General features: G+C 64.4%; 51 protein-coding genes and 1 pseudogene (1 of these 52 running past the window's edge). 22 read left to right on the top strand and 30 right to left on the bottom strand.

The features are described 5' to 3' along the window. On the top strand, positions 1-54 hold the end of the coding sequence (locus ACEWFR_RS19870; RefSeq protein ID WP_374062677.1) for a metallophosphoesterase. 450 nt of this gene lie to the left of the window's left edge; only the last 54 of its 504 coding nucleotides appear in the window; its start codon lies off the left edge, out of view; the stop codon is at positions 52-54. A gap of 96 nt (positions 55-150) precedes the next feature. Here the strand turns inward: ACEWFR_RS19870 and nadE are convergent, their stop codons facing one another. Then, complete coding sequence (nadE, locus tag ACEWFR_RS19865; RefSeq protein WP_374062676.1) at positions 151-1,002, bottom strand: NAD(+) synthase; 852 nt, start codon at positions 1,000-1,002, stop codon at positions 151-153. A gap of 963 nt (positions 1,003-1,965) precedes the next feature. Between nadE and ACEWFR_RS19860 the strand changes: the two genes are divergently transcribed. Then, on the top strand, positions 1,966-2,523 hold the full coding sequence (locus ACEWFR_RS19860) for a pre-rRNA-processing protein PNO1 (RefSeq protein WP_098725195.1): 558 nt from the start codon (positions 1,966-1,968) through the stop codon (positions 2,521-2,523). Position 2,524: 1 nt separating this feature from the next. Here ACEWFR_RS19860 and ACEWFR_RS19855 read toward each other — a convergent pair. Then, positions 2,525-3,400, bottom strand: a pseudogene (locus tag ACEWFR_RS19855) (RNA-guided endonuclease InsQ/TnpB family protein); the annotation flags it as partial. Positions 3,401-3,842: 442 nt separating this feature from the next. Here ACEWFR_RS19855 and thsA point away from each other — a divergent pair. From thsA to thrC, 5 genes are all read left to right on the top strand, one after another. Further along, the gene (gene thsA / locus ACEWFR_RS19850; RefSeq protein WP_374062692.1) at positions 3,843-5,504 is read left to right on the top strand and encodes a thermosome subunit alpha; all 1,662 of its coding nucleotides are present in this window, start codon (positions 3,843-3,845) and stop codon (positions 5,502-5,504) included. Between the two features lie 363 nt (positions 5,505-5,867). Continuing rightward, entirely contained in the window at positions 5,868-6,635 is a 768-nt protein-coding gene (locus tag ACEWFR_RS19845) for a class I SAM-dependent methyltransferase (protein WP_374062675.1), read from the top strand. A 131-nt stretch (positions 6,636-6,766) separates the two neighbouring features. Next, a complete protein-coding gene (locus tag ACEWFR_RS19840; protein ID WP_374062674.1) occupies positions 6,767-6,946 on the top strand; it encodes a hypothetical protein in 180 nt (59 codons plus the stop codon). Positions 6,947-7,114: 168 nt separating this feature from the next. Beyond that, on the top strand, positions 7,115-8,113 hold the full coding sequence (locus ACEWFR_RS19835; protein WP_374062673.1) for an ornithine cyclodeaminase family protein: 999 nt from the start codon (positions 7,115-7,117) through the stop codon (positions 8,111-8,113). 164 nt (positions 8,114-8,277) lie between these two features. Continuing rightward, positions 8,278-9,501 (top strand): threonine synthase, encoded by a 1,224-nt coding sequence (thrC, locus tag ACEWFR_RS19830; RefSeq protein WP_374062672.1) that lies wholly within the window; start codon positions 8,278-8,280, stop codon positions 9,499-9,501. A 406-nt stretch (positions 9,502-9,907) separates the two neighbouring features. Here thrC and ACEWFR_RS19825 read toward each other — a convergent pair whose 3' ends face one another. The 4 genes from ACEWFR_RS19825 to leuS form a co-directional block, all read right to left on the bottom strand. Next, entirely contained in the window at positions 9,908-10,669 is a 762-nt protein-coding gene (locus tag ACEWFR_RS19825; RefSeq protein ID WP_374062671.1) for a YqjF family protein, read from the bottom strand. 139 nt (positions 10,670-10,808) lie between these two features. Beyond that, the gene (locus tag ACEWFR_RS19820) at positions 10,809-11,573 is read right to left on the bottom strand and encodes a bacteriorhodopsin (RefSeq protein WP_374062670.1); all 765 of its coding nucleotides are present in this window, start codon (positions 11,571-11,573) and stop codon (positions 10,809-10,811) included. After that, the gene (locus ACEWFR_RS19815) at positions 11,570-13,819 is read right to left on the bottom strand and encodes a methyl-accepting chemotaxis protein (RefSeq protein ID WP_374062669.1); all 2,250 of its coding nucleotides are present in this window, start codon (positions 13,817-13,819) and stop codon (positions 11,570-11,572) included. Before ACEWFR_RS19815 ends, ACEWFR_RS19820 begins: the two co-directional genes overlap by 4 nt. Before the next feature lie 307 nt (positions 13,820-14,126). After that, positions 14,127-16,784, bottom strand: a complete 2,658-nt coding sequence (gene leuS / locus ACEWFR_RS19810; protein WP_374062668.1) for a leucine--tRNA ligase — start codon at positions 16,782-16,784, stop codon at positions 14,127-14,129. Positions 16,785-16,965: 181 nt separating this feature from the next. Here leuS and ACEWFR_RS19805 point away from each other — a divergent pair, with 181 nt between their 5' ends. Then, positions 16,966-17,736 (top strand): SDR family NAD(P)-dependent oxidoreductase, encoded by a 771-nt coding sequence (locus ACEWFR_RS19805; RefSeq protein WP_374062667.1) that lies wholly within the window; start codon positions 16,966-16,968, stop codon positions 17,734-17,736. A 26-nt stretch (positions 17,737-17,762) separates the two neighbouring features. Here the strand turns inward: ACEWFR_RS19805 and ACEWFR_RS19800 are convergent, their stop codons facing one another. The 3 genes from ACEWFR_RS19800 to ACEWFR_RS19790 all read right to left on the bottom strand — a co-directional run bounded on the left by ACEWFR_RS19800 (position 17,763) and on the right by ACEWFR_RS19790 (position 19,709). Beyond that, entirely contained in the window at positions 17,763-18,563 is an 801-nt protein-coding gene (locus tag ACEWFR_RS19800; RefSeq protein ID WP_374062666.1) for a hypothetical protein, read from the bottom strand. Between the two features lie 168 nt (positions 18,564-18,731). Next, the gene (locus ACEWFR_RS19795) at positions 18,732-19,151 is read right to left on the bottom strand and encodes an Hsp20/alpha crystallin family protein (RefSeq protein ID WP_374062665.1); all 420 of its coding nucleotides are present in this window, start codon (positions 19,149-19,151) and stop codon (positions 18,732-18,734) included. Between the two features lie 99 nt (positions 19,152-19,250). Next, positions 19,251-19,709, bottom strand: coding sequence for a peroxiredoxin (locus tag ACEWFR_RS19790; protein WP_374062664.1), 459 nt, complete (start codon positions 19,707-19,709; stop codon positions 19,251-19,253). Positions 19,710-19,928: 219 nt separating this feature from the next. Here ACEWFR_RS19790 and ACEWFR_RS19785 point away from each other — a divergent pair, with 219 nt between their 5' ends. Then, complete coding sequence (locus ACEWFR_RS19785; protein ID WP_374062663.1) at positions 19,929-20,087, top strand: hypothetical protein; 159 nt, start codon at positions 19,929-19,931, stop codon at positions 20,085-20,087. A 40-nt stretch (positions 20,088-20,127) separates the two neighbouring features. Here ACEWFR_RS19785 and pheA read toward each other — a convergent pair whose 3' ends face one another. The 3 genes from pheA to ACEWFR_RS19770 all read right to left on the bottom strand — a co-directional run bounded on the left by pheA (position 20,128) and on the right by ACEWFR_RS19770 (position 23,163). Further along, positions 20,128-20,940, bottom strand: a complete 813-nt coding sequence (gene pheA, locus ACEWFR_RS19780; RefSeq protein WP_374062662.1) for a prephenate dehydratase — start codon at positions 20,938-20,940, stop codon at positions 20,128-20,130. A 73-nt stretch (positions 20,941-21,013) separates the two neighbouring features. After that, complete coding sequence (locus ACEWFR_RS19775; protein WP_374062661.1) at positions 21,014-22,324, bottom strand: MFS transporter; 1,311 nt, start codon at positions 22,322-22,324, stop codon at positions 21,014-21,016. Between the two features lie 530 nt (positions 22,325-22,854). Further along, a complete protein-coding gene (locus tag ACEWFR_RS19770) occupies positions 22,855-23,163 on the bottom strand; it encodes a non-histone chromosomal MC1 family protein (RefSeq protein ID WP_098727332.1) in 309 nt (102 codons plus the stop codon). A gap of 239 nt (positions 23,164-23,402) precedes the next feature. On the opposite strand from ACEWFR_RS19770, the gene ACEWFR_RS19765 reads away from it, so the two are divergent. Continuing rightward, positions 23,403-23,600, top strand: coding sequence for a hypothetical protein (locus ACEWFR_RS19765; protein ID WP_098725211.1), 198 nt, complete (start codon positions 23,403-23,405; stop codon positions 23,598-23,600). Between the two features lie 249 nt (positions 23,601-23,849). Here the strand turns inward: ACEWFR_RS19765 and pheT are convergent, their stop codons facing one another. Further along, positions 23,850-25,562 (bottom strand): phenylalanine--tRNA ligase subunit beta, encoded by a 1,713-nt coding sequence (gene pheT / locus ACEWFR_RS19760; RefSeq protein WP_374062660.1) that lies wholly within the window; start codon positions 25,560-25,562, stop codon positions 23,850-23,852. Further along, on the bottom strand, positions 25,562-27,088 hold the full coding sequence (locus ACEWFR_RS19755) for a phenylalanine--tRNA ligase subunit alpha (protein WP_374062659.1): 1,527 nt from the start codon (positions 27,086-27,088) through the stop codon (positions 25,562-25,564). The genes pheT and ACEWFR_RS19755 overlap by 1 nt, the downstream gene beginning before the upstream one ends. 451 nt (positions 27,089-27,539) lie before the next feature. Here ACEWFR_RS19755 and ACEWFR_RS19750 point away from each other — a divergent pair, with 451 nt between their 5' ends. Further along, complete coding sequence (locus ACEWFR_RS19750) at positions 27,540-28,487, top strand: UbiA family prenyltransferase (protein WP_374062658.1); 948 nt, start codon at positions 27,540-27,542, stop codon at positions 28,485-28,487. Positions 28,488-28,589: 102 nt separating this feature from the next. Next, positions 28,590-30,278 (top strand): histidine kinase N-terminal 7TM domain-containing protein, encoded by a 1,689-nt coding sequence (locus ACEWFR_RS19745; protein WP_374062657.1) that lies wholly within the window; start codon positions 28,590-28,592, stop codon positions 30,276-30,278. Between the two features lie 11 nt (positions 30,279-30,289). Here the strand turns inward: ACEWFR_RS19745 and ACEWFR_RS19740 are convergent, their stop codons facing one another. The 3 genes from ACEWFR_RS19740 to ACEWFR_RS19730 all read right to left on the bottom strand — a co-directional run bounded on the left by ACEWFR_RS19740 (position 30,290) and on the right by ACEWFR_RS19730 (position 34,119). After that, positions 30,290-31,636, bottom strand: a complete 1,347-nt coding sequence (locus ACEWFR_RS19740; RefSeq protein ID WP_374062656.1) for a hypothetical protein — start codon at positions 31,634-31,636, stop codon at positions 30,290-30,292. Positions 31,637-31,777: 141 nt separating this feature from the next. Further along, entirely contained in the window at positions 31,778-33,424 is a 1,647-nt protein-coding gene (locus tag ACEWFR_RS19735; protein WP_374062655.1) for a tryptophan--tRNA ligase, read from the bottom strand. A gap of 59 nt (positions 33,425-33,483) precedes the next feature. After that, complete coding sequence (locus tag ACEWFR_RS19730; protein WP_374062654.1) at positions 33,484-34,119, bottom strand: IS6 family transposase; 636 nt, start codon at positions 34,117-34,119, stop codon at positions 33,484-33,486. A 116-nt stretch (positions 34,120-34,235) separates the two neighbouring features. On the opposite strand from ACEWFR_RS19730, the gene ACEWFR_RS19725 reads away from it, so the two are divergent. Both ACEWFR_RS19725 and ACEWFR_RS19720 read left to right on the top strand, forming a co-directional pair. Further along, positions 34,236-34,631 carry a methylated-DNA--[protein]-cysteine S-methyltransferase gene (locus tag ACEWFR_RS19725; RefSeq protein ID WP_374062691.1) on the top strand — a complete coding sequence of 132 codons (396 nt, stop codon included), beginning with the start codon at positions 34,236-34,238 and terminating at the stop codon, positions 34,629-34,631. 169 nt (positions 34,632-34,800) lie between these two features. Beyond that, entirely contained in the window at positions 34,801-35,730 is a 930-nt protein-coding gene (locus ACEWFR_RS19720) for an ornithine cyclodeaminase family protein (RefSeq protein ID WP_374062690.1), read from the top strand. Between the two features lie 240 nt (positions 35,731-35,970). On the opposite strand, the gene endA is transcribed toward ACEWFR_RS19720, so the two are convergent. From endA to ACEWFR_RS19680, 8 genes are all read right to left on the bottom strand, one after another. Next, positions 35,971-37,041 (bottom strand): tRNA-intron lyase, encoded by a 1,071-nt coding sequence (gene endA, locus ACEWFR_RS19715; RefSeq protein ID WP_374062653.1) that lies wholly within the window; start codon positions 37,039-37,041, stop codon positions 35,971-35,973. A 315-nt stretch (positions 37,042-37,356) separates the two neighbouring features. After that, positions 37,357-38,133, bottom strand: a complete 777-nt coding sequence (locus ACEWFR_RS19710) for a DUF91 domain-containing protein (RefSeq protein ID WP_374062652.1) — start codon at positions 38,131-38,133, stop codon at positions 37,357-37,359. A 95-nt stretch (positions 38,134-38,228) separates the two neighbouring features. After that, a complete protein-coding gene (locus ACEWFR_RS19705; RefSeq protein WP_098725219.1) occupies positions 38,229-38,459 on the bottom strand; it encodes an Lrp/AsnC family transcriptional regulator in 231 nt (76 codons plus the stop codon). 54 nt (positions 38,460-38,513) lie between these two features. Next, on the bottom strand, positions 38,514-39,218 hold the full coding sequence (locus ACEWFR_RS19700) for a hypothetical protein (RefSeq protein WP_374062651.1): 705 nt from the start codon (positions 39,216-39,218) through the stop codon (positions 38,514-38,516). Between the two features lie 189 nt (positions 39,219-39,407). Then, positions 39,408-40,562, bottom strand: coding sequence for a hypothetical protein (locus ACEWFR_RS19695; RefSeq protein ID WP_374062650.1), 1,155 nt, complete (start codon positions 40,560-40,562; stop codon positions 39,408-39,410). Between the two features lie 238 nt (positions 40,563-40,800). Continuing rightward, positions 40,801-41,151: a hypothetical protein gene (locus ACEWFR_RS19690; protein WP_374062649.1), complete on the bottom strand. Its 351-nt coding sequence runs from the start codon at positions 41,149-41,151 to the stop codon at positions 40,801-40,803. A gap of 184 nt (positions 41,152-41,335) precedes the next feature. After that, positions 41,336-41,689 carry a hypothetical protein gene (locus ACEWFR_RS19685; RefSeq protein ID WP_374062648.1) on the bottom strand — a complete coding sequence of 118 codons (354 nt, stop codon included), beginning with the start codon at positions 41,687-41,689 and terminating at the stop codon, positions 41,336-41,338. Positions 41,690-41,720: 31 nt separating this feature from the next. Then, positions 41,721-42,251 carry a hypothetical protein gene (locus ACEWFR_RS19680; RefSeq protein ID WP_374062647.1) on the bottom strand — a complete coding sequence of 177 codons (531 nt, stop codon included), beginning with the start codon at positions 42,249-42,251 and terminating at the stop codon, positions 41,721-41,723. Positions 42,252-42,537: 286 nt separating this feature from the next. Between ACEWFR_RS19680 and ACEWFR_RS19675 the strand changes: the two genes are divergently transcribed. The 3 genes from ACEWFR_RS19675 (at position 42,538) to ACEWFR_RS19665 (ending at position 44,670) form a co-directional block, all read left to right on the top strand. After that, the gene (locus ACEWFR_RS19675) at positions 42,538-43,134 is read left to right on the top strand and encodes a DJ-1/PfpI family protein (protein WP_374062646.1); all 597 of its coding nucleotides are present in this window, start codon (positions 42,538-42,540) and stop codon (positions 43,132-43,134) included. A 263-nt stretch (positions 43,135-43,397) separates the two neighbouring features. Further along, complete coding sequence (locus ACEWFR_RS19670; RefSeq protein ID WP_374062645.1) at positions 43,398-43,856, top strand: TRAM domain-containing protein; 459 nt, start codon at positions 43,398-43,400, stop codon at positions 43,854-43,856. Between the two features lie 157 nt (positions 43,857-44,013). Further along, positions 44,014-44,670 carry an HAD family hydrolase gene (locus ACEWFR_RS19665; RefSeq protein WP_374062644.1) on the top strand — a complete coding sequence of 219 codons (657 nt, stop codon included), beginning with the start codon at positions 44,014-44,016 and terminating at the stop codon, positions 44,668-44,670. Positions 44,671-44,797: 127 nt separating this feature from the next. Here the strand turns inward: ACEWFR_RS19665 and ACEWFR_RS19660 are convergent, their stop codons facing one another. The 3 genes from ACEWFR_RS19660 to ACEWFR_RS19650 form a co-directional block, all read right to left on the bottom strand. Continuing rightward, positions 44,798-47,158 carry a DEAD/DEAH box helicase gene (locus tag ACEWFR_RS19660; protein ID WP_374062643.1) on the bottom strand — a complete coding sequence of 787 codons (2,361 nt, stop codon included), beginning with the start codon at positions 47,156-47,158 and terminating at the stop codon, positions 44,798-44,800. A gap of 110 nt (positions 47,159-47,268) precedes the next feature. Beyond that, positions 47,269-47,865, bottom strand: a complete 597-nt coding sequence (locus tag ACEWFR_RS19655; RefSeq protein ID WP_374062642.1) for a hypothetical protein — start codon at positions 47,863-47,865, stop codon at positions 47,269-47,271. Positions 47,866-48,000: 135 nt separating this feature from the next. Then, complete coding sequence (locus tag ACEWFR_RS19650) at positions 48,001-48,516, bottom strand: PH domain-containing protein (RefSeq protein WP_374062641.1); 516 nt, start codon at positions 48,514-48,516, stop codon at positions 48,001-48,003. 166 nt (positions 48,517-48,682) lie between these two features. On the opposite strand from ACEWFR_RS19650, the gene lipA reads away from it, so the two are divergent. From lipA to lpdA, 5 genes are all read left to right on the top strand, one after another. Continuing rightward, complete coding sequence (gene lipA / locus ACEWFR_RS19645) at positions 48,683-49,675, top strand: lipoyl synthase (protein WP_374062640.1); 993 nt, start codon at positions 48,683-48,685, stop codon at positions 49,673-49,675. 272 nt (positions 49,676-49,947) lie between these two features. Continuing rightward, complete coding sequence (pdhA, locus tag ACEWFR_RS19640; RefSeq protein WP_374062639.1) at positions 49,948-51,054, top strand: pyruvate dehydrogenase (acetyl-transferring) E1 component subunit alpha; 1,107 nt, start codon at positions 49,948-49,950, stop codon at positions 51,052-51,054. Positions 51,055-51,058: 4 nt separating this feature from the next. After that, positions 51,059-52,054, top strand: a complete 996-nt coding sequence (locus tag ACEWFR_RS19635) for an alpha-ketoacid dehydrogenase subunit beta (protein WP_374062638.1) — start codon at positions 51,059-51,061, stop codon at positions 52,052-52,054. 1 nt (position 52,055) lies between these two features. Beyond that, positions 52,056-53,720 (top strand): 2-oxo acid dehydrogenase subunit E2, encoded by a 1,665-nt coding sequence (locus tag ACEWFR_RS19630; RefSeq protein WP_374062637.1) that lies wholly within the window; start codon positions 52,056-52,058, stop codon positions 53,718-53,720. A gap of 71 nt (positions 53,721-53,791) precedes the next feature. After that, positions 53,792-55,255 carry a dihydrolipoyl dehydrogenase gene (gene lpdA / locus ACEWFR_RS19625; protein ID WP_374062636.1) on the top strand — a complete coding sequence of 488 codons (1,464 nt, stop codon included), beginning with the start codon at positions 53,792-53,794 and terminating at the stop codon, positions 55,253-55,255. Between the two features lie 484 nt (positions 55,256-55,739). On the opposite strand, the gene ACEWFR_RS19620 is transcribed toward lpdA, so the two are convergent. Together ACEWFR_RS19620 and ACEWFR_RS19615 are read right to left on the bottom strand one after the other, a co-directional pair. Then, on the bottom strand, positions 55,740-56,036 hold the full coding sequence (locus tag ACEWFR_RS19620) for a hypothetical protein (RefSeq protein WP_098725235.1): 297 nt from the start codon (positions 56,034-56,036) through the stop codon (positions 55,740-55,742). Next, the gene (locus tag ACEWFR_RS19615) at positions 56,033-56,410 is read right to left on the bottom strand and encodes a helix-turn-helix domain-containing protein (RefSeq protein ID WP_098725236.1); all 378 of its coding nucleotides are present in this window, start codon (positions 56,408-56,410) and stop codon (positions 56,033-56,035) included. The genes ACEWFR_RS19620 and ACEWFR_RS19615 overlap by 4 nt, the downstream gene beginning before the upstream one ends. Positions 56,411-56,735 lie beyond the last annotated feature (325 nt).

The raw sequence follows: 56,735 nt of genomic DNA, 5'->3' as shown, positions 1-56,735 counted from the left end.
GCGATCCTCGACACGCGCTCGGAGGCGGTTCGATTCCGGTCGGTGCTCGAGTAGTCCCGGTTCGGTCGGGAGACGTCTCGCTTTGCAGACCCTCTCCGAACCGCACCGGACGCTGGCCGCAGTCTGACGGCGTCGAACGACTCGGTTCGATCACTCGACGATCCCCGGCGTCGGCGGGAGACGACGTTTGTGTTCCGTTCGAGCACACCACTGGGCGATTCGGTCGACCAGCGCCGGATCGACGCCGACCCGCTCGGCCGTGGCAGTCATCCCGACCCCCTCGTCGACGTGCAATCGAAGGACTCGATCGATCGTTTCCGTCGGCGCGTCCAGTTCGCCGCTGTGCGAGCCCTCTCCCTGAAATGACGGTGTTGACGACTCGACGGTGATGTTCTCCGGGATGCCGATAGCGTCGGCGAGTGCCCGGACTTCGGTTCGGTAGAGATCGCCGAGAAGGAGGCAATCGGCCCCTATCTCCCCGTGTTTCGTGAGCGATCCGAGGAGATACTCGGTGCGATTGACCGTTCCCACGACGAGTCCGTTCGCCGTGTTCGCGACGTAGTAGGCACAGGCCATTCGGAGCCGTGACAGTGCGTTGTTGGTCGCGACCAGATCGTCAGTCGGTCCACTGGACCCGCCGATGGCTTCCTGAAACGCGGCCAGCACCGGCTGAAGGTGTATGCGATCGGCCTCGATTCCGAGCGACGTCGCGATCGCCTCGGCATTCCGCATGGTCGCCTCGTGACTCATGAACGCCGGCAGCAATAACCCGGTCACGCGCTCTGGACCGAGCGCCTCGACCGCGAGCGTCGCTGCGACCGTCGTCTCGACGCCGCCGTCGAGCTGTACGATGAGTCGCTCAGCGCCGGCATTGGTTACCAACTCCTCGAGAAACGCCGGCAGCTGCTCCTGGAGGTGAGTGAGCGCACCAGCAGTCGTCGCGAGCCCGGCAGCATTCCGAGGAAGCTCCTCGATAGCGATATCGGATGACCGGGCAGTCATGATCGTGACACAGCAGTGTGGTCTTTAAACGGGACCGACCACGGTTGGTCGATGCTGTCTCTCTGGCCGACAACTGAACAAGAATAGCACAGTAAACGACTGATACCCGTCTCAGTACACCAAAATCCCATCATCTGCTATCTGGTCATCTGTTTTGCCTAATAGTTCTTTCTGGTCGAATATTCTATCTCTAACCCATTCTTGGTGAGACATATTATAGGGAATATCGTATTAGGTGTGGGAACTCAAATACCGTTCTCGGGATCGCTATCGATCAAAACGATCGAGACCGTGTTTTTCTTTCGATAGGCTCGTGTCGGGATTCGGTCCCTCCGAGTCGATTGGATAGGGAGATAGCTGCGGGCAACTCGTCCGTTTGTGACCGTTCACCTGGCAGCGCACCTCTGACGGTGTCGCGGTAATCGATTCGGTGCTTTCGGTCAGTCAGAACCGGTGTGGGACGCCGGAACGGCCGTGGTCGACAGAGGACTCCCAAACCTCTCGATAAATTCTCGAACACTGTCCTCTCAGTCGGGAACTTATGCTACATATTGTGTCTTTACCAACGAAAGTATTAACATATGTGGTGAGAATGCTCTTGTTGGCGAGGATTCGAAACGGCCAATTCACTGAACCACCCGTGAACCGTGGGCCACGCCAAACATGGCCTCGCCATCGTCAGGATATACCATCCTGTAGAGAGCAGTCTCAGCGGCGTTCGCTACAGTTCCGCTACCGGTTGAACCGGTGACGTGACTGTCGCTGATCTCGCTACCGGGAGCGGACGATTCCTCTCACTATAGTATCCATTGGAATAATCAGTGCGCTGATTGTATCGTTCTCATGCGATCACGAGTCGCAGAATCGTCGCTCCACGCGCGGTTGTCCGACATACTCTGCCGAACGAACGGCGGCCGGTCCGCGGACCAAGGTCTTAACCTCACCCAGCCAGTAGCAGACCGTATGCAGCACGTGAAGATTCCGCAGGACCGCATCGGCGTTCTCATCGGTGAAGGAGGCGAGACGATGCGCGAGATCGAGGCGGAAGCGGAAGTGCGACTCGACATCGACTCGGAGAACGGCTCCGTCGCCGTCGAAACCGTCGGCGACCCCGTACTCGGCCTCAAAGGCCCCGAGATCGTTCGCGCCATCGGGCGCGGATTCGCACCCGAGGACGCCCTGCGACTGCTCGAGGACGATATGATGTTGTTCGACGTCGTCGACATCGACGCCGCCTCGCGCAACAAGACCGACATGAAACGCAAGAAGGGCCGGCTCATCGGCGAGAGCGGTCGGACCCGTGAACTGATGGAGGAGCTAACCGGGGCCGACGTCGTCATCTACGGCTCGACGCTCGGGATTATCGGCGGCCCACAGGAGGTCGAGGTGGTCCGCAGCGCCGCCGAGATGCTCCTCGATGGGGCACCCCACGGCGCGGTTTACTCCTTCCTCGAGGAGAAGCACAACGAGATGAAACACAAGGGGATGGAGTACCACCGGTTCCCCGGCGGCCAATCGTGAACTACCCCGCCCTGCTCGGCCTGACGGTCTCGCTGAGGACGGGGCTTCCTGTTTCTAAGACGCGCTTTGCAGGAACCGAATCGATTCCCGTAGGGAGCGCAGTCTCCGCAGGCATTGAATCGGGGTGAACCACCCCTACTTCGGTGAGTCCGCGAGAAAGGATGTTGTAGGCGGCGTTGAGGTCGCGGTCCGCCTCGAATCCGCATGAGGGACACGAGTGTTCGCGTACCCACAGCGGTTTGTCGGTCGCAACGCCACAGTTGGAACATTCTTTGGTCGTTCCAGCCGGATCGACGGCCACGAAGTGCGTGCCTTCGCGGTCGCACTTGTATTCGAGCATCCGAAGGAACGTTCCCCACGCCGCTCCGGCGCGGTTGCGGCTGTTCGAGGGGAGTTCCATCAACCCCTTCGCGTCGAGGTCTTCGACCGCTACGAGGTCGTATTCCCGGGCGTAGTAGTTCGAGAGCTTGTGCAGGAAATCCCGACGCTTCCGCTTCAGGTCGGCGTGGCGTCGGGCGACGATGCGCTGTTGCGTGCGGTAGTTGGCCGAGCCGTGTTCCTTCCGCGAGAGCTTGCGTTGTTCGCGTTCTAACCGCTCGCGTTCGTCGGTTAGGTCGGGGCCTTCGACGGCGGTCCGGTCGCTGTCGTGAGCGTACTTCAGGATACCCACGTCGATTCCGATGCATTTCTCGGGATTCTCGGGCTTCGGTGACGCGTCGTTCTCGGTTTCGATTCCGAGGACGGCGAACCACTCGCCGGTCGGTTCCTGCTTGACGACGACCTCCTTGATCGTGGCGTCGTCGAGGACCTCGCGGTGGGAGACCATCGGAACGTCGCCGATCTTGGAAAGAGAGAGTACAGGCCGACCGCTCGTGGAGTTCGTCGGGCGGTTTGAGCCTGTACCGGTAGTTGTAGCGCATGGTCTACTCGTTGATGAAAGATGATGACGGCGCTGTATCCCCTCCCTACTCGCTCCCTCCGGTCGCTCGTTGAGGAAGGGGCCGTAGCGCCTGCGATTAGGTAAACGAACCCTCTGGCAATCGCGACTCGGCTTTCGTCCGCTGCGTTACCGCATCCACACACGCGCCCCGTCAGCTGATCGGCCGAGTTCAGTTTCCCGCGGCTGTCCGAACGTCGCTAAAATCACTGGCGAGCGCAGCCGTTCGACGATTCTCACGTAGTGCGATCATATATACCCGAACGTCCATCGGATCGAAAACGCCAGACAGGGGCTACCTCGAGCACTCCTGTCCATTTGATAGAGAAAGGCTTATATAGAATCACAAACAATCACTCGAGTGACTATGGCTCAACAGCAGATGGGCAATCAGCCCCTTATCGTACTCTCGGAGGACAGTCAGCGAACCTCCGGAGAGGACGCGCAGTCGATGAACGTACAGGCCGGGAAGGCCGTCGCCGAGTCCGTTCGGACGACGCTCGGCCCGAAGGGGATGGACAAGATGCTCGTCGACTCCTCGGGCAACGTCATCGTCACCAACGACGGTGTCACACTGCTCTCGGAGATGGAGATCGACCACCCCGCGGCCGACATGATCGTCGAAGTCGCCGAGACCCAAGAAGAGGAAGTCGGTGACGGCACTACCAGCGCCGTCGTCATCGCCGGCGAACTCCTCAGCCAGGCCGAGGACCTCCTCGACCAGGACATCCACGCCACCACCCTCGCCCAGGGGTACCGAGAGGCCGCCGAGGAAGCCACCGCGGCTCTCGAAGAGATCGCCATCGACGTCGACGAGGGAGACACCGAGATCCTCGAGCAGATCGCCGCGACGGCGATGACCGGCAAGGGCGCGGAGAACGCGAAGGACCTGCTCTCCGAACTCATCGTCGAGGCCGTTCGCGCGGTCGCCGACGACGAGGGCGTCGACACGGACAACATCAAAGTCGAGAAGGTCGTCGGCGGCTCCGTCGAGAACTCCGAACTCGTCGAAGGCGTCATCGTCGACAAGGAGCGCGTCTCCGACAGCATGCCGTACTTCGCCGAGGACGCCGACGTCGCAATCGTCAACGGCGACCTCGAGATCAAGGAGACCGAGATCGACGCCGAGGTCAACGTCACCGATCCCGACCAGCTTGAGCAGTTCCTCGAGCAGGAGGAGGCCCAGCTGCGCGAGATGGCCGAGAAAGTCGCCGACGTCGGTGCCGATGTCGTCTTCGTCGACGGCGGCATCGACGACATGGCCCAGCACTACCTCGCACAGGAGGGCATCATCGCAGTCCGTCGCGTCAAGTCCAGCGACCAGGCCCAGCTCGCCCGCGCGACCGGCGCAACGCCGGTCTCGAGCGTCGACGACCTGACCGAGGACGACCTCGGTGCCGCCGGTAGCGTTGCTCAGAAGGAGATCGCCGGCGACCAGCGCATCTTCGTCGAAGATGTCGAGGACGCAAAGGCTGTCACGCTGATCCTCCGCGGTGGCACCGAGCACGTCATCGACGAGATCGACCGCGCCGTCGAGGACTCCCTCGGCGTCGTCCGAACGACGCTCGAAGACGGCAAGGTGCTCGCCGGCGGCGGCGCACCCGAGATCGACGTCTCGCTCTCGCTGCGCGACTACGCTGACTCCGTCGGCGGCCGCGAACAGCTCGCAGTCGAGGCCTTCGCCGACGCGCTCGAGGTCATCCCGCGAACGCTGGCCGAGAACGCCGGGCTCGACCCCATCGACTCCCTCGTGGAGCTGCGCAGCGCCCACGACGGCGGCGACACGGGTGCCGGGCTCGATGCCTACACCGGCGACACCATCGACATGGACGCCGAGGGCGTCTACGAGCCGCTTCGCGTGAAGACGCAGGCGATCGAGTCCGCCACCGAGGCGGCCGTCATGCTGCTTCGCATCGACGACGTCATCGCCGCGGGCGACCTCGCGGTCTCCCACGACGACGATGACGAAGAGATGCCGCCGGGCGGCGGTGGCATGGGCGGCGGCATGGGCGGTATGGGCGGCGGCATGGGCGGCATGATGTAAAACTAAATTTTGCTCTGCGGGCCGCCTTCGGCGGCCCTCGACAAAATTTAGTATAAAAGCCTCCGCCTTCCGTTCCGGCTGCGCGGAGCGCAGCCGTCACATCAGTTGTCGGCCCGAGCGCTACGCGCTCGGTCGGGGGCTTGTTCGGCGGGCTCTCGTCCGCTCGAGTTGCCCACTGCAGTCGGCCCATTTCGTCGTTTTCTCTTTCGTCGTCGCTCCCGAATCCCGTACTCTCGCGGTTCGTTTCGGTCGATACCGTCCCGACGAGTTTTCGATTTCGACTCAGATCGACGATCCGACCGCTCGAGGCTCGAGAGCCGCCCCCGCGCAACCTTCATATTTGTTTCGTCACAAGAGACGATTGTGACAAACGATACCGACAGAAAGCAGGACGTAGCGGCCGCCTTCGGAGACGCCACGGATGGTTATCGGGACGGGGCAGTTCTCAAGGAGGGGACCGACCTTGACCAACTCGTCGACTGGTGTCAGGACGCGACGTATACGCTCGACGTGGCAACCGGTGCGGGACACGTAGCCGGTGCGCTCGCCGAGACGGGTGTTTCGAGGGTCGTCGCAGCGGACCTCTCGCCGGAGATGGTCCGGACGGCGACGACTGAGTATCCTCGCATCGAGGGCGTGGCAGTCGACGCCGAGCGGTTGCCGTTCGCCGCTGACCGGTTCGACGCTGTCACCTGCCGCTTCGCCGCGCACCACTTTCCGGACCCCGCTGCCTTCCTCGCGGAGGTCGAACGCGTCCTCGAACCGGGCGGCGTCTTCGCGCTCGAGGACCTCTGTGTCCCGAACGATCCCGAACTGGCGGCGTACGTGAATCGGATCGAGCGGCTTCGTGATTCGGGTCACGTCGAGACCTACTCCCGAACGCGCTGGCTCGAACTGTTCGAGGAAACCGATCTGACGGTCGAAACCGACCGCGAGGCAAGTCGTCGCCTCGAGGTCGACGCCTGGCTCGATCGGATGGACGTGCCGGCCGACCGTCGGCGGGAGATCCGTCTGCTGCTATCCGACGCGCCGGCAGCACTCGAGGAAGCGTTCGACTTTCAGGACGCCGGCGACGGCGAACGACTCGAGTCATATCGGACCAGCATCCTGCTGCTTCGAGCGCGACGGTGATCCGTCGACGAGGGGGACTAATCGCCCTCGTCCGCGCTGCCGAACCCGGGCCCGTGATCGAACCGATGGCGATCCGGATCGGCTGGCACCGTCAGGCTTATACGCCAGTGGATGACACGTATCTAACACGAATGGACCGGCGGCAGTCCGGACTCGCTTCGATCGCCATCGGGGGACTCCTCGTGGTCCTCTCGGACGGCCCGCTCGCCGTGACTGGAAGCGGGACGGGTGCACCACTGGTACTGCTACTCGGGGGCATACTACTGCTTCTGGGGAGCGGCAGTCTCCTGGTGTCGTTCGCTGCCGACTGACCGCCGTCACACCAGGACCGTCCCGCCAGGCTCGTTCGGGTCGTCCGTCGGTATTGCCTCGAGTTCGGCGGCGGTCCGAGAGACGATCGTGTCCGCGGGAGCCGGCCCGTTTCACGTCTTGTCGGCTGATACTGACGAACTAAGTAGCGGCCCGCAATATTCACCACTATGAACACGATCCTTCTGGACAGCGACGACGTCGACGAGCACGCCGCCCTCGGCGACGTCATCGACGCGGTCGAGCAGGCGTTCGCGGCCTTCGAACGCGGGACGACGCAGATGCCCGCCAAGTCCTATATCGACCTCCCGCAGTACAACGGCGACTTTCGGTCGATGCCTGCCTACCTCGATACGGGCGAGTGGGACGCCGCCGGACTGAAATGGGTCAACGTCCACCCGGACAACCCCGAAGATCACGACCTGCCGACCGTACTGGGGACGATGATCTACTCCGATCCCGAGACCGCGTTTCCGCTGGCGATCATGGACGGGACGACGCTCACCATGAAACGCACGGGCGCTGCGGCGGCGGTCGCGACCGACTATCTGGCCGTCGAGGACGCCTCGAGCCTCGGCCTCGTCGGGGCCGGTGTCCAGTCGTACACCCAACTCGAGGCGATCAGCGAGGTCCGACCGATCGAGGAGGTCGTCATCTCGGATCCCGACGACGAGCGAGTCCAGCGGTTCGTCGAGACCTACGAGGATCGCTTCGACGTCTGCGGGGGCTCGATTTCGGAGGCTGGGCACTGTGACGTACTCTCGACCGTGACGCCGGTCGAGGAGCCGATCGTGGGGCTCGAGGACGTCGGCGAGCGCACGCATGTCAACGCCATCGGGGCCGACGCCGAGGGGAAACACGAGCTAGCTGATGCGTTGCTCGAGGCGGCGACGATCGTTATCGACGACCACGAGCAGTGTACCCACTCGGGCGAGATCAACGTCCCCTACCGCGCGGGGACGCTGAGCGACGCGGACATTCACGGTGAGATCGGCGAACTCGTGGTCGGATCGAAAGCGGGGCGGACCGGCGAGACTGGGATCACGGTGTTCGACTCGACCGGACTCGCGATTCAGGACGTGGCGGCCGCGCGAGTGGTCTACGAACGGGCGTCGGTGGACGGTGCGGGCTACGGGTTCGACATGGTCGGTTTCGAGGGATCGCCGTAAGTCGCTTCACGGTCCGCTGTCCGCCGATCGAATTGCCGGTCGCCGTTCAGACACTCCAGTCAGGACGGAACTTGCTCGACGAAGCGTCCATCCGCCGGACCGACACCGTTCTCGGACGGGAGGGAGTAACTTCTACTTGCTCTCTCTCCTGTCTTGACACAGCGATGGAACACGTACGGACGCTCGAATGTACGCTCTGTGGCGAAACGTACGACCCCGAACAACTCGTCTACACCTGTTCGAACCATCCGAGTGTTCAGGGCATACTCGAGGTGCAGTACGACTACGACGTCGTCCGCGAACGCTTTGACGAACCCCTCGACGGGAATATCCGTGATCAGTGGAAGTATCGGGCGTTCCTCCCGGTCGAGGAGGACGCGGAGCCGGTGACGTTGCAGGAGGGTGGAACGGACCTCTACGATGCGCCGCGCCTCAGCGACGAACTGGGTGTCGAGATGCGGGTAAAAGACGACGGACGAAACCCGACGGGCGTTCTGAAGGACCGCGCGACTAGCGTTTCGGTGACGAAGGCGACCCACGCTGGCCGTGACGTCGTTACGTGCGCGTCGACCGGCAACGCCGCGGCGTCGCTCGCCGGGTACGCTGCCCGGGGCGGACTCGACTGTCGGATCTTCGTTCCGGGCGATGCGCCGGAAGGGAAACTCGCACAACCGCTGGTCTACGGTGCGGACGTACTCGCCGTCCGGGGGAGTTACGACGAGGCCTACGATCTCAGTATGGAGGTAACCGAGGAGTTCGGCTGGTACAACCGCAACGCTGCGATCAACCCGTTTCAGGTCGAGGGCAAGCGAACCGTCGGTCACGAACTCGCCGAGCAAACGCGGGGCGACGTGCCGGATTGGTTGGTGTTCTCGATGGGAGACGGCTGTACGATCTACGGCGGCTGGAAGGGGTTTCGCGAATTTCGCGATCTCGGGTTCGTCGACGAAGCGCCGAAAATGCTCGGCGTTCAGGCCGAAGGTGCGAGGGCCATCCACGACGCGTACCACGAACACGACTCGACCGACGACGTCGCGAACACGCTCGCAGACAGCATCGCAGTCGGTCGTCCGCGCAATACGCTGAAGGCGGTGAAAGCACTGAACGAGAGCGGCGGTACGTCCGTAGTGGTCAGTGACGACGAGATCCTCCGCGGGGAGAAGACGCTCGGCAGCGCCGAGGGAATCTACGCCGAACCCGCCGGGGCGGCCCCCATCGCGGGGATTCGAAAGGCGCTATCGGAGGGGATCATCGACGAAGACGAATCGGTGCTCGCCGTCGTTACCGGCTACGGACTGAAAGACGCGAAGAGCGCCGTGGAGGCGTCCGGAAGTGCCACGGAAATCGCGGCGGAGCTGGACGAGGTAAAGCAGCGATACAGCCCGTAAGACTGCTATCGTAGCCACTGACAGTCACTTCATACCCGATCGCACGACGGGAGCGCGGTTCGGAGCGAGCGCGGTTCGGGGCAAGCGCGGTTCGGAGCGAGCGCGGTTCGGAGCGAGCGCGGTTCGGAGCGAACGCGGTTCGGAGCGAACGTAGTGAGCGAGAACCGCGGGGATGCGAACGGTGAGCGGAGCGAGCCGTGAGCGAACGCAGTGAGCGAGAACCGCGGGGATGCGAACGGTGAGCGAAGCGAGCCGTGAGCAAACGCAGTGAGCGAGAACCGCGGACTGTCCGATCGGCGTGTAACTCGTTTCAGTTGTTCCGCTCGCTCACTTACTGCACTCGCGTGAGCTGGCAGCCGACCGAACTGCGGGCGCGTCTCGATTCATTGATGGCCGCTCGCACTACTCACGTTCCACGCAGTCGTCGCAGAATCGAGCCGGTCATCGAAAGCTCGTCGGCGTAGTGGACGACCGGGTCGTCGGTCGTGCTTGGCAGGCCGTTGGCCTTGAGCATCGTGTTCTCGTGGATCGTCACCTCGGCGGGCTGGAGCGGCCACGGATCGTGTGCGACCTCGCCGGCCAGTACGCCGTTGGCGGTCGGCGTGTAGAACCGCCGACGGGCGGTGAGCCAGTGCTCGAGCATGTCCGGTTCGGCGGTCCGGATCTCGCCGTCGGGACGGTAGGTCGCGGCGAATCGAGCGGGTGTGTCACCGTCCGTCCGCCGGCGCTCGCTCGCGAAGGCAACGTGGTTCTCTTCGGTGGCTCCAACTCGAATGTTCGCGTCGGAGATGGGCAATCTCGTCGTTCGGCCGATCGTCGTCGCGATCGGCGACCTGTCGAGATCGATACTGAAGAAAAAGACGCCGGGGTCGCCCCGATAACGGACGTATGTCCGGACGGTGAGTACCGGAAACGCCAGCCGAGTGATCGACGGCGTCCCGCGGAGACCCACGTTCGTCAGCACGAACGGGAGCACGCTCAGCCAAGCGCGGCCGTCCCGCGTCTCGAGAGTCAGTTGACCGGGGACGTGCGGTCGAAGTTCGTCCGGATCGACCGGCCAGTGAGCGAGCAGTCCGTGGCGCCAGGTCATCGAGGCGACGTGCGGTGCGGTCGGCGACGATCCTCTTGCGAACGTCCATCGAAACGGATCCGTGCGTTGTGTAGTCATCCTCGGAACCAACAGGTACTGTCACTACCCGACGACGGGGCGACGTAAATACTAGATAGGATGCTGTCAAATCCGATGGCGGTTTGCCCGTTGCCCCGCGGACAGGGCCGCCGTCTGATACCGAACCGTGGCGCTTGCGTCAGTCAGCCGGATCGACCGCTGTGTCGTCGGATCTCTCGAGTGTGACGCCGTCCGAGCCGTCGTCACCCGCGTCCGACGATCTGAGACTCTCGATCACCTGATCGGTGGCGTCGGTCGCTCGTAACACCAGCACGCCGAACCCGATCCGGGCGAGGATGTCGAGGTAGGACACGACGAAGATACCGCCGAACGCGTCGAGCAGTCCGAGGCCCTGTCGCGAGACGAATCCCATGATCAGATAGAACACCCAGAGCAACAGGAGCAAGTTCCGGAGCTTCCCGTAGAGCAGGACGCGCTCGCCGCTTTGGGCTGCGGAGCGCTTCGTGAGCGGCCACACCATCAGGTAAACGATCGCCACGAGGGAGACGATCGTGACGATCCCGGCCGCCGCGTTCAACGGGGGCTCGAGGAGATAGCGGGCCATCGTCGAACCGACCCACGCCACGCTCAGAACGGCGGCTGCAGCCAGTTGTCGTCGCGTCGCGCCGGCGATCAGCCCGGCGACGATGACCATGATCGGCGTCACGATCGTGTAGTCGACGTACCGGGTCATCGGAATCGGATCGCCTCCCGCCGTCGTAATTCTGAACAGCTCGATCGACATTCCGAAGTTGGCGAGCGCGAGCGTCCCGCAGATGATCGGGACGGGCAGGTAGTACCGTCGCTTCCCGGCCGGCATTCGTACGATCCAGACGAGGAAGCCGACGGTTGCGGCAACCATCGCGTAGAAGGCGATCCGATAGAGTTGGAGTTCGGGGATCATCGGCTGTCACCTCCCTGTCCCGCCGGGGTCGCGGTCGGATCGGCCCCTGCGGAAACGGTGAACTCGTCGACGGCGTCGGCGAGGTTCGCCGCCCGTTCGTCGAGCCGCGTCGCCTCGGCGGAGACGTCGGCGATCGTCGCAGTGGTCTCTTCGGCGGCCGCGGCGACCTGCTGGGCCTGCGATGTCGTCTCGTCGGCGACGCTCGCGACGTCTTGGACGATCGTCGCCAGCTCTTCGGCGGACCCAGCCTGTTCGTCGGTCGCCTGATCGATCTCCTGGACGCCGATCGTCACCTGTTCGATCTCTGTGGCGATCCGGTCGAGTCTGTCCGAGAGCGAGTCGACCTGTTCGGTCGCCGACCCGATCGTCGATTCGGCCGCCTCGATCTGCCTGGCACTCTTCGTCGCGCGCTGCTGTATCGATTCGATCATAGTTTCGACGTCGTCGACCGCCGTCTGGGTCTCAGCTGCGAGTTCCTTGACCTCGTCCGCGACGGCCTGGAAGCCGCCGCTATCGCTCGAGGCGCTTTCGGATCGCGCGGACTCGATGGCCGCGTTCAATGCGAGCATGTTGGTCTGGCCGGCGATCTCGTCGATCAGTTCGACGATCTCTTGGATCTGCTCGGCCTCCTCGTCCAGCGACCGGATCGTCTCGGCGACGGCTTCCGTCTGGTCGCTGGCCGCGTGCATCTCCGCCGTCGTCTCGGTGGCCGCCCGCTGGCCGTCGGTCGCCAGTTCGTCGACCTGACTGGACTGCTCGGCGATGGTACTCGTCGCGGCGGCGACCTCCTCGACGGTCGCGGACATTTCCTTGACCTCGGTCGACGCCATCGACAGGTCCTCGGCCTGCGATGCGGAGCCGTCGGAGATCTCCTGGACCGACGTGCTGACCTCCTCACTCGCCCGCCGGATCTCGTCGGAGCTGGTCTGGACCTCCGTACTCGTCCGCGCGACCTCCGCGGAGATCGTCTTGACCTGAGCGACCGTCTCCTCCAGATCGGCGATCATCTCGTTGAACGCCTCGGCGATCGAGACCATCGCCTCGTGGTCCGTCTCGGGCTCGAGGCGCCGCTGGAGGTCACCGTCGGCACACGTCGCCATGACCTCGCTGTAGCGCTCGGCTTCGGCCTCGAGCTCGCGGTTTCGCTCTTCGGTCGTGCGCTGTGCTTCGCGGGCGCGTTCGCGCTGGTCCTCGAGGTCCGATAGCGTCTCTTGAAGCGAGTCTCGCATCGACGCAAAGGAGCCGTAGAGCGATCCGACCTCGTCGATCCGGTCAGTCTCGAACCTGACGTCGAGGTCGCCGTCACCCATCCGTTCGGCTTTGCCGGCGAGCTGCCGGAGGTTCAGCGAGATGTTCCCGCCGAGGACGATCCCGACGAGGCCGAGGTGGAGGACGACGACCAGCAGCAAGGCGAGTAACGACGACGTCGCGGTCTGCTGTGGGCCGTAGACGGCCGTCGCGGTATCGTAGCTCGTGACCGTCAGCGATTCGCCGTCGGCGTCGACTGTCGCCGATGTGGCCGCGAACTCCGTGTCGGAGTCTTCGGGTGTTCCGGTCGCGACGCCGTCTCCGTCCGGCGAAGCGGCGGCGAGGACGGCGTCATCGCCGACCGTCGCCGCCTCGCCGACCGACGCGATCGGCTCGCCGTTTGCATCGGTGACGATCGTCCGCCGGTCGTCTGCGGTCTCGAGGGTTGACCCGAACGCGCTCACGGGGGCGGAAACGGCGACGTAGCGGTCCGATCCGCCGTCGACGGCGGCGACGAACGACAGCACCGACTCATCGCTCGCGACTGCGTCGTGGGCGGCGCTGGGTCCGTCGCTTGCACCCTCGACGTCGGCCGTTTCGAAGAAGTTCTCACCGACCGCGCCGTCCGCACTACTCGCGAGCACCTCGCCGTTGCCGCCGAGATAGTGGACTTCGCTGATTCGGTCCCCACGCGTCGACTGGGCCGTCGCGAGCCGTTCGCTGATCTCAGCGTTGGTCCCCTCCTGAACGGTGGCATCCGCGGCCAGCCCGCTCGCCGTTTCGGCGTTCGTCTCGAGCCAGGCCGCTGCGACGTCGCTTCGGTCCGCTGTTCGATCGCTGAAGTGGTCTTCCGCCGCCGGGCCGACCGTACCGGAGACGTGGCCCAAAAAGAGCGCGGAAACCAGAACCGTCATCAGGACGACGAGCAAGAATATGAGACCGATCTTTACACTGTACGTTTCTCTGAGCCGATCAGGGAGATAGTCCTCGAATGCCATAGTGTCTCGTTGATTCGTCGGGCGGCGCGACGCTACCCGATGTCTTCTTTACCAATGTTTACCCATCCCAATTGAATGTATCGGTTAAACTTATTATCGAGAATGATAGTCATACACTATTCCGTGAGAATCAGTTCTATAGACGTTATTTCCGGCATTTGGTTTAGCCGAACGACTACTCAAATACATATGAATTATACCCAATTGGGTGGTGCAGGGCGGAAAGCCGACCGCAATATCGGCGAACGACCCGAAACGCTCCGCGGACGGCGCGATCGATTTACGTGCCGGTGATCACTGGGGTGGTTCAGTCGTCTATTTCGATGGCCGGTCGACCGGGCTCGGCGTTCGTGAGCACGTCGTCGTCGGCCTCGTCGGCGCGAACGACGCGAACCGGGGCGTCGAACTCCCGTTCGATCAGCCACGCGGCGGACTCGAGCGCCGCGTGTTCGTCGTCCGGCCCGAGCGTCATCGAGAGCGCCTCGCGTTCGGCCTGGAGGTCCTGCCCGTAGTCGGCCGCGGCGTCGCCCTGCTCGCGGATGTGGGGCTCGCCCATGAGTTCGCCGATCAGGTTGTCGGCGTCGCTCTCGATCGCGATCTCGAGGGCATCGTACTTCCAGTCGGGGGCGACAACGACGTCGATCGCCTGCGGGTCCTCGATCCCGGCGACCTCGACGATGTCGCGGATATCCTCACGAGTGTTCGCGACCAGCCGACGGCGCTTTGACACGTAGTCGCGGTCGACATCGGCGGTCGGCCATTCGGCCTCGGCGACGAATCCCTCGCTGCCCAGTTCGTCGTACAGCTCTTCCGCGATGTGCGGTGCGACCGGCGAGAGCAGTCGGACGACGGCCGACAGCCCCCGCTCGTAGATCTCGGCGTTGGGTTCGGTGTGATTGGCGTATTGTCGCAGCGTCCGCGTCAGATCCTGCGTTTCGCGCAGCGCCTTGTTGAACGTCAGGTCGTCGTACTCGTCGCTGGCGATGGCGATCGTCGCGTCGATCTCCGCGTCGACGTAGCTCGCAACGGCGTCGTCGTCGCCGTCTGGTTCGTTCGTCACGTACTGTTCGACCATCCCCTTCAGCCGATCGAGGAAGGCGTAGGTCGACTGGACGCCCTCCTCGCTCCAGTCGAAATCGCGCTCGGGCTGGGCGGCCTGCATCATGAACAGCCGCGCGGTGTCGGCTCCGTACTCCTCGACGATCCGCTGGGGCGAGACGACGTTCCCCTTCGATTTGGACATCTTCTCGCCCTCGAGCTGGACCATCCCCTGTGCGAGCAGGTTCGTGAACGGCTCGCGGTGCGCTAACCCCTCGTGGTCGGCGAGCACCTTCGTGAAAAAGCGCGAGTAGAGCAGATGCATCACGGCGTGTTCGATGCCGCCGACGTACTGATCGACGGGCATCCAGTCGTTGGCCTGCTCCAGGTCGAAGGGCGCGTCCTCGAGACCCGGCGAGACGTACCGCAGGAAGTACCACGAGGAGTCGACGAAGGTGTCCATCGTGTCGGTCTCGCGGACGGCTTCGCCGCCACAGTCGGGACACGTGGTCTGCTTCCACTCCTCGGCGGCGTCCAGCGGGTTTCCGGTGGTGTTGATGAACTCCGGCAACTCGACGGGCAGGTCCTCCTCGGGGACCGTGACGGGGCCACAGTTGTCGCAGTGAATCACTGGAATCGGGGTGCCCCAGTAGCGCTGCCGGGAGATACCCCAGTCGCGCAGCTGGTACTGCGTGGCCTCCTCGGCGCTCTCGATCTCCTCGGTGAGTCGTTCGCGGGCCGTCTCGCTCTCGAGGCTCGAGTACTCGCCGGAGTCGATCAGGACGCCGTCGTCGGTATACGCTTCCTCGCTCACGTCGGGTGCGTCGGGAACCGTCTTACCGTCCCAGTCGTCCGGTTCGGGTGCGATGACGGGCCTGATCTCGATGCCCTTTTTCTCGGCGAAGGCATGGTCGCGCTCGTCGTGGGCCGGGACGGCCATCAGCGCGCCGGTCCCGACGTCTGAGAGGACGAAATCGGCGACGTAGACCGGGATCTCCTCGCCGGTGACGGGATTCGTCGCGGTCAGTCCCGTCTCGACGCCATTGGGTTCGTCACCGTCCGGGTCGGCCTCCTCCTCGATGAAGTGACGGACGTCGCCGTTCTCTTCGGCCAGTTCCTCGCTGATCGGGTGGTCTGGCGCGAGCGCGAAGAACGTCGCCCCGTGGATGGTGTCGACGCGGGTCGTGAACGCTTCAACCGGGCCGTATTCCCCGATTTCGAAGTCCAGTTCCGTCCCGTACTGCCGACCGATCCAGTTGCGCTGCATCTGGCGGACCGAGTTGGGCCACCCCTCGAGGTCGTCGATGGCTTCCAGTAACTCGTCGGCGTACTCGGTGATCTTCAGGAACCACTGCTCGAGTTCGCGCTGTTCGACGGGCGTGTCACAGCGCCAGCAGAGTTCCGCCTCGCCCTCGACCTGCTCGTCGGCGAGGACGGTCTCGCAGTGGGGACACCAGTTGACCTCGGCGTCGCGGCGCTCGACGAGCCCCTCCTCGTGGAACCGCTCGAAGAGCCACTGGTTCCACTGGTAGTATTCGGGCGTGCAGGTGGCAATCTCCCGCTCCCAGTCGTAGCCAAAGCCCATCGACTCCATCTGTTCGGTCATGGTCTCGATGCAGTCGAACGTCCAGTCGCGGGGATTCGTGTCGCGCTCTTTGGCCGCGTTCTCCGCGGGGAGACCGAACGCGTCCCAGCCCATCGGATGGAGGACATCGTCGCCGCGCATCCGGCGATACCGAGCATACGCGTCCGTAATCGTGTAGTTGCGAACGTGTCCCATGTGGAGTTTGCCCGACGGATACGGGTACATTCCGAGGACGTACGTCGGATCCTCGACGTCGTCGGGCGTCCGATAGACGTCCGCCTCGTCCCACGCCTCCTGCCAGCGCCGTTCGACCGTCGCGTGGTCGTATCCCGCGTCGCTCATTTGCTTATATACGTCTAGGAGGGGACGCCGTCCTATAGCTTTCCATACCGTACCCCGTCGGGCCGTCGAACGGCCTCGTCGAACGGTCCCGGCGAATGCCCCTCGAGCCGTACCGAACGCTCGGTCCCGACCGGTTCCGGGAGGCAAGCGATTTTATTCTCGTCCCACCACACCCCGAGGTATGGGAGCAGATTCCACCGTCTTCGTCACGGGTGCGAGTCAGGGACTCGGTCGCGAAATCGCCACCGCGTTCGCCGACGAGGGTGCGAACGTCGCGCTCGCGGCCAGGAGCGACGGCATCTACGAAACTGCAGCCCAGATCGACGCCCCGGACCGAACGCTGGCGATCGAGACCGACGTGACCGATCCCGAATCGGTCGCCGATGCGATCGACGAGACCGTCGACACCTTCGGCGGGCTGGATTGTCTCGTGAACAACGCGGGGATCGCCGGCCCCACCGCGCCGCTCGAGGAGACGACCGACGGCGAGTGGATCGAGACTCTCGACGTCAACGTCGTCGGCGTGGCTCGCGTCACGCGGGAAGCGGCCCCGCACCTGCGCGAGTCCGAGCAGGGAAGCGTCATCAATATCTCCTCGATCGGCGGCAAGCGGCCCTACGCCAACCGAGGCCCGTACGCTGCCTCGAAGATGGGTCTGATCGGGGTGACTCGCGCGCTGGCGGCCGAGTTCGGCGACGACGGCGTCACCGTCAACGCGATCTGTCCCGGCCCGGTCGAGGGCGAGCGAATCCGCGGCGTCTTCGAGCGACAGGCCGAGGCGGCGGGCGTCTCCGCGGAGGCGGTCGAGGGAGAGGTCCTCGAGAGTCTCATGATCGACGAACTGGTCCCGCCCGCGGAGGTCGCCGACATGGCCGTCCACCTCGCGAGCGCGGACTCACGGCACATCACGGGCCAGGACATCAACGTCTCGTCGGGCGGGGCCTGGTACTAGCGTCGGCAGCGGAATCGCGAGTGAGTTTAGAGGACGGCGAGAACCGCGACGAGCAGGCCGATACCGACGAATACCCCGCCGCCCGCCCGACGGAGTCGGACCGACGAGCGAACCTGCTCGCGCTGGTCTTCGAGGCTCCCGGTCGCGATGATGAGCGGCGTCTCCTCGGTCCCTCGCAGGACGTATCCGTCGGCCGTTTTGGTCAGCTCGCCCCGAATTACTAGCTCGTCGGCGTCTCGGACCACGGTCGCCTGATACTTGTCGGGCATGGTGGTCTTCCCGCCGACGTTGACCGTAAACTCCAGATCACTAATGACGCCGTCCTCGCTCGCCAATCCCGTCCGCTCGAGGAAGCGATTGACCGGGCCGAGGTCCCCGAGATAGGACTCCGTCTCCGGCTCGCCCAGAAACAGTTCCGGCGAGTCGAAGGGGTCGTCGTCCGCGTCGGTTGCCAGCGTCGTCGCGTCCACGCGGACGCGGTCCCAGCTGTGATCGATGGCGAACTCGCCGATCGTGAGTTCGGCCTCGGCGGTCCGCCACCGGGTGCCGTTCGGTGCGTTCTCCTTCCGGCGGACGCGCCACGCCCAGAGGGCGGCCGAGTCGCCCCCGTTCGGCTGGGGACCGGTCCGCGTCGGCGACGCCGGCTCGAGGACGTGGACCGGACCACTTACGGTGGCTTCGCCGCCCGGCTCGATCGGCTCGTCGCCCGCCGATGCGAGTTCGCTGATCGTTTCGCTTCGATCATCGAGTTCGCCGGCTCGAGACAGCACGATACCGCCGAACAGGAGAAAGATCCCCGCGAAGACGAGTGCGACCACTTGAACCATGGTGGAGCTGTTATTATCGAGACATAATAACTGCCCGGAAACGACCGATCACGGTGACGGTCCGACAGGTGACCGCGCGGACGCCGTCGCGCGGTCGCGTCACTGCGTCGGTCGGTGACCCCGGTCTACGACCGAACGCCGGGCGGCTTTGAAGGGCTCCAGCGCCGGCTACTCGATGTCGATCTGTTTCGAGTCCCCGCTTCCCGAGACCTTCGGCAGTCGGACCGTCAGCACGCCGTTCTCGAAGCCGGCGGCCACCGACTCCTCGTCGACCGGCTCCGGCAGGCGGATCCGGCGACTCGCCGACGTTTCGGTCCGCTCGCGCCGGAGGTATTTGCCCTTGGGATACTCCTCCTCGTCGGTCCGATTGGCCTCGAGGCGCAGCGTCCCGTCCGAGAGCGTCAGTTCGATGTCGTCGGTCTCGTAGCCGGGGAGGTCGGCCGTCACGACGTACTGCTCGTCAGTGTCGGCGACGTCGACCGGCACCGAGCCGGGGACCTGTAGTCCGCCTGCGCTCATGCCCTCTTCGACCTGTCGGCTCACGCGGTCGAGCATCTCCTCGATATCGTCGAACGGATTGCGTCGCATACTCAAGTGTAGGGGCCCGACCGGGATAAATTCTGCCCGCAGTGCGACGACAGAAGGCAGGGCGCTCGACGGCGGCTCGCGTTTCGGAGATCGAACGCGTCACTCGGGGAGGGTGACGAGCCCGTCGTCGAGCGCGTCAAGCAAGACGTCGCGTGCGTGACCGTCGGGGTCGACGCCCTCGTAGACCGCCTGTACTTCGCCGTCGGCCAGCACAAACGTCGTCCGGGTGGTCACGCCGCTGTCGCGCCGTTCGACGTCGAACGCGTCGGCGATCTCGGCGTCGGGATCGGCCAGCAGGTCGAACTCGAGGCCCTCCGACTCGGAAAAGGACCGGTGGGAGTCGACGCCGTCGACCGAGACGCCGTAGACATCGACGCCGGCGTCGCGATAGGTCTCGCGCTCGCGCTGGAACTGGTTCGCCTCGACCGTACACCCCGGCGTGTCGTCTTTCGGGTAGAAGTAGACGACCGTCGGTTCCTCGAACGCTGGCGAGACCTCCTCGCCGTCCTGATTGCGTGCGGTCACGGTCGGCGCGTCGTCGCCTGCAGCGAGTGGCATACTCGTGGTAGCGTGGGACGCGAAAAAACAGTTTGTGGTCCGGCCGGACGATTCTCGCTCGAGCGACCGATATTTTCCCGTCGGCGGTACGAGCGAACGTCTCCGTTTCGAGTGAACAGGTACACGAGATCAGCCGGAACGGGCTTGTAATTCGGTGCCGATCTCGGTCATTTCTGCCCACATCACTCGTATTATACCCCCTTCCGAGTACGATCACGTATGGAAGATATCGTGCTTCACACTGGTGCAGAGCACCCCGACCTCCTGTGGATCCTCGGTCCGGCACTCCTCTCGTTCGTCGCGGGACTCGGAATCGGCTCCTACGTTGACCGCATTCGAGCGTGGTTCCGTCCGGAGAGCGATCCGATGATCGAGTAATCGAGTTCTCTCCTTTTCCGTCGCTCGAGTCGCGAGGCCGTTACTCGACGACGTGTTCCGTATCGTACGAGCCCAGCCGCCGGACCCAGCCGTTCTCGGCCAGTTCTTCGAGATCCTCGATCGCCTCCTGCGTCCGCGCCTCGTAGAGCCCGGCCTCGAAGTCGACGTGGAAGACGTAGTCACCTAAGCGCTCCCCGCTCGGCCGGGACTCGACGCGGGTCAGGTTGATGTCTCGATCGGCGAACGGCTCGAGCAACTCGAGCAGCAAGCCGGGATAGTTCGCGTTCGGGTAGACCACCAGCGAGGTCTTGCCGCCGCCCGTCGAGCGCTCCGCAGCGGGTGCGATCGCCAAAAAGCGCGTCGCGTTCGAGTCCTGGTCCTGAATGTCCTCGGCCAGCACCTCGAGTTCGTCGCCGCCGAGGGCCGGGTGGCCGATACCTGCGACCGAGGGATCGTCGCGGGCGAAATCGACGCCCTGAGCGGTGCTCGCGACGGCCTCGAGCGTGGCGTCGGGGTACTCGCGCTCGAGGTAGGTGCGACACTGCGCCAGCGCTTGCGAGTGGCTGGCGACGGTGTCGAACTCGGGACCCTGCGCGAGCAGGGCGTGGCGGATCGGCGTGACGATCTCGCGGACGACGGCGATGTCGTAGTCCGCGATGGCGTCGAGGCTCTCCGTCACGGAGCCCTCGATGCTGTTCTCGATGGGAATGACGCCGCGGTCGTATTCGCCCGCGGCGACGGCGTCGACGATCGCCGTGACCGACTGGCGGAAGTCGATCTCGTCGCCGTCGGCGATCGCGTTCGTCGCCCGGTGTGAGTAGGTTCCTTCGGGTCCCAGCGTCACTGCAGTCATACCCGCCGATAGCAGGCTACGGGCCAAAAGACCGTCGGGTTCTCGGGGCCAGCCAACGACGGTTTCTCAGCACTCAGTCGTCGATCGGTGCCCCGGAGGTACCGCTCCCGCCGCTCGAGGCCAGAAAGCCGTCTTCGGTCGCCCGTTCGGCGAGGCGCGGCTGGAAGACCCACGCGCACAGCAACAGAATGGGGATCATCGTGGCCGCGACGACGGAGTAGCCGGTGTGGAGGCTCGGCATCATCGGTGCGGCGTAGACGAGCGGGTAGACGATTCCGCCGACCGTGCCGACGCCCCCGACGACGCCGGCGACGGCACCGGAACTGTTCGGGAACATCGCCGGCACCTGTGCGAAGATCGCGCCCTCGGCGAACGCACAGCCCATGCCGACGATGAAGCCGGCCGCGACGGCCAGCAGCACCTGGCCGGTCAGGCCAGCCAGCGTCATCCCGACCATCGCGAGCACGATGAAACACAGCGAGACGAACGTCCACTGCTCGCGGTAGCGACCCGTGAAGATCGGCAGGATGTTCTTCTCCGTGCGGGCGAGCAGGTCGCTGACGTAGCCGCCGATCGGCCGAAGCAGGCCGGCTGCGACGGAGAACGTCGCGGCGAACGTACTGGCGAGCACGAGGTTGTTCGTGTTGAACCCTTCCCGGTAGTACGTCGCCAGCCAGCCGTTCATCGAGAGCTCGAGGCCGAAGCTCATCACGTACGCCAGCGCGAGCACGACCGTTCCGTAGCGGGTGGCGGTGTAGAGCCAATCTTTGAGGTTCGCCGTCGACTTGGTCGCCTCTCGTTTCGCGTCGCTCTTGGCGGCCTCGCCGATCGTGTAGTAGACGATCGCTAGCAGGATCGAGACGATCCCGGTGTAGAAGAAGGCCGCTCGCCAACTCGTCTCGAAGATCGGACCGCTCCAGTTCTCGGTGAACACGCGCGGGAGGATGAGCGCACCGCCGGCGGCACCGGCGTTGCCGACGCCGGCGTAGATTCCCTCTGCAGTTCCCAGTTGCTCCTCGTCGAACCACTCGGAGACGTGCTGGATCCCGATGACGAAGGTGATTCCCGCAGTCGCGACGATCAGCCGCTCGACGAAGAAGACGGCGTAGGACTGAGCGAACGCCGACGCGATGGAGAAGATGCCAACGTACGTTAACACGATGGCGAACACCGTCGGCGCGCCCCAGCGATCGGAGAGCCAGCCGGTCAGAATGCGACCGAACGGCGCAAGCCAGATCGCCGCGCTCGCGAGGACCCCGATCTCCGCGAGCGAGAGGCCGAACTCCTCGGCCATCGGCCCCGTGAACGGCGCGAAAGAGAACCAGATCAGGAACGAGAAGTTGAACCCGATCGTTGCTAACACTAGCGTCCGCCACTTGGTCATCGTGATCACGACTGCTCACCCCGACTGAAGCTGCAAGTAGTGCACTTGAACTTCCTCGCTTCCATTGCGGAAGGGGGAACAAACGTGTTATTGGTGTCCGAACTTTCATCGATCTCGCCCCATATTTTTCGGACTTCTTCGATGTTTTTCAACATAGCTCACTCGAGTTGTTTGGGAACTCCCGTATAAATCCACTTATTAGAATATACCCAACCGTACGGCAGTGCTCTAACAAAGACGCCCTGTATTATGGCGTTTAATTTCCAGACAAATGGCTTATTCTGGGAGTATTGTGAAAATACACAATCCTCTATTCGGTGCGCGTCGTCGTTCGTTCGGTTCTCTCGCCAAACTGGATTCGTCGGCTCACAAGCGGGCTGGACGACCCTCCTCGGGTCGTTCGGAAATCGAAGATTCTCGAATGACTTGCCCCCGAGACGATCCACATGATACGCGGCAGCACACTCTCTCCGACCTACCGACGCCGCTCCTGTCGCTGTCACACCGGAGAAAACTACCGATCGGACGGCTTACTCGTCGAGGTGCTCGATTCCCTTCTTCGAGACGTTCGCTTCCGTAATCTCGTCGGGCATCCAGTCGGGCTTGTCGTCGGGAGCCGTCTCCTCCCACGCCCAGCCGTCGTAGATGTGTACCTTGTCCGTCCCCTTCTCGCGAAGTTTGAGTTCGACGCGGTCCGCCGCCTCCTCGCTCGAGCCGGGCTCGAGCCGTCTGGCCGCCTTGAGTGCAGCCTGTCGAGGTGTGTTTCCCGAGAAGACACTCGACTCGTCGTCGGGTGATTCGCGCAGTGCAAAGTTTCGTTTACCGTCTTCGCGTACCATGATTATCGCCTCCATGTCAGTCAAGCACACGATCCGACATAAAGATATCCCCAAAAACCGACCGACTGCGCCAGTATCTTTAAGTGAGTAGCGTACACCATTTCACCGCAATATCGACACCCCGGATCCGGTCGCCGTGCTGTCGTTGGTCGCTCGTTGCGTGCGTGACACAGTCACTCGCCGAGCCGTCGAAAACACTTAAGTATATCCTACGGCGAAGTTCGGAATAGAATCCCGCGATGGTACGGAAAAAGAAGCTGAGTCCAAGCGGTGCGAAAGACGACGACGGTAACTACCACAACGTCCACCTCAACCTCCACGAAGACGAACTCGAGGTCGCGGGCATGGATATCGGCGACGAGGTCTTCGTCCGGGTCCGGGACGGCAAGATAATCATCCAGAAAGCCAACGAGGACGACGTCGAACACGAGTTCTAAAAACCGACCTTTTGCTCTGCGGGCGCGGCAGAGCCGCGCCCTCGGCAAAACGTCGATGAAAAGCACTCCTCCTTCCTCTCCGTTCGCTGACTCGCGGTTTCACCGCTCGTCTATCCGCGGCGCGTAGCGCCGCGTAACCGCTCACTTCGAGTCAGTCGTCGGCCCGCTCGCTCGTTTCACTCGCTCGCGGTACAACACTTGGACTGCAACCCGCAGCAACGCCGCTGAAACGAAAAACTGCTTTCTCCCTCAGCGCAGCGCCTCGAGGTCGAACTCGAACGCCGAGACCGGCACCTCGAGATCGTGCTCGACGAGCACCTTCGGATGGACCTCGCCGATCACGCCGACCTCCTCGCCGTCGATGACGACCGCTGCGGTTCGACCCGAAATGAAGGTCGGGTGGTCGGTCGGCGGCGTCTCGAGGTCGACATCGAAGTTGCGAGTGAGGGTCTGCAGTCGGGCCTTGGCGTCCTCGTAACCGGCCTCGTGACTCGCGAGGACGGCACCGACGCGGCGTCCCTCCGCGACCCCGGTGTTCTCGCGCTCGTCGACTTCGGCGGCGAAGCCGATCTCGGCGAGATTTTGTGGGTACGAACGGTGGGTGTTCCGCTCGAGGACCATCAACAGCGACGGCATGACCCACGTCCGGAGCATGGTGAAGTCCTCGCTGTAGGGCTCTTTGATCGTCGCGGGCTCGCCGGCACCGTAGACGTCCTCGCCCGGCGCAATCTCGAGCCGGTCGAAGTTCTCCCCCTCGCTGATCATATGGAAGTTCAGCAGGTCCTCGAAACCCAACCCGACCAGCTGGGTTCGGGCGGCGTTCTCGAGCCGGGAGCGCTCGTGACGCCCGCCGACGGTTCCCACATCGGGATAGCGGGGCTCGAGTTCGTTGAAGCCGTAGGCCCGCCCGAGGTCGTCGATGACATCAAGCGGGTGGAGCACGTCGACGCGGTAGGGGGGAATCGTCACCTCGTAGACCAGATTACCGTCTTCGTTTTCTTCTTTTTCCGCCTTGAGACCCGATCGCTCGGCGAGATCGATCACTTCGTCGGGGTCGAGCCCGATCCCGAGGATCGTCTCGATGCGATCGTGGGCGACCGTCTTCGTCTTCATCGAGAGGTCCGGGCGGACCACTTCGTGATCGGGATACTCGACCGTCACCTCCTCGAGGGTGGCCCCGCGAGCCGACAGCGCGTAGCAGACGATGTTCAGCATCTTGTCGATCGTCCACTGGTCGGTGCCCGTCATCTCGACGAACAGGTCTCTCGAGTCCGTCGAGACCTCGGTCCGCCGGCCGTTGATCACCGGCGGGAACGAGAACAGCCCGATGCTGTCGTAGATCGCCGGATACCGATCGTACTCGCTCACGAGGTCGGCGTAGGTCTGGCCCGTCTGGTGCTGCTCGAGCACGTCGGCCGGCGTCATCTCCTGATCGGAATCGAGCGGCACGAACCGGTCCTCGTCGGGTTCGACGCCGACGTACCGGATGGTCGGGTTCCCCTCCGTCGCGGCGGTCCCCTTGAGCATCGTCAGATCGTGAATCCCGATCGCCCCCTTCGCGCGCTTGCGCCCCATCGTCGCGTGGAGTTTCTCCTGCAGTTGAATGAGGGACTCGAGGGCTTCCTCGTCCAGATCGACATCTCGAACGACTGCGCCCGTGACGTACGGACGCTCGTCGGGGACCGATTCCTCGACTTCGATCGTCCACTCCGACGAGTTCGGCGAGGGAACGTGCACCCCTCGCGCGTCGCCGTACTGATACCGCATCGAGCGGGCGACGCCCTCGACGGAGAGCCGATCGAGGCGGTCCGGCGCGAACTCGAGTTCGAACTCGCCGTCCTCCGTGCGCCCTTCGAACTCGAGGCCGAGGCCGAACAGGTCGTTGATCAGATCGTCGTCGCTCTTTTCGTCGTGGCCGGTCAGATCGCGCAGTTCGTCGGGGTCGATATCGACGGTGGGCATCAGTAGGTCACCTCGGTTTCGCGCAGCAGTTCGAGGTCACACAGGGTTCCGTGGATGTCCCGGATGTCCTCGAAGCCGTACATCAGCATGAGCAGTCGCTCTAGGGCGAGTCCCCAGGCCATCACGTCGCACTCCACGCCGAGGGGCTCGAGCATCTCCTCGCGGAAGATGCCGGAGTTGCCGATCTCGACGAGTTCGCCGGTCGTCGGGTGGGTCCCGAACAGTTCGAAGCTCGGCTCCGTATAGGGGTTGTAGTGGGGCTTGAACTGGATGTCCGTGATCCCGAACTGGGAGTAGAACTCCTCGAAGGTGCCCATCAGATCGCGAACCGAGAGGTCCTCGGCCATCACCCAGCCTTCGATCTGGAAGAACTCGAGTAAGTGCGTCGGGTCGAGCGTGTCGTTTCGGTACACCTTCTCGACGCTGAAGTACCGCTGTGGCGGCTCGAGATCGCCCACCTCCTCGCCCGAGAGGTAGCGGGTCGACAGCGAGGTGGTGTGTCCCCGAAGCGCAAGCGCCCGGGCGAAGTCCTCGTCCCACGGCGAGTGATAGCCCTCGCCGTCCGGGCCGACGCCCTCCCGGTGAGCGCGCTCGACGCGCTCGACGAGGTCCGCGGGGAGGTCGTCGATGTGGGTCGGCTGCTCGAGGGCGAACCGGTCCCAGTGCGTGCGCGCGGGATGATCCTGGGGCATGAACAGGCAGTCGTTGATCCAGAAGTCCGCGTCGACGTGGGGTCCGTCCATCTCCTGGAACCCCATCCCGACGAGGGTGTCTTTGACGCGCTCGGCGGTCTGGCGCAGGATGTGGACCTTGCCGCCCTCGACCTGTTCGGCGTCAGCTTCGACGTTGTATTCCGCGAATTCGACGTCTTCCCACTCGCCGCTCGTCAGGAGCTCCGGGGTGACCTGGCCGACTGTCTCGGCGGTCTCGATGCCCGCCATCAGCTCCGTGACGGCGCGCTCGGTCAGCGTGACTTCGCGGACCGTCGATTCGCGGCGCTCGAGCAATCCGCGGCGCTCGAGTCCCTCGAGCGTCTCCGAATCGACGTCGACGCTGTCGATGGGCGCGTCGTCGGCGTCGGCGAGTGCCTCGAGCGCGTTCGCCTCCGCGTCTGCGGCCGGATCGGCGTCGGGGTCGGCGGTGATCTCGCCGCTGTCGATCGCGCCGTAGCCCTTGCGCGCGTAGTTCGAGAGCGCGATGTCGACCGCGCCGCCCTCGAGCCCCGACGCGCCGATGACCTGCCCCATCGAGACGGGGTCGGCGTCGGCTCCGGCCTCGAGGGCGGCCTCGTAGAGCCGGACCTCGGGAAGCCCGTCGGTGACGTACTCGCGCCCCTCGTCGGTCAGCGCAACCGTTTCGTCGACACGCTCGCTGACGGCGACCAGTCCCTCGTCCGCGAGTTCGAAGACGGCCCCGGTGACGGTTTCGGGGGGGAGGTCGGTCGCCGCGGCGAGGGCGTCGACGGACGTTGCCTCGTCCGCATTCGCGGTCTGAAGGACCGCGACCTGTTGTGCTGGAAGTTGCATTCGCTTGTTCGTATGCCTGCGTGTCGGTCAGTTAGCGGTTCCGATATGCCCGGGCATCGGGGCCGGGGGAAGAGCGCGGTCGGTTTCGCCGCGAGCGCTCGGTGTGAGCGCTCGCGGATCCACCGACCCGGCGTTACCGGGCGAAGAAGAAACCGAATCCCGACCGCTCGTGCGTTGACTGTCCGCCGACACCGGCCCGCTGGGATTCGGGTGCCATAGGTCCCGCCTCTCGACGATACGCGAAAAAACTTGCGCCTGGTGTGGCTCTCGTCGTGACCGACAGCGGTCGCTCCTCCCAATCGTGCTCGTTGCGGGCCGCAGTCGACCGTCGATTCGCGTTTTCGGCTGGTAATCAAATTCGACTGCATCCCATACTTACATCGTTCAGAACTGCCGATATATTTACTACGGGGCGGCCGGTAGGCGGTCGCTCTCGAACACTATTGAAACTATGAGACGAACCAATCAGACGCTCTCAGACGTGGGTAGCACGGCGGCCGCGCTACTCAGCACGCTGCTCGCTCAACTCCCCTCGAGTCCGGGACGGGCATGGAACGCACTGGTGTACAGTTCGGCGTATCTGTCGCTAATCGCGATGGCCGAGGTGGTCATCGTCTCGACCCTCCTCTCGCTGCCGCCGAGTCCGGCGGCGGTCGTCGTTGGGCTGGTCGTCTTCGCCGTCTACACCAACGACCGCCTCGCGGACGTCGACACCGACGTGATGTCGAATCCTGGACAGGCGGCGTTCGTCAGACGACATCGGGACGTCCTCTACGTGCTGGCGTCGATCGCGTACGGGCTCGCGGTCGCACTCTCCGTCCTCGGCGGCCCAATCGCACTCGCGGTTGCCTTGCTCCCGGGCGTGTTCTGGGTGTGCTACGCCACGAACTGGATTCCCGGGAGCGGGAGCGTCGGACGCGTCCAGCGGCTGAAAGACGTCTTCCTCGTCAATACGATCGTCGTCGCGCTCGCGTGGGCCGCGACCCTGACGTTCCTTCCGCTCGCGTTCGCCGGGGAACCGATCACGACTCCGACGCTCGTCGTCTTCTCGTACTTCTTCCTTCGTGTGGGTACGAACACGGAGATCCCGAACGTCCGCGATGTCGACGGCGACCGGGCGATCGGCGTCCGGACGATTCCGGTCGTGTTCGGCGTCACTTGGACGCGCTGGATCCTCTCCGCGATCGATCTCTGTACGGCCGGACTCGTGGTGCTCGCAGTCTCCCTCGAGTTCCTCTCTCCTGCACACGCGCTCGCGCTCCTCGCCGGAATCGGCTACTCGCTTTCCGTCACGTCGTTGATCGGCCGGGTCGAGAACGAGCGACTGCTGGCGAAGGTCGCCGAATGCGAGTACCTCGTGGTCTTCGTCGCTCTCACCCTCGCCGTCTCGCTCTCCTAACAACTGCACACTTCCGTTCTCTTTCACGAAGGGATGACTCTCCCAGCACGTTTAATAGCGAACAGCGATATCTCCTCCGTATCTGTGTTCTCTATTACTATTTTGTCGACAATATTACTCGCAACCATTGCGATCGGAACGGCGGCGGCGCTCCTCGCCTGGCGGGAACGACCTGAGCCTGGTGCAGTGCCGCTCGTCATCCTGCTCGCCGGACAGTGCTTGTGGTCGGCGCTCTTGCTCTTCGATATCGAGGCATCGACCCTCGGCGCAAAAGTCTTCTGGGCGGATCTCAGATGGATCGGCGTCGTCGCCATTCCGGTCGGCTGGATGCTCTTCTCGCTGGAGTACACCGGTCGGGACCGGTACATCCAGCCGCGCTATGTCGCGCTCCTCTCGATCGTGCCGGTGCTCACCGTCGTCTTTGCACTGACTGACACCGGCTTGCTCTACGCAGACTCGAGGGTGGTTCGCGAGGACGGTATGCTGTTGCTCAGCCGGACTCCCGGCCCCTGGTTCTGGATTATCACCGCCTACACGTACCTGCTGGGGCTGCTCGGTTCCGTTCCGCTCCTGGAACTGATCCGAGACGACTCGCTGCCGTTCAGGGGCCAAAGCGCCGCGCTTCTCATCGGCATTCTGGCACCGTGGGCGAGTAACGTTCTCTTTCTCGTGGGTGCCATCCCGGTCCCGGGACTCGACCCGACGCCGGTCGCGTTTTCGATCTCCGGCGTCGCCTGTCTCGGCGCGCTCACGCGCTTTCAACTCCTGGGGAAGAGCCCGTCGCCGAACCCGCGTGCGCGTCGACTGCTCTTCGAGCGGATGCCGGACGGTGCCATCGTTACCGACAGCCACGACTACATCGTCGAAATCAACGACGCCGGCGCGGACGTTCTGGGAACCGAACCCAGTCGCGTGCTCGGCAGGCCGCTTCAGGAGATCGCTCCCGACGACTCGCTGCTCCCGGCTGACGGATCGGTCGCGACGCGCCGCTCGTTCAAGAGCCCACACGACGGCCGGCTGTACGACGTGACGGCGACCGCCATTACCGACATCCACGACCGGACGATCGGCCACGTTATCACGTTTCACGATATCAGTGAACACGTTCGACAGCAACAGCGCCACGAAGTCCTGAACCGCGTCTTCCGACACAACATCCGGACGGAAACGAACGTCATCAGCAGCTACGCCGAGTTACTCGCGGACGGGGACGATCAGGGTGCTGCCGACGAGATCACGGCGAGCGCGCGACGCATCGAGGAACTGGGGGTCAAAGCCCGCGAAATCGTCGACGTCTTCGAACGAGGGCGGGACTCGATCGAAGCCGTCCCGCTCGAGTCGCTCCTCGCGGACGGCATCGCGATCGTCCGGGAGGAGTATCCAGACGCTTGCATCGATCGTGAGTCGGATCTGGGGGAGATATACGTCGCTAGCGTCCTCGAGCCCGTGTTCGTCAACCTCATCGAAAACGGTATCGAGCACAACACCGGTCCGAACCCGTCCGTTCGAGTCGCGGTCGAATCGGACGGCGATCGGGTACAGATACGTATCGCGGATAACGGATCCGGAATCGACGACTACGAACGGTCTATCCTGGAGCGCGGAACGGAAACGCCGCTGGAACACGGTAGCGGTCTCGGGCTCTGGTTAGCCAAGTGGGGGGCCGAAATCGCCGGCGGTGAGGTGACGTTCGAGACGGACGATCCGACCGGTTCGATCGTTACCGTCGAAGTTCCAGTACTGTCTCCACCCACTGCCCCTCGAGCCGAATCAGACGAAAATCCGTCGTAACGGCCGACCCACTACTGATTCGAGATTCGTGTCGTCTCGAGCGAGCCGGGATCGACCCACTCGAATCCCGACCGCTCGGTCGTCGCCGTCGCCTCGGGGACGTCGACGGGCGCACACCCGTCGGCGAACTCGATGCGAGTCTCATTGGATTCGACCGCGGGTAGCTCCGGAAGGAATTCGTCGTCCTCGAGCAGCCCCCGGACGGAGACGGCTCCGCCCGCGTCGAGCGCCGCGCCGAGCGCACGGTAGCGGTCGTCGTCGGACTGGGGCTCGAGCGCCGTCCCGAACGAGTCGTTGTCGATGCGCGCCGTCTTGCTGGTCCCCGAGAGCGTCCCGAATTCGTCCGCATTCGTCGCGTTTTCGTCGCTACTCGGTGTACTCTCCCCGTCGTCGAACACGGTCGTTTCCGACTCACAGTTCTCGGATCGCTCGTCGTCGTCTTCCTGTCTCGAGACCGCGGGGGTGCCCCGAAGTTCGAAGCCGTCGATCTCGCTCGAGGATGTCGACCCGCTCGGTCGATCCGGGGCTGGACTCGACGGTGGCACGGCCGGCTCGTCGCTCGAGATTCGTTTCGACGATGCCGCCGAATTCAGCACCGATCGCGCGGACGGTTCGGCTTCGTCGATGAGCGAGTCGACGCTCGTCGTCGGATCGCGCGGTCGGTCGGAGCCCCGCTCGAGTGCCCACGGCGGCCACGGTCCGTTGCCGTCGGCACCGAAACCGTCGCCGTCGGGCCCGGTCGCATCGTCGGTCGCCGCAGCCGGGACGTACGCCTCGAGTCCGTGGTCCGGACAGAGCGGTCGATCGACGGCCTCGATTCGCGGGCCGTAGCGGTCGCGCAGGCGCTCGAGCGCACTCGTTTCGATCAGTGCGGCCCGCCAGCGGTCGACGCCCGCCGAGAGGAGGACGAACCGCGCGCCGGTTCCCGCGAGGACGGCGTCGTTGATCGTCCAGAGGACGGCGGGGAGGTTGTCGCTACTCAGCGGTGTCTCGGGATAGGTGACCGACGTCTCGCGGCGGCGGCCGCGGGGATCGGTGGCGGTGAGTTGCAGTCCGTTCTGCGTGTGTGTGATCGTGACCGACCAGCGGATCGACTCGAAAACCGCGGCGAGTTCGCCCTCGAGGTCGGCCTCCGAGTACCGAGCCGGGCAGGCCAGCCCGCGGTCGCTCCGCGTGATCGTCCGACGGAGCACCGTCCGCCGGTCGACGCCCGTCGAGAGCGTCTCGGCCAGCGCCGTCTCGAGGCTCTCGCCATCGGACGGACCCGGTCCGAGATCCGCCGGCGTGACGCCGAACGCACCGAGCACGTCGGCGGGGACCAACAGGTCATCGTTCGACTCGCGGAGGGACCGGGCCATCGATAGTTTCGGGTTCCACGAACGGCCCTATATATCTTTGTCAGACGCTGAAAACGTATTATCTCTCTCACCCGAAAAAACCTATCAGTTCAATCTCACCAGATCGCCAGCACTCGTCAGTACCGTCCGGCTGATCGCCGCTCAGCGACGCCGCGGCGACTCGAGTTCGATGTCGGCCGCCTCGAGTAGTTCTTCGACTTCCTCGCGTTTCTCTTGGTGTTCCTCGAGGAACTCCCGCATGAGCTGGGCGGCCTGCTCCTTGCAGTCGCCACAGAGTCGTTCGCCGCCGACGCACTCGTCGTAGACGCGCTTGGCGAACTCGTCGTCGTCGCCGGCCAGCAGGTACGCGTAGAGTTCGTAGACGGGACACTCGTCCGCTTTGCCGCCGAGTTCGCGCTGTTTCTCGGCCGTCTCACGGCCGCCGGTGGTTGCCGATTTCACCTTGTCGTAGCCGTCCTCGGGGTCGTCCAGCAGCGAGATGTGACTCGCGGGAATCGAGGAGGACATCTTGCCGCCGGTCAGCCCAGTCATGAATCGGTGATAGATCGAGGACGGCGGCTGGAACCCGTAACCGCCGTTGTCGACCTCGACCTGTCGGGCGAGTTCCTCGGCCTCGGTGCGGTCGAGTTCGAAGGCATCGATGTGACTCTCGTAGACTCGCTTCTCACCCCCGATGGCATCGATCAGCGCGTCGAAGGCGTCGTCGGTCGCCCGTCGGTCGAAAAATCGGGTCCGCGGCCGGATCGGTTCCATCCCCGCCTCGGTCAACTTCGTCAGGACCGAACTCAGCGTGTCCGCGCTGACCGCGAGTTCCGACAGCGGCGTCTCCTCGAGCGCTTCGGCGACGTGGACGCACCGAAGCGTATCGTCGTCGAAGTCGGCGGGCTCGAGTCGCTCGTAGAACTCGGTGACCAGTTCGCGCTCCTCGTCTTCGAGTTCGAAGCTGGCGTACGCTTCGGAGACTTTGAAGAAGCGCATCCGCTCTGCGAGATCCCGAGCCAGTCGAACGTGAGGATCCTGATCCGGACCGACGGGGATCACGGTCGGCTTGGGCTCCTCGAGTTGCGGGTAGAGGATGTCGGCCATCTGGGTGACGACCGACTGCATGTGCGAGACATCGGTCTCGCCGTCGAAGCCATAGATCGCCTGGAACTCCGAGAAATTGGCCTCCGCGCCGAGATCGAAGGCGAGATCCTGCACCTCGCGGTTAGTCGACTGACGGTAGAGTTCCCCCTCCTCGGGGTCGAAGCCGAGTGCGAGCAGCGAGAGCAGGTAGTTGCGCGCGTGCTCGTCGATCTCGTCCCAGCTCATTCCGCGAGCCGAGTTGGCCTCGAGGTCGGCGATCAGGCCGTAGGCGTCGGCCCCTTGCTCTTGATGCCAGATGATCTCGTCGAAGACCAGTTTGTGGCCGATATGGGGGTCTCCGGTGGGCATGAATCCCGAGAGGACGGCCGCGGGCTCGTCGTTCCGTAAGGCCTCGGCGACCGGTCGGTAGTCCCGGTGGCCGAAGATGACCCCGCGTCGCATCAGGTAGTGCGGATTCGGCACCTGCTCGAGCAATTCATCGAACTCCTCGATGCCGAACTCCTCGAACAGCTTCCGGTAGTCGGAGACGCTCGAGGATCCCCAGGGGTCCAGCGCGACGTCATCCGCACCTGCGGCTCCGCCGTCGGAGCGGAGCTCCGACGAGGATCGCGATCCAGGGGATCGCTCACCGCCGTCTGTCAGCGGTTCCCCGCTCGTCGGTTCCCCTGACTCGGACTCCTCGAGTGGGTCGTCTCCGGTCATTACGTGCGTTTTGGCTCGGCAGCGCGCAAAAACCTTCGGCTTCGCCGTCGGGGCCGTGTTCAGATTAGTTGATTCCATACGTACGCGTAGCTCTGGAGCCACGTTTCGGCGGTATTCGGTTCGGCGTTTCTGAAACAATTTCCGAACTGGTAGGTTCGTCGTTTTACTTCTTGAAAGAGACGTTCAACGGCGTTCCGATTTCCGTGTGTTTCGTGTCGAAATCGGAGGCTGTGTCGGTTGAGTGCAGCTTTTAGCCAGGGTCCAGAATCGACGAGAAACATGGCGTCGTCGACATCGTGTTTCTCGGTGAGTTCAGAGAGAAAGATCGAGGTGACACCCTCGTTTCGCGTCGGAAACAGCCTAACGTGTAGAAATTTGTTCGTTTCGGGATCGACAGCAGCGTACAGCCAGTAGCGCTGATTGTCGAGGTGGATCACGGTTTCGTCGAGTGCGATGTGATCCGGCTGGGCACCGTCTGCCGGCTGTAAGTCGGCTTTTTGAACCCAGTTATGAACGGTCGAGCGCGCCCGTTCGACACCGAAGCACTCTAAGACAGAGACAGTATCTGAAAGTGACAATCCGCACAACTGGAGCTGGATACTAAGTTCCATGAGCTCGCGCGGTGTCTGCTCGCGCTCCACAAAATCTAACTCGATCCCGATACTAGATCCGTCGAGGCGGTCGAATTCTGGCATAGCACAACGAATTCCACCGCCTCACTCCTTCAAACTCTAATCTGAACAGCGCCCGCCGTCGGCGAAATCATCGGTCGGCGAGAGTGAAGTGGATGCGCGTCGAACGTCGATTGACGATGCACGTTCAGGTATTCGGGCGTCAGCGGGAGATCGACGAGTCGCGGATCGACGCGGACCCGGAAACGATCCGCGAACAGGTGCGGGCGTACGAGGCCGGCGAGCGGGGGACGTTCGACCTCGAGATCGAGTTCCCCGACGACTTCACGGGACGCGTCATGCGAGCGATGACGGCGATTCCGGCCGGCGAAACGCGAACGTACGGTAAAATCGCGTCCGACCTCGAGAGCGCACCGATCGCGGTCGGGCAGGCCTGCGGCCGCAATCCGATTCCCGTGATCGTTCCCTGTCATCGGATCGTCGGCGTGGACTCGCTCGTCGGCTACGGCGGCGGGCTCGAGTTGAAACGGCAGTTACTCGAGCACGAGGGGGCAGCGCTTCCGAGCGAGCCGTAGACATTCGCCGCTCGCCGTTGCCGTGTCAACGGGCGAGAGCCGCCGCGCGGCTGAATTGGTATATAGTAGCCACTGAAACGAGTTACACGCTGATCGCATCGCTGTCATGTGATCAGGTGTACAGTAACTTTCAGTGGCTACTATAGTCCATCCGCCCGACGGGTCGATCATGCCCGATTTCCCCATCCTCACTGACGGTGATGTCTACTCCGAGTTCGACTATGAGCAAGTCGTCGACGCCATGCGCGACGCGTTCGCGGAACGCGCTGCAGGAACGCTCGAGGCCCCGCCGCGCTGGCATGTCGACGCCGGCGAGGGCGAGTTGGTGTTCACCGCCGGCTCCGCGACCGGGCCGGCGAACGTGACCGGATTCAGGGTCTACGAGACCCACCCCGAGTCCGGCGACGAGCACACGGAACTGGTGGCCGTCTTCGATGCAACCACTGGCGCGTTCGCTGGCCTGTTCGTCGGGTTCGCGATCGGCGGGCTCCGGACCGGCGGCATCGGTGGCGTCGCGATCGATCGCCTCGCTCGCGAGGACAGCGAGACGCTCGGGGTTCTCGGCTCGGGGTTTCAGGCTCGAGCGCAGGTCGGCGCGGCGTGTGCCGCCCGCGACCTCGAGGAGGTTCTGGTCTACAGTCCGACCGCAGAGAGCCGCGAGTCGTTCGTCGAGACTACCGACGGCGAGGTCGAGCCGCCCGTCCGCGCGCTCGACGATCCCGAACCGGTCGTCCGCGACGCCGACGCGCTCGTCTGTGCGACGAACAGCGAGGTGCCCGTTTTCGACCCCGACTGGCTCGAGCCCGGCACCCACGTCACGACGATCGGGCCGCGATTCCGGGACGCCCACGAACTCCCGCTCGAGGTGGTCGACCGCGCCGACGCCATCGCGACCGATTCGCTCCCGCAGGTCGACGCCTATGACCGGCCGTACGTCGCGTCGGGCGACGACCGCGAGCGAATGGTCGAACTCGCCGACGTGCTCGAGAACCCCGATCTCGGCCGCCAGCGCGCGGACGACATCACGCTGTTTTGTTCGGTCGGGCTCGCAGGAACGGAGGTCGTGCTCGGGGCGGAACTTCTTGAGCAGTTTACGTAGACGGAGTATCACGTGCGGTGGCGCGCGCTGTCGACTGCCCGAGAGATAGCGAGGGCAGTCGACGACACTGTGCGAGGGATGAGTGAACGACTGAAAGGAGTGAACGAATCGGTTGGGGAGGGTGTGGATTTTCCGTGTTGCCAGCATGAGCAGAACGCTCGTCGTTCACAACCCTCAGCATTCAAAACGAAGTAGACGGCTATAAACAGCGATCGATGACCGTCTCTGATCCAGTTCCAATTAGGGAGTCAACCGCTCGAGCGACCACCACTCTATCTCCGTCTCTCCGGCGGCGTCGTCGCCGACCAGCGCGAACACCACCGTCTTCCGGACGCCGTGTGCGAGCCGAACGTCGAGCGCCAGATCACGGGGTTCGAAAACATACTCGGCCGGATGCACGCGAACCAGCAGTTCGGAGTGCCCCAGTTCCTCGACGGACTCCACGTCCGCGTAGGTCCGGAAGTCAGCACCGAACTTGTACCCCGTCTTGGGGACGACGCCGCGTTCGCGCAACTCTGTGTAGACGGTCAGCCGCCGATCGAACCGCTCGCCCTCGACCTCGCGGCCCCGTTCGCGGACCGTCTCGGCCTCGAGCGCGAGCGCCCCTCGCTCGGCGAGGTAGGTCGCCTCGAGCAGCGAGCACTGCAGCGTCGGCTCGTCGTACTCCCGGCCCTCGAGGGGCTGGCCGTAGAACGTCTGCTCGTAGAGGGACAGCGGCGGCTCCCAGACGACGACCCGATCGGCGAGCAGGTCGGCCTCGCAGTCCGCGGGCAGCGTGGCGTCGGCGCTCGACGTGCCGGTCGGATCCCGCCGCCCCACCTCGAAGTAGGTAATTTCGCTCTCCTCGTCGACGACCGCAAGCACGCCTTCTCGAAGTTCGGCGGCCGGAATGTCGGTCCGCTCGCCGATGATCCGCAGCGCGTAGGCAATCTCGCCATCTCGAGGTCCCTTTCCTCGCGGGAAGACCGCGAAATCCGCCTCGCCTGTCGGCGGGTTCGGAACCCACGGCTCCGCGGCCGGCGAGAGGTAGAAGCCCCGCGAGCGCAGGTCCGCGTAGACCAGAAACCGGACCCCGAAATCCTCGCCTGGCTCGCGGGCCACGAACTCCCGAAACCCGAGGCGCTCGCCGCTGGCGGCGTCGACGACCGCCTCGAGATCTCCCCGATACAGGAGGTGGGCCGCTTCGACCGGCGCGAGGGCGATCTCGTTGCCCTCGAGCGGATAGCCGTAGCCCCGCGAGTCGTGATAGCGCTGGCGCGCGTCGCCGCCCACGCGGACGACGCCGTCGTCGAACCGCCCCTCGAGTGCCATGGCCGGGGTTTTGCGGGCCGTGACTAAGTGGCTGCGGATCGATTCCCATTCGAGGGTGGTGGTGGGACGGACACTGCTGGGCGTGCGGGCTTGAGAACTGGGGGCGGGTTCAGGGGCATCTCTGCTGCAAACACCCCGAAAGCCCCTTCCGGCCTCGACTCCCGGGACTCGCTGCGCGCCTCGCTCGCTTCGCTCGCTGCGGTGCTTGCGTCGTCCGGGTTCGTCGAGGCCGGAAGCCCCTTTCAGTCCCACCCACCGCAGCGGTGGCTGGTCGGGCGGCTATAGCACGGTGGTCGTCTCGATTTCGATCGACTGTCAGTCGTCCGCCGCGCTTTCGGCCTCGAGCGCCCCCTCGAGCCCTCGATCGCAGGTCGCATCGAGACAGCGGGTCCCGCTGGCGGTCTCGAAGGTCGGGAGCCCGCAGTTGCATTCGCCGTCGGCGATGCCGGCGGGGACGGCGAAACTGGCGTCGCAGTCGGGATACTGCTCGCAGCCGGCGATGAGGCCGCCCCGGCGGAGGATCCGGAGGTCGCCGTCGCAGTCGGGTTCGGGACACGCCCATTCGCGGTCGAAGGCCTGTTTGACCGCCGCGTCGAGGGACTCACAGCCTCGGTCGAGGCAGACGTTGAACGCCAGGCCGCGCTCGACGCGCATCTTGGGGAGGCCACAATCACAATCGCAGCGCTCGTCGCGGATCGTCGCGTCCGCTGGCACGCCGTAGCGGTCGCCACAGCTGACGCAGTGGACCCCGCTCGAGCGCACGAGCGCACCGCCGCAGTCGGGGCACGTCCCGATTGGTGTGCCGGCCGCCGAGGACGGGTAGTGGGCGAACCCGTCCTGATCGTGGGTGGCGATCCGCAGCGTCTGGGTCCCCTTCTTCGCGACGAGGGTGAAGCCGCCGGTGCGATCGCTCGAGACGCTGTCGGCACGGGTCAGCCACGCGACGGGCTGGTAGCCGTCGGTGTCGTGGACGAGGATGGTGTTGTCGGGTTTGACGATCGTCGTAACCCGGCCGCGGTACTCCTGTCGGTCGTCGTCCTCGGCGATAATGGTACAGTCGCCCGCGAGGACGCGGATCGCGTCGTCGATCATGGCCTGTCTGGCCGCGGGTTCGTACTTAAAGTCGCGGACGAACGGACGACGCCGTCCTAGCCCGTCGGGGTCGGGTAACTGACACACCCGCTGGCTCAGTCGAGACAGATGTACGTTCGCGTCGTCCCGACCCCCTCGAGCGGCCGAACGGTGTCGGTGATCGTCTCGAGGATATCGTGTGAGTCGTCGCCCGCTATCTCGACCATGACGTCGAAGTCGCCAGCGATGACGTGTGCGTCGATCACTCCCTCTGCATCGCACAGGGCCTGACACACTCCCTCGGCGGTTCCAGTTGCGGTATCGATCATCGTATACGCGTCGACCATCTCACCGCTCTACGGAATCGAGCGGCAAAAAACGGGTGTGCGCCGGCTGCCGGGTCACGCTTCGCTCGACTCCGCTGCAGTCTCGTCGTCACCGCTGACGCCCACTTCATCGGTTAGATTGTCACCGCCGACATCGATCGGACTGCTGGGGTCGCGGTCGGGACCGAGCGACCGTTCACCGTCGTCCCCGGCGATCGAGCGAGCGATTTCCGCGGTCTCGGGTCCGCCGAGGTCGCCGGCGCGATCTCGCAGCGTTCGAATCGAGTCGACGTCGATATCGTGCTCAGTGAGCACCGCTTCGGGGAGTCCGGTCGCGGTCGTCTCGGCCGTCGCCGCCTGTCGCTCGAGGGTTCGCATTCTGACGACGGTCGTCGCGACTTCTGCACGATAGCGCCCCTCGCTGATGTTGCCGGCCTCGCGGGACTCGTTCAGGTCCTCGAGTCTCCCCTCGAGTTCGGTGAGGCGCGCGTCGGTCTCGTCGAACTGCGCGGCCACGACGGCTGCTTTCGACTCGTTGGTCTCCGCGTTCGCGATTCGGACGCCGAAGGCCCGTTCCGAAACGTTGCCCTCGATTTCGGCGTTCTGGACGCCGACGGCGGCTGCGAACTGTTCACCGGGTTTGATCGACTCGTTTCCTGCTTCGGAGTCGCTTGCCGCCTGTCCGTTCGCGCTTGAGGAGACGCTCGCTGCAGCGAGGGGGACCGCGACCATCGCGACGACGAGTACCGCTGCCAGCGTGATAGATATGGTTCGATTCATTGGTGCTAGTTGTCTGTCCGTAGTGATAGACACTCGAGTCGATGACTTGGGTTCATCGACGGTTTCCGCCATTCAACGCCGTTTTCGATCCGTTGCCGTCCGGCGATTTCGCCGGTTTCGCCGGTTTCGCCGGTTTCGACCGTCCCGGCTCGCTCGGTGGCCCTGACTCGACGGAGATTCGATTTCGTCTCAGTCATTTTCGTCATCGCCGGCATTCGTCGCAACTGGGTCGTCCGCGTCGGGGAGCGAGAGCACGTTCTCGCGACCGAGGCGGAACGACTCGAGTTCCCCCGCATCGCGGAGCGCGCTGACCACTTTACTGGTCTTCGCGTCGGTCCAGTCGAGTTCTTCGACAACTGCCTGCTGTTTCATCCGGCCGCCGTTATCTTCGACGAGTCGGAGGACCTGTTCTTCGTTGGTGAGGAGCGCGGGATCCGGAGCTGCGGTCGCACTCGAGCCCGCCGCATCGTCAATCGTCGCCGACGCCGTCGCGGATTCCGAACCGGTGCCTGGGGCGGATTCTGGGTGGGTCCCAGGCGCTGAACCTCCGCCTTCGTCGGCCGTCTGTCCCTCCCCGGACGTGCGGTTGCGGTACCACCAGATACCGGCAGCGCCGAGGCCAGCCACGACGACCGCGATTCCCGCGATCATCGCCGCGTTGGCACCGGTCCCACCGCCAGCGCTGGTAACGACGACTCGCGGTTCGCCGGAGACGAAGTCCGTCTCGCCGCCCCGCCAGATCACCGCGTTCTCGCGTTCGTCGTCCGGATCGGGCGCGACCGACGTTCGCTCGTAGCCGTCCGGCCACTCGAGTAGCAATCGGGTCCCGTCGTCGAGATAGATTCCCTCGACGGCGTCACCGGCGCGGAGCTCGTCGCCGTCGACCGCGGCGAACCCGTCCCAGCGGAACGTGTACCTGACGACGCCGTACTCGCGCGCGAGCGACTGACGCTCGGTCGTCACGGTGAACCCATCGGCGGACATCTCTCGGCCCGTCGCGTTGCTCGCCGCGCCGACCGTCTCGTCCATCCGGTCGGCGAGGCTCTGCGTGTAATTGTCGGGATCGTCCCGAATGTCCGATTGCAGCGATTCGAACGCCGTCGTGCTCTCGTTGTCGTCGAGGCGGACCCAGAACTCGAGCGTCCACTCGGCGGTCCCGTCGGGCTCGAGTGCGACGTCCATTCGGACCTCGTCCGCGTCGATCTGGTCTTGCTGGAGCGTAAACGGACTCGGTTGGGGCTGGCCGGCGTTCGTGGTTCCGGTGGCAGCGACGGCGACGACTGGTCCCGATCCGCAGAGGAGCGCCGCGGCGACCACGATCGCGACGCCGGCGCGAACGTTCATACGTGTCGGTACTTGCCACTTCGCTTAAAACATGCGAAAGTCCTAATACGGCGTGTAACTGCCCATAAACGTCCTATCCGTCGATTCAGTTCGAAACTGAAAACTTCACGTCACTTCTCGTTGTCGTTCAGTCCGGGCGCACCGCTACTGGCAGTGAGATCCTGAACGACTTCGCCGAGCGAATCGATTCGATCCGATGTGAGCCGAGTGCCGATCGGTTGCGGCCGACTGCAGATCACTACGTGCCGGGAACGCCGAACGCTCCGACGCCGAGGCCGAGGACGGCGTTGAGAACCAGGAGGATGACGAGCGCGGCGAGCCAGGCGATGAGCCCGATGGCCGCAGCCGTTCCCCAGCCGCCGGGGTACCGCCAGTTGATCACCCAGACCCAGGCGATCAGTGCCAGTATTGGGCCCAGAAGCGGTATCAACGACGTTAGCGCCCATGCGATCGCTCCGAGGAGGGCCGTGACGGTTGCGTGTGAATAGTCATCGACGTCGACGATGAGCCGAGCGCTGACGAAGATCGCCAACCCGCCGATGAGCAGTGCGACGACGAAGGCGACGAGTGATCCGATTACGGAGACCATGTGACACACTTCACCGTCGAGACGATTATATCAATCCCTTTCAGTACCGCCGCTGGCGCGTCGACGGTGGCTGAACCGTCAGCGTGGAGGGTTCGGTGGAAGAAAGCGTCAGCGGGGGAGGGTCGGTGGAGGAAAGCGTCAGCGGGGGAGGCTCGGTGGGAGGAAGCGTCAGCGGGAACGCGTTTCAGGCACCCGGCACACCGAGTGCCGAAACCGAACCGATACCCACCAACTCGAGGGCCGTGAGGACGACGACGGCCGCCACCCAGGCGGCGATACCGATCGCGCTGGATCCGATCCAGCCGAGTCGGTAGCGCCACTTGACGACCGCGACCCAGGCGACGATCGCCAGCAGCCCGCCGAGTAGCGGTATCGGCTCGAGGAGTGCCCAGACCAGCGCGCCGAGCAGTGCGGTCAAAACCGCGTGGCCGTAGTCTCGAGCGTCAGCCACGACGCGGGCGGCGACGTGAAGGGCTAGACCGCCGACCAGCAGGCTCACGGCGAACGTCAGCAGCCGGTCCTCGAGACCGCTCGTCATCGGCGAAACCGGGGCGGACATGGGGAGTCAGTTATGCGTCAGACTGTTCGTCACTATCGGACGACTCGTTCTGTTCGCCGTCGTCGGTCTGCTCGTCGTCATCGGTCTGCTCGTCATCGGTCTGCTCGTCATCGGTCTGCGCGTCGTCGTTCTGCGCGTCGCCTTCGTCGGTGTCGTCAGCCTCGTCGCTCTCGTCGACATCTTCGCTTTCGTCGGCGTCGTCAGCTTCGTCGTCATCCGGCGTCACCGCGCTAACGGCGTCGCCGAGCGTGCCCTCGAGGTTACCGTTCAGGAACGACGAAATTCGGTCGTGGATCTCGGACACGTGATCGGGGACCTGATCAGGGAGGTCGACGGCGGGCCCCTGTCCGTTCCGTTCGTCGGCGGCACCACCGGCAGCGGCTCCGTTCTCGCTTCGATCCTCGCGTTCGTCTCCGTTCGCTTCGTCGGTGCTAACGCCCCCGTCTACGGAGACAGGTGCACTTCCGGGCGCTGCAGCGGCGAAGCCGGTTGCCGCGATCAGTACTGCGCAGGCAGCTGCGATGAGCGTTGTTCGTTTCATGGCTTGCATCCGACTCTCGGTGGCCGGATGGACTTGAAGGGGGGACGTCGTGAACTCGCTTTTCGAGTGTTTGCAGCCGTTTGGCGGACGTTTTCGCGGATTTGAGCCCGTTCAACGCGGATCGAATCGGATCGCACCGGTGACGATCTGCGGGTCACACCGTCCCGACGAATCCGAGGGACCAACGCGGCGGCGCGTCGGCGACACGACGACTCGAGGGTCCGGCTCTCGAGTCAATATCTAGCACGGGCACAACGGATTTCTCCGGTGCGAGCAACGCTCACGTATGGTCGACCTGACTGCCGAAATTGTCCTGTTCGACGGCTTCGACGAACTCGACGCGATCGGTCCCTACGAAGTGCTGGAAAACGGCGCCGTAGCCGGCGCATCACTCGAGACGCGATTGGTCACGCTCGCAGAACCCGATCTCGTGACGGCGAGTCACGGCCTCCGCGTCGAGCCGGACGGAACGATCGGCCGACCGGATCTCCTGCTCGTCCCCGGCGGCGGGTGGACGACCGCGGACAGTGGCGTCCGGGCCGCCGTCGAGGACGAGAGCCTGCCCGCAGCGATCGCCGAGCGCGCCACCGCCGGCGCGACCGTCGCCTCCGTCTGTACCGGCGCGATGGTGCTGGCCGAAGCGGGGCTGCTCGAGGGCCGGCCCGCGACCACTCATCGGGTCGCGACCGAGGACCTCGAGGCCGCCGCTGGAGAGGTGGTCGACGCGCGCGTCGTGGACGACGGCGACGTGCTCACCGCCGGGGGCGTGACCGCGGGGATCGATCTGGCGCTGTGGCTCCTCGAGCGCGAGTTCGGCGCGGCGATCGCCGCGGCGGTCGAAACGGAGATGGAACACGAACGCCGCGGCGAGGTCGCCGACTAACGCGCTCCCGTTTCGGCCCACCATCGAACGGGTTCCGTCCGCTGGGTCGGCCAGTTGCTGGCCGGCCGGTACAGCGGCCCACCGTCTCGAGTGCGTTGACCGAGGGAAACGATACCGAAAGTGGAGAGTTGCTGACCGCTAGCTCCGAGCAACATTCCGGCGACGACGTGGGACATCGTACGGGCTCGAGCGACCGGACACTGAGCCGACGTATTCAGTAGACTCAAGGGAACATGACCGTTGCTGTAAGACAAGGACATCCAATGAAGATATCCGACCAACTTCTCTGTCTGTTTTCCGGACAAGTAGAGGAGCGAGACGAGTCATATGTTATCGAGGTCCCGAAACGAGAACTTCGACTCGGCGATGTCGACGAGGGACAGTCGTACCGAGTCGCCGTATTGTCTTCCTCGACGGACTCGAACGAGGGGTCCCAACAGGAACCCGAAGCGGAGACGGAACGTGACGCAGTGGCGCCGACGGACCAGCGATCGTCCCAAACACACGGCTCGCTGGAACCGCCCGTCGAAGCGGGCGAAACCCGGACGGTGGAGATCGAGGACGTCGGCGATCAGGGAGACGGCATCACGCGCGTCGAGCGCGGATTCGTCGTCATCGTTTCCGGGACGGACAAAGGGGAACGGGTGCGGATAGAAATCACGCAGGTACAGGAAAACGTCGCGTTCGCCGACGTGGTGGAACGACTGGATTACTACGAGTAGCGCTCGAGTGCGTCGGCCGCCGATCCGTCAATCGGGTGCCGAGGAACGCGTTCAGAGGTGCGGGATCCGATCCGTTCGACCGGGTCCGTTCCGCCCCCGTCACGCCCACCGGTGCCTGCCAAACGGCTATACGCGGGGGTCGAATAGCCCGGCATACATGACTGCTGTACTCTTCGATATGGACGGGGTGCTCGTCAACAGCGAAGACTACTGGGTCGACTTTCAGCGCGAGGAACTCTTCCCCGCGGCCGTCCCCGACGAGGACGTGGACCTCGTCGAGACCAGCGGGATGAACTTCCGGGAGATCTACGACTACCTCGAGGCGGAGTACGGAACCGCCATCTCCCGCGAAGAGTTCGTCCGGCGGTTCAACGAGGCCGCCGAGGAAATCTACACCGAGCGCGCCGAAGCGCTCGACGGACTGCACGACCTTCTCACCGAACTGGACGACTGCGGCGTCCCCACGGCGCTCGTTTCGTCGTCGCCACACGACTGGATCGGCATGGTCCTCGAGGAGTTCGATCTCGAGGGCTCGTTCGACCGCGTGATCAGCGCCGACGATATCGACGCCGCGAGCAAGCCGGCTCCCGACGTCTTCGAGCACGCGGCGAACGAAATCGGCGTTCCGGCCGAGGCGTGCATCGTCGTCGAAGACTCGGCGAACGGGATCGAGGCGGCCGCTCGAGCCAGAACCGTCGTGATCGCGTATCGGATCGCCGCCCACGGCGACATCGATCGGTCGCCGGCCGACGAAATCGTCGATTCGCCCGCCGAACTGCGAGCGCGTGTCCTCGGACTGGCGGATTGTGAGTAACAGTATCGAACTGGCGGATTGTGAGTAACAGTATCGAACTGGCGGATTGTGAGTAACAGTATCGAACTGGCCGAGCGGGAGTAGCGGTGTCGAACACTCCTCCCTATCGGCCGCCGACCGCATCCAGCTATCGAACGTCGACCGTCCGACTCGCTTCGATCGGAATCAGCGGCGTCTCGGGGAAGGCGACGCTGACGGTAAACTCGAGTTCCTCGGCGTCGGCACCGAAGACGCCGACCGGGACGGTCTCTTCGTCGCGCAGGTAGGGGTTCGTACTCGTCATCTCTACGTCATTGACGGTCACCCGGACGCCGGCGCGGGCGGGTTCGCCGATGTTTCGCACTGTGACCTTGCAGACCTCGTTCTCGCCCGTCGCGACGCTGTCGGGAAACTGTCCCCACTCGATTTCGACCGCAGGGAGCGACTGAGCGCCCTCGGCGACGCGTTCGGCGACGCCCTCCGAGAGGCCGGCGTCGACGAGCCCTTCGACGCCCGCGTCGATGATGTCGCCGGGCGTCGACAGCCCTTCTTTCGCGAGTTTGCTCGCGCGACCTGGGCCGACGCCGTCGATGGCGGTCAGCCCGACCGCATCCTCCGCAACGCCGTTCTCGATGCGGGCCTCCACCTGCCGCGCGAGGTTCGCGGCGTGGGGGCCGACGAAGCGATCGAGGAACGCCCCGAGCGCCGAGAGGAGCCGCGTGGCGTTTTGTCGAATCACCCACGCGTCGCTGCGCAGTTCCGACGGGGTCGACCCGCTGGCCGCCCCGCGGAGGATCGCGAGCACCTTCCGCTCGCCCGCGTCGAGGTCCTCCGTATCCTCCCCTACGAGCACCGCGTTGACCGCGTCGCGTTCGTCCTGTCGGGCCGACACCGAGTCGAACTCCTCGGCGGTCGCGACCGCCGCGAGGATGTCGCTCGCCTCGAGTTCGTCGTTCCCCTCGCTCCCGACGCGATCGCACAGCGCTGCGAAGCGGGCCGCCGTATCGAGTCTGAGGTAGTACTTCGAGGTCAACACGCCCCGCGCCGTCGCCTCGATCGAGAGGTCCTCGCCGGTCTCGACGAAGCCCCGCTCGACCAGCCCCTCGAGGCAGTCTCGCACCCGTTGGCGGAGATTGGGGAAGTCGTAGTCGTCGGGTTTGGACTGGCCGCGAACGTAGTAAAACGTCGTCTCGAGCCAGTCCATCACGTCCTCGAGATCGGTGATCGTCCCCATCGCGATCTCGGCGTTCAGGTGGGTCTCCAAGCTCTCGGCCAGTCGGGACTCGATCTCCTTCCCGTCGCGGAGCAGCCGTCGGTACTTGTCGGCCTCGGCCGTATCGCAGACCACCCAGCCGTAGCCGATGTCGTCGTACCCCGGCCGCCCGGCGCGACCGAGCATCTGGAGCACGTCCAGCGGACTCATGTCGACTTCGCCCTCGAGGGGGTCGTGGAGTTTTGTGTCCCGAATCACGACGCAGCGAGCGGGCAGGTTGACGCCCCAGGCCAGCGTCGAGGTGGAAAAGAGGAGTTCGATGTGGCCCTGTTTGAACCACTCCTCGACGAGGTCCCGGTCGTTCTTCGAGAGGCCGGCATGGTGGAAGGCGACCCCGTCGAGCGCCGATTTGCGGAGTGTGTCGTTCTCGAGGTCCTTCGATTCGGTATGGAAATCGTAGTCGCCGCGAGCCCCCATCGGAATATCTCGCTCGGCGATCTCGTCTCTGGCCTTCTTCGCGGCCTGAACGGTGTCCTGTCGGGAGGAGACGAAGACGAGCGACTGGCCGTCCTCCCGGAGGTGGGGTTCCGCGAGGTCGAGCGCCCGGTAGAGTCGGCGGTACTTGTCCGCGAAGGAGTTGTCGCCGTGGGTGTAGGTCTTGACGCCCGCGTTGAGGTCGACGGGTCGATATTCCTCGCCGAACTCGAAGGTCGTCTCCTCGGGCGCATCGAGCCACGCCGCAACGTCGTCGACGTTCGGCATCGTCGCCGATAGCGCGATGATTCGGGGTTCGCAGAGCCGCCGGAGCCGGGAAATCGTCACCTCGAGCACCGATCCTCGCCGATCCGCGTCCAGCAGGTGCACCTCGTCGATGACGCAGACGTCGATGTCGGTGACGAAGTCATAACGTCGAGAATCGTGTTTGCGGGTCGCCGAGTCGAGTTTCTCGGGAGTCATGACGAGGATGTCCGCTCGACGCGCGCGCCGGGGGTTCAGGTCGCGCTCGCCGGTGACGACGTACACCGAGTACTCGAGGTCCTCGAAGCGGTCCCAGTCGTCTTCTTTCTCGTTGGTCAGCGCTCGCATCGGAGCGATAAACAGCGCCGTGCCGCCGTCGGCGAGCGCCTTGCAGATCGCCAGTTCCGCAAGCGCCGTTTTCCCCGAGGCCGTGGGCGCGCTCGCGACCACGTTCTCCTCGGACTCGAGCAGTGCGGGCAGTGCCTCGCGTTGCATCCGGTTGAACTCCTCGAAGGCAAAGGCGTCGGCGAATTCGGGGAGAACCTCGGCGACCTCCATCACACGGTAAGGGGGAGTGCCGGGTCAAAGGCGTTTCCTTCGAGTCGCAAGCCGGTCGTCATCGAAATCCATCTCTCGTGGCACTTCGTGTCTCCTTCACAGTGCAGTTCCTATCGCGTATTGACGGCGGCGGTGATCGCAGCCCCCGCAGTGGCGAATATCAGCGGGTACAGTATGCCGCCGAGCACGATCGCGGGCAGGAGTGCCGGCCCGATCGTGCTGGTGGCCTCGATTCCGAATGCGGACCATTCGGTGGTGGTTTCGGCGACGATCGCACCGAGGCCCATAATCACGGCGTACCCGATGGTCACCGGCGCACCGGCGATGACGGCCTCGTCGAGAGCGGTAACGTCCCACCGCATGGCCAGGAACGCACCGACTGCGAACAACGTGAGCGGTGGAAGCACGTACAACAGGTCGGCGCTCGAACTACTCGACTCGGCGATGAGGTTGAGGATATCGGTCCCGCTGAACGAGCCGGCCTGGCTGCTGGCCTCGATATCGACCATGTGGGCCTCGTAGAAGTACCAGGCGACCCCCTTCCAGGTGGCGATGTCCTCGCCAGCCTCGCGTACCTCGCTCCCGATCAGCAGGTACGTGACGAGATAGCCGAACGCGGCGGCGAAGACGCCGAGTCCCGCACTCGCTGCAACGCTCGAGCCCCGCGATACCGGTCCCTCTTCGGACGTTGTCAGCTGTGAAGACATTGTGCCTTTTAGGACCTCGTTGATCTAATGAGCTTTGGTTTTCCGACTGTTCTAAGCATGTCACCGGCCGCTCGAGCGTCTCCCTGTCAGCGAAGGACGGTCGACGACGCACCTCCCGGATTCACCAAGCGTCGCTCAGATGGCCGTTCCATCCGTCGCGACGTCCTCGAGTTGGTCGCTGAGTCGGCTACTCGCCCGTTCGGGCTTGGGGACGCGTTCGAAGGTCAGCTCCGGATCGCCGGAGCCGGCGGTGTAGACGGTCAGGTCGCCATAGCCCAGCAGGCGGCCGATCCCCGACTGGCGCAGACTGGTGTTCTGGACGCGCTCGAGGCGAAACTGGGTGACATCCCTCGAGATGATCCCGCGTTTCTTGTAGAGCTCCGAGGAGGTGATGACGTAGCGGGTGTTCGTCCAGACGAGATAGCGGACGGACGCGACGACCGCGCCGACGGCGATCAGGAGGACGCCGACTATCGTCAGGATGCCGATGCCGTCGGTCCCGCTCCAGCCGGCGACGAGAAAGCCAATGAGCGCGAGCGCGACCCCGATCGGCAGTCCGGTCCCCATCGAGATCGGGTGGGGGCGGCTCTCCCAGACGATATTCTCGTCGTCGCTGATGTGAAACCAGTCTGGTGTCGAGCCGAAGGCCATCGGCCGCGCCTATTCCGTAGCCGTCCGTAAAGCTATCGGGAGAACGGACCGATTAACGGCGCTGTAGCTGAGTGTCTGCCGTTTTGACGGCACGTATTGCCCCCGCTATCGCGACGCCGGCCGAGGGACCACCACTGCTTTTTACTGCGCGGGCCGATGATCCCGTATGAGCCGCGTGCGAAAGCCCGACTGGCTGAAGAGCCGCCCGCCGTCGGGCCGGGAGTTCGCCGGCATCCGGGAGACGCTGCGCGAGTACGACCTGCACACCGTCTGCGAGGAGGCCAACTGCCCGAACCTGGGCGAGTGCTGGTCGGGCCGAGCCGGTCCCGACGGCACCGCGGGGCCCGGCGACGGCAACGGCGACGCCAGCGGCGGGACGGCGACCTTCATGCTGATGGGCGATCGCTGCTCTCGAGCCTGCAACTTCTGCGACGTGAAAACGGGCGGGATGGAGTCACTCGATCCCGACGAACCCGCAAATGTCGCCGGTGCGGTCGCCGAGATCGGCCTGGATTACGTCGTCCTGACGAGCGTCGACCGCGACGACCTCCCGGATCAGGGCGCGGGCCACTTCGCCCAGACGATCCGCGAAATCAAGGACCGTCACCCGGGCATCCTCGTCGAAGTTCTCATTCCGGACTTCCAGGGCGACGAACGCCTCGTCCGGAAGATCATCGACGCCGAACCGGACGTGATCGCACACAACGTCGAGACCGTCGAGCGCCTGCAGTTCCCCGTTCGCGATCGGCGCGCGGGCTACGAGCAGTCCTTGTCAGTGCTCGAGCAGGTCGAACGCGAGTCCGACATCTACACGAAGACCTCGATCATGCTCGGCCACGGCGAGTACGACCACGAGGTCTACCAGACGCTGGCCGACCTGCGCGAGCGCGGCGTCGACATCGTCACGCTGGGACAGTACCTGCGCCCGTCGAGAGACCACCTCGAGGTCCAGCGGTACGACCATCCCCACAAGTACGAGACGTGGCGACGCGTCGCCGAGGACGAGTTAGGGTTCCTGTACTGTGCGAGCGGCCCGATGGTTCGGTCGTCGTACAAGGCGGGAGAACTGTTCGTCGACGCCGTGTTGCGCGAGGGGAGGAGCGTCGCAGAGGCGCGAGCCGATGCGCGCCGCTCGACTCCGGAGCGCTCCGAGTCCTGAGCGGTGACGCCGAGATAGTTTCTCAGCCACAACGTTCGATAAATCAGCCCCCACGGTCGAACATCGTTTTCACCCAGTTTCATACGATCTCGAGGCCCTGATTCGATGATCGACACAAAATCACCACTTTCGATCACTCCTGTCCAGAATCGTCCGCTGTCGTTCGATACTTTCGGAGCGGACTGGCAAGAATCTCTCCGTTAGTAAACTATTTGGGAAACTCCTTTACCCTGAGCGATAGTTTATGCGGGTATGTACAGGTGGGTCTTCCCGTGAGTACGTTACAGCGCGATCCCGACGAACGAGTACAGGTACTCGACGAAGCGGGCCGCGTTCGCGAGGGCGTCGACGTGCCCGACCTCACCGAGGACGAACTCGTCGAGATGTACGAGCAAATGCGCCTTGTGCGTCGCTTCGACGAGCGGGCTGTCAGCCTCCAGCGGCAGGGTCGGATGGGGACCTATCCGCCGCTGTCCGGTCAGGAGGCCGCACAGGTCGGCAGCGCCCACGCGCTGGCCGACGACGACTGGGTCTTCCCCAGCTACCGCGAACACGGCGTCGGGCTGGTTCGGGGCCTCTCCCTCGAGCGAACGCTGCTCTACTGGATGGGCCACGAACAGGGCAACTACATGCCCGAAGACGTCAACATCTTCTCGGTCGCCGTCCCCATCGCAACTCAGATCCCCCACGCGACCGGCGCGGCGTGGGCGTCGAAACTGCAGGGCGAGGAGAAGGCCTTTGTCTGCTACTTCGGTGACGGGGCCACGTCGGAGGGCGACTTCCACGAGGGGCTGAACTTCGCCGGCGTCTTCGACACGCCGAACGTGTTCTTCTGTAACAACAACCAGTGGGCTATCTCGGTGCCGCGCGAGCGCCAGACGGCGAGTGCCACCCTGGCCCAGAAGGCCACCGCCTACGGCTTCGAGGGCGTCCAGGTCGACGGCATGGACCCGCTGGCGGTGTACAAGGTCACCCGTGAGGCCATCGAGAAGGCGAAAAACCCCGGTGAGGGCGAACTCCGCCCCACCCTGATCGAGGCGGTCCAGTACCGGTTCGGGGCACATACGACCGCCGACGACCCCTCCGTCTACCGCACCGACGAGGAGGTCGAACGCTGGCGGCAGAAAGACCCGATTCCGAGACTCGAGACGTATCTGCGATCGAACGGCATGCTTGACGACGAACGGGCTGACGCGATCGACGGTCGAGTCGAGGAGGCGGTGGCCGACGCGATCGAGTCCGCCGAGTCGTTCGAGCGACCCGACCCGGAGGAGATCTTTGCCCACGTTTACGAGGGGATGCCCCGACGGTTACAGCAACAGCTCGAGTACTTCGAATCGATTCGCGACGATCACGGCGACGACGCGCTGCTGGAGTGATATCATGTCCGTAGAATCCGACGCAGAGAACCTCACGCTGGTACAGGCGGTACAGGACGGCTTACACACCGAAATGGAGCGCGACGACGACGTCCTCGTCATGGGCGAGGACGTCGGCAAGAACGGCGGCGTCTTCCGCGCGACCGAGGGGCTTTACGACGAGTTCGGCGAGAATCGCGTGATCGACACGCCGCTCGCGGAGTCGGGGATCGTCGGCACGGCGATCGGAATGGCCGCCTACGGGATGCGGCCGGTCCCCGAGATCCAGTTCATGGGCTTTATCTACCCCGCGTTCGACCAAATCGTCTCGCACGCGGCGCGCTTGCGGACGCGCTCGCGCGGGCGATACACGTGCCCCATGGTCATCCGAGCCCCCTACGGCGGCGGCATCCGCGCGCCGGAACATCACTCCGAGTCGACGGAGGCGATGTTCGTCCACCAGCCTGGACTGAAGGTCGTCATCCCCTCTACCCCCTACGACACCAAGGGGCTACTGACCAGCGCCATCCGGAGTCCGGATCCGGTGCTCTTCCTCGAGCCGAAGCTCATCTACCGGGCCTTCCGCGAGGAGGTGCCCGCGGAATCGTACGAGGTGCCAATCGGCGAGGCGGCCGTCCGCCGCGAGGGGAGCGATATCTCGGTCTACACCTGGGGTGCGATGACCCGGCCGACGCTCGAGGCCGCGGAGAACCTCGCGAGCGAGGGGATCGACGCCGAGGTGGTCGACCTGCGAACGATGTCGCCACTGGACGAGGAGACCATCGTCGAATCGTTCGAGAAGACCGGCCGCGCTGCCGTCGTCCACGAGGCTCCCAAGACCGGCGGTCTCGGTGCCGAGATCACCGCGACCCTGCAGGAGGAATCGCTTCTGTATCAGGAGGCGCCGGTGGAGCGCATCACGGGCTTCGACACGCCGTTCCCGCTGTACGCGCTCGAGGACTACTACCTGCCCGAGTCGGCGCGTATCGAGGACGGCATCCGAAATGCGGTGGAGTTCTAACATGGTCAGGGAGTTCGAGTTACCTGATGTCGGCGAGGGTGTCGCGGAGGGTGAACTGGTCTCGTGGCTGGTCGAGGCGGGCGATGCGGTGTCCGAAGATCAGCCGGTCGCGGAGGTCGAGACGGACAAGGCCCTCGTGGAGGTCCCCGCGCCGGTCGACGGCACCGTCCGCGAGTTACACGTCGAGGAGGGCGAGGTCGTCCCGGTCGGAACGGTCATTATTTCGTTCGACGTCGAGGGAGAAACTGAAGGGGCAGCCGAGACGGAGACCGAATCGGAGCAAGAGCAGACAAGCGAACCCGCCGGCGTCGACGAACCAAGCGAGCCACGGGACGCAACCGCTGACGCCGCCGGCGAACCCGGCGCGACCGGGGCGGACACCGAAGCGGTTGCACCGCCCGACGATCGCGTCTTCGCACCGCCGCGCGTTCGTCGCATGGCCCGCGAACAGGAGATCGACCTCTCGAGCATCCAAGGAAGCGGCCCCGGCGGCCGGATCACCGCAGCCGACGTGCAGGCCGCGACTGGAGGCGAGCCCGGTGACGGCGCGGCACAGGTCCAGTCACAGACGGCCGAAGCAGCACCCGGCGGAGCGGAATCCGAACCGAGCGACTCGAGCGGAGCGAGCACAGATACCGATACCACCGAGGACACGTCAATCGAGAGCGCGAGCGGGGCCTCGAGTCCCCAGCGGACCGAGACACCGACGCAGGTCGAATCGGCGAACCGGGACAAGACGCTGGCAGCACCGGCGACTCGACGAATGGCTGAGGAGGAGGGGGTCGATCTCGACGCCGTCCCGGCGACCGAAGAGCGGGACGGCGAGGCGTTCGTCACGCCGGACGCGGTTCGGGAGTACGCCGAGGCACAGCGTCAGGCCCAAGAAGCAGATAGGGAAGCGGTCGAAGCAGGCGAATCGGTCGGGACGAAGGATACCGATTTCGCGGAGGGCGAGCGCGAACGCCGCGAACCGTTCCGGGGCGTCCGCAAGCGCATCGCCGAGGCGATGGTCGAGTCGAAGTACAGCGCCCCCCACGTCACTCACCACGACGAGGTCGACGTCACCGAACTCGTGGGGGTCCGCGAGGACCTCGAACCGCGCGCCGAGGAACGCGGAATCCGGCTGACCTACATGCCGTTCATCATGAAAGCCGTCGTCGCGGCGCTGAAAGAATATCCCGAGATGAACGCGGTCATCGACGAGGAGAACGACGAGGTCGTCTACCGTGATTACTACAACATCGGTGTCGCAACCGCGACCGACGTCGGACTGATGGTACCGGTGGTCGACGATGTCGATCAGAAGGGACTGCTTCAGCTCTCTTCGGAGATGAACGAGGTCGTCCAGAAGGCCCGCGACCGGACGATCAGCCCCGGCGAATTGCAGGGGTCGACGTTTACGATCACCAACGTCGGCGGTATCGGCGGCGAGTACGCCACGCCGATCATCAACTACCCCGAGGCCGGGATCCTCGCGATCGGCGAGATCAAGCGCAAACCGCGTGTGGTGATCGACGAGGACGGAACCGAGTCGATCGAACCTCGATCGGTGCTGACACTGTCGCTGTCGTTCGACCACCGGTTGATCGACGGAGCCGTCGGTGCCCGGTTCACGAACACCGTCATGGAGTACCTCGAGAACCCCGGCCTACTATTGCTCGAGTGATCGAAGGCGAAGCTACCGAATATGGACGCGCACATTTCACGCACGACGCACGCGACGGAGGAGGATAGTTGATGGTTGTCGGAGACGTCACCACCGGAACGGACGTACTGATCATCGGCGCGGGCCCGGCCGGCTACGTGGCCGCGATTCGTGCCGGCCAACTCGATCTGGACGTCACGCTCGTCGAGAAGGACGCCTACGGGGGGACCTGCCTGAACTACGGCTGCATCCCCTCGAAAGCGCTGATTACCGCGACCGACGTCGCTCACGAGGCCGCCACCGCCGAGGAGATGGGGATCCACGCCGACCCCGCAATCGACCTCGCCGGGATGATGGACTGGAAGGACGGCGTCGTCGATCAGCTCACGAGCGGCGTCGAGAAACTCTGCAAGGCGAATCAGGTCAACCTGCTCGAGGGAACCGCCCGATTCGCGGACGAGAACACCGTCCGCGTCTCCCACAGCGGCGAGGGCCAGGGCTCGGAGACCCTCGAGTTCGAGAACGCCATCGTGGCGACCGGTTCGCGCCCCATCTCGATTCCCGATTTCTCGTTCGACGACGGGCCCGTCCTGAACTCGCGACAGGCGCTCGCACTCGATTCCGTCCCCGACTCGATGGTCGTCGTCGGCGGGGGCTACATCGGGATGGAACTGGCGAGCGTCTTCGCCAAACTCGGCACCGACGTGACCGTCGTCGAGATGCTCGACTCGATCCTACCGGGCTACGACGACGACCTCACGCGACCGGTCAAACAGCGAGCCGAAGCCCTCGGGATCGACTTTCACTTCGGGTACACCGCCTCCGAGTGGTACGAACCGGGCGACGGTATCCGCGTCGTCGCCGAGCCGGTCGACGGCGCTGCAGCGAATGGGGGAAGCACCGAGGCGATCGAAGCGGAACGCCTCGAGCTCGATGTCGAGAACGTCCTCGTAGCTGTCGGCCGGTCTCCCGTCTCCGAGACGCTCGATCTCGAGGAAGCTGGGATCGAAACCGACGACCGCGGCTTCATCGAGACCGACTCGCGCGCACGCACGAACGTCGACCACATCTTCGCCGTCGGCGACGTCGCCGGCGAACCGATGCTCGCACACAAAGGCAGCGCGGAAGGGAAAGTCGCCGTCGAGGTGATCGCCGGCGAGCCCGCGGCCCTCGACCACCAGGCGATCCCCGCGGTCGTCTTCACCGACCCCGAAATTGCCACCGTCGGAATGACCGAATCCGAAGCCGAAGAAGCTGGCTTCGAAACGGCGATCGGCCAGTTCCCGTTCCGAGCCAGCGGCCGCGCACTGACGACCGGCGATTCGGACGGCTTCGTAAAAATCGTCGCCGCCGACAAAGACGGCTACGTCCTCGGCGCCTCGATCGTCGGCCCCGAAGCCTCTGAACTGATCGCCGAACTCGGCCTCGCGATCGAACTCGGCGCGACGCTCGAGGACGTCGCCGCGACGGTCCACGCCCATCCGACGCTCTCGGAGTCGGTGATGGAAGCCACCGAAAACGCGCTCGGACACGCGATTCATACCCTGAATCGATGATATGATGGCCCCCAGACCGCCACGGGTCGACACCCCTCTTCCGCTATGGCGCGCGCTGGACTGCGGTTCACCGCTGGCGAACCGCAGGGCAACCTCGTGCGAGGTCTTCGTGAATAGTGCGGGACTCTGGTCCCGCATACCATTCGAACGGGCGCGAAGCGCCCGTGAGAAGACGGAGTGAACGAAGGCTTGGAAGACGCTTCGCGTCTTCATATGGATGAGTGAGGGAAGAATGACTGAACGTTAGCGCGGGACCGGAGGTCCCGCGAACCATGCGAATAGTGCGAGACCGGAGGTCTCGCATACCATGCGAACGGCGGCGGAGCCGCCGTGAGCAGACGGGTGCGAAGCACCCGTGAGGAGAAATCGGCTGGGGAGGGCGTAGCGATTCTCTGGTGCCAGGATCGCAGAACGCGATCCTGGTTTGCAGTGTCGACGAGACGCCCAGTCAGAGCCGATCAATATCGCCGTCGCCCCATCGCCGTCACTGCACGTACAGCGAGTACGCAATCACGAGAAACCCGGCCAGGACGAGCAGACTCTCGAGCAGGATTCCCGTCGCGAGATCGACCTCGAGGAGTTCGTACAACATCCCGGCGAGTACCAGGCCGAGCGTGACGAGCCCAAACCCGGCTGCGAGATACCCCAGCGCGCGCTGTCGGGTCCGCCGATACGCCTTGAACGCGAAGTACGTGATGACACCCCCGACCACGAGAACGAGCGTCTTGACGACCGCTAGCGCGAGCATCGTCTCGGTCGGCCCCGTCGGAATCGGATTCATGTTTCCTTTCGCACCTCCGACCACAGCTCCGCGAGCCGCTCGTCTGCCGTCCGGGCCGGTCGCTCGATATCGATCGACAGCGACCGATCCTCGTCCAGCCCGAGCGTAATCTCGTCGAACGCAACCGAGTACTTGCTCGCGTGGTGACCGTCCTGTCGAATCTCGGTCGACTCCTCGAGCAGCGTCGACTCGGTCAACAACTCGAGTTTCCGGTACAGTGTCGACTGCGGGATCTCACACCGCTTCGATAGCTCCGATGCAGTCATCGGCTCCTCGAGTTTCCGGATAATCTCACGGCAGTCGGGATCGTCCAGCGCAGAGCAGATCTCCTCGGCGGACGGCGTTGACTCCGAAGCGAACGGGTCCCGGACCATTCATCTTCCCCTTGCAACGCACATGGTTTATCGGCATCGATGCGTGTCTCTATCCCCCGCTCGGTAACTCTCGACACGAAGCCTTCTTGCGCGTGCGCGCTCGAGTGCGACCCACGCGGGTATCATTCGGCCAGACCGCACCTGCAAGGGTGGGATGACCGGCCGACCTCCGCCCGCGTGACATTCTCGCGATCGATGCGGCTCGCTCGAGTAGCTATCGCACTTATCAGTGTTACTGACACTATGTTTTCGTGGAAAACCGTGCCATGGTATCGGATTCCGATACAGGTCTGGTCCGACGGCCTTATATGTGTACCCGGCATTT

The sequence above is a fragment of the Natrinema sp. H-ect4 genome, assembly GCF_041894845.1.
Taxonomy (GTDB): Archaea; Halobacteriota; Halobacteria; order Halobacteriales; family Natrialbaceae; genus Natrinema.
This window is presented reverse-complemented; position numbering and strand designations above follow the sequence as displayed.

Coding starts and splice junctions, on each gene's coding strand:
- nadE (WP_374062676.1), bottom strand. CDS start 1,002: ATGACTGCCCGGTCATCCGATATCGCTATCGAGGAGCTTCCTCGGAAT.
- ACEWFR_RS19860 (WP_098725195.1), top strand. CDS start 1,966: ATGCAGCACGTGAAGATTCCGCAGGACCGCATCGGCGTTCTCATCGGT.
- thsA (WP_374062692.1), top strand. CDS start 3,843: ATGGGCAATCAGCCCCTTATCGTACTCTCGGAGGACAGTCAGCGAACC.
- ACEWFR_RS19840 (WP_374062674.1), top strand. CDS start 6,767: ATGGACCGGCGGCAGTCCGGACTCGCTTCGATCGCCATCGGGGGACTC.
- ACEWFR_RS19835 (WP_374062673.1), top strand. CDS start 7,115: ATGAACACGATCCTTCTGGACAGCGACGACGTCGACGAGCACGCCGCC.
- thrC (WP_374062672.1), top strand. CDS start 8,278: ATGGAACACGTACGGACGCTCGAATGTACGCTCTGTGGCGAAACGTAC.
- ACEWFR_RS19825 (WP_374062671.1), bottom strand. CDS start 10,669: ATGACTACACAACGCACGGATCCGTTTCGATGGACGTTCGCAAGAGGA.
- ACEWFR_RS19820 (WP_374062670.1), bottom strand. CDS start 11,573: ATGATCCCCGAACTCCAACTCTATCGGATCGCCTTCTACGCGATGGTT.
- ACEWFR_RS19815 (WP_374062669.1), bottom strand. CDS start 13,819: ATGGCATTCGAGGACTATCTCCCTGATCGGCTCAGAGAAACGTACAGT.
- leuS (WP_374062668.1), bottom strand. CDS start 16,784: ATGAGCGACGCGGGATACGACCACGCGACGGTCGAACGGCGCTGGCAG.
- ACEWFR_RS19805 (WP_374062667.1), top strand. CDS start 16,966: ATGGGAGCAGATTCCACCGTCTTCGTCACGGGTGCGAGTCAGGGACTC.
- ACEWFR_RS19800 (WP_374062666.1), bottom strand. CDS start 18,563: ATGGTTCAAGTGGTCGCACTCGTCTTCGCGGGGATCTTTCTCCTGTTC.
- ACEWFR_RS19795 (WP_374062665.1), bottom strand. CDS start 19,151: ATGCGACGCAATCCGTTCGACGATATCGAGGAGATGCTCGACCGCGTG.
- ACEWFR_RS19790 (WP_374062664.1), bottom strand. CDS start 19,709: ATGCCACTCGCTGCAGGCGACGACGCGCCGACCGTGACCGCACGCAAT.
- ACEWFR_RS19785 (WP_374062663.1), top strand. CDS start 19,929: ATGGAAGATATCGTGCTTCACACTGGTGCAGAGCACCCCGACCTCCTG.
- pheA (WP_374062662.1), bottom strand. CDS start 20,940: ATGACTGCAGTGACGCTGGGACCCGAAGGAACCTACTCACACCGGGCG.
- ACEWFR_RS19775 (WP_374062661.1), bottom strand. CDS start 22,324: ATGACCAAGTGGCGGACGCTAGTGTTAGCAACGATCGGGTTCAACTTC.
- ACEWFR_RS19770 (WP_098727332.1), bottom strand. CDS start 23,163: ATGGTACGCGAAGACGGTAAACGAAACTTTGCACTGCGCGAATCACCC.
- ACEWFR_RS19765 (WP_098725211.1), top strand. CDS start 23,403: ATGGTACGGAAAAAGAAGCTGAGTCCAAGCGGTGCGAAAGACGACGAC.
- pheT (WP_374062660.1), bottom strand. CDS start 25,562: ATGCCCACCGTCGATATCGACCCCGACGAACTGCGCGATCTGACCGGC.
- ACEWFR_RS19755 (WP_374062659.1), bottom strand. CDS start 27,088: ATGCAACTTCCAGCACAACAGGTCGCGGTCCTTCAGACCGCGAATGCG.
- ACEWFR_RS19750 (WP_374062658.1), top strand. CDS start 27,540: ATGAGACGAACCAATCAGACGCTCTCAGACGTGGGTAGCACGGCGGCC.
- ACEWFR_RS19740 (WP_374062656.1), bottom strand. CDS start 31,636: ATGGCCCGGTCCCTCCGCGAGTCGAACGATGACCTGTTGGTCCCCGCC.
- ACEWFR_RS19735 (WP_374062655.1), bottom strand. CDS start 33,424: ATGACCGGAGACGACCCACTCGAGGAGTCCGAGTCAGGGGAACCGACG.
- ACEWFR_RS19730 (WP_374062654.1), bottom strand. CDS start 34,119: ATGCCAGAATTCGACCGCCTCGACGGATCTAGTATCGGGATCGAGTTA.
- ACEWFR_RS19725 (WP_374062691.1), top strand. CDS start 34,236: ATGCACGTTCAGGTATTCGGGCGTCAGCGGGAGATCGACGAGTCGCGG.
- ACEWFR_RS19720 (WP_374062690.1), top strand. CDS start 34,801: ATGCCCGATTTCCCCATCCTCACTGACGGTGATGTCTACTCCGAGTTC.
- endA (WP_374062653.1), bottom strand. CDS start 37,041: ATGGCACTCGAGGGGCGGTTCGACGACGGCGTCGTCCGCGTGGGCGGC.
- ACEWFR_RS19710 (WP_374062652.1), bottom strand. CDS start 38,133: ATGATCGACGACGCGATCCGCGTCCTCGCGGGCGACTGTACCATTATC.
- ACEWFR_RS19705 (WP_098725219.1), bottom strand. CDS start 38,459: ATGGTCGACGCGTATACGATGATCGATACCGCAACTGGAACCGCCGAG.
- ACEWFR_RS19700 (WP_374062651.1), bottom strand. CDS start 39,218: ATGAATCGAACCATATCTATCACGCTGGCAGCGGTACTCGTCGTCGCG.
- ACEWFR_RS19695 (WP_374062650.1), bottom strand. CDS start 40,562: ATGAACGTTCGCGCCGGCGTCGCGATCGTGGTCGCCGCGGCGCTCCTC.
- ACEWFR_RS19690 (WP_374062649.1), bottom strand. CDS start 41,151: ATGGTCTCCGTAATCGGATCACTCGTCGCCTTCGTCGTCGCACTGCTC.
- ACEWFR_RS19685 (WP_374062648.1), bottom strand. CDS start 41,689: ATGACGAGCGGTCTCGAGGACCGGCTGCTGACGTTCGCCGTGAGCCTG.
- ACEWFR_RS19680 (WP_374062647.1), bottom strand. CDS start 42,251: ATGAAACGAACAACGCTCATCGCAGCTGCCTGCGCAGTACTGATCGCG.
- ACEWFR_RS19675 (WP_374062646.1), top strand. CDS start 42,538: ATGGTCGACCTGACTGCCGAAATTGTCCTGTTCGACGGCTTCGACGAA.
- ACEWFR_RS19670 (WP_374062645.1), top strand. CDS start 43,398: ATGAAGATATCCGACCAACTTCTCTGTCTGTTTTCCGGACAAGTAGAG.
- ACEWFR_RS19665 (WP_374062644.1), top strand. CDS start 44,014: ATGACTGCTGTACTCTTCGATATGGACGGGGTGCTCGTCAACAGCGAA.
- ACEWFR_RS19660 (WP_374062643.1), bottom strand. CDS start 47,158: ATGGAGGTCGCCGAGGTTCTCCCCGAATTCGCCGACGCCTTTGCCTTC.
- ACEWFR_RS19655 (WP_374062642.1), bottom strand. CDS start 47,865: ATGTCTTCACAGCTGACAACGTCCGAAGAGGGACCGGTATCGCGGGGC.
- ACEWFR_RS19650 (WP_374062641.1), bottom strand. CDS start 48,516: ATGGCCTTCGGCTCGACACCAGACTGGTTTCACATCAGCGACGACGAG.
- lipA (WP_374062640.1), top strand. CDS start 48,683: ATGAGCCGCGTGCGAAAGCCCGACTGGCTGAAGAGCCGCCCGCCGTCG.
- ACEWFR_RS19635 (WP_374062638.1), top strand. CDS start 51,059: ATGTCCGTAGAATCCGACGCAGAGAACCTCACGCTGGTACAGGCGGTA.
- ACEWFR_RS19630 (WP_374062637.1), top strand. CDS start 52,056: ATGGTCAGGGAGTTCGAGTTACCTGATGTCGGCGAGGGTGTCGCGGAG.
- lpdA (WP_374062636.1), top strand. CDS start 53,792: ATGGTTGTCGGAGACGTCACCACCGGAACGGACGTACTGATCATCGGC.
- ACEWFR_RS19620 (WP_098725235.1), bottom strand. CDS start 56,036: ATGAATCCGATTCCGACGGGGCCGACCGAGACGATGCTCGCGCTAGCG.
- ACEWFR_RS19615 (WP_098725236.1), bottom strand. CDS start 56,410: ATGGTCCGGGACCCGTTCGCTTCGGAGTCAACGCCGTCCGCCGAGGAG.